The organism is Streptomyces sp. NPDC086787 (assembly GCF_044745865.1).
Lineage (GTDB): Bacteria > Actinomycetota > Actinomycetes > Streptomycetales > Streptomycetaceae > Streptomyces.
The window spans coordinates 171,570-229,240 of record NZ_JBIVBC010000010.1 but is presented as its reverse complement, the minus strand read 5'-3'; the positions used below and the strand labels follow the sequence as shown (position 1 = coordinate 229,240).

General features: G+C 71.5%; 48 protein-coding genes (1 of these 48 only partly in view). 32 read left to right on the top strand and 16 right to left on the bottom strand.

Translation table 11 applies throughout. The features are described from left to right. The first annotated feature begins 13 nt into the window (after positions 1-13). Complete coding sequence (locus ACIPK3_RS23765; protein WP_402572624.1) at positions 14-1,522, top strand: APC family permease; 1,509 nt, start codon at positions 14-16, stop codon at positions 1,520-1,522. A gap of 113 nt (positions 1,523-1,635) precedes the next feature. After that, positions 1,636-2,901, top strand: a complete 1,266-nt coding sequence (locus ACIPK3_RS23760) for a hypothetical protein (protein WP_402572623.1) — start codon at positions 1,636-1,638, stop codon at positions 2,899-2,901. 169 nt (positions 2,902-3,070) lie between these two features. Here ACIPK3_RS23760 and ACIPK3_RS23755 read toward each other — a convergent pair whose 3' ends face one another. Together ACIPK3_RS23755 and ACIPK3_RS23750 are read right to left on the bottom strand one after the other, a co-directional pair. Continuing rightward, positions 3,071-3,430, bottom strand: coding sequence for a hypothetical protein (locus tag ACIPK3_RS23755; protein WP_402572621.1), 360 nt, complete (start codon positions 3,428-3,430; stop codon positions 3,071-3,073). Positions 3,431-3,776: 346 nt separating this feature from the next. After that, positions 3,777-5,417, bottom strand: a complete 1,641-nt coding sequence (locus ACIPK3_RS23750) for a M4 family metallopeptidase (protein ID WP_402572619.1) — start codon at positions 5,415-5,417, stop codon at positions 3,777-3,779. Positions 5,418-6,616: 1,199 nt separating this feature from the next. On the opposite strand from ACIPK3_RS23750, the gene ACIPK3_RS23745 reads away from it, so the two are divergent. The 3 genes from ACIPK3_RS23745 to ACIPK3_RS23735 all read left to right on the top strand — a co-directional run bounded on the left by ACIPK3_RS23745 (position 6,617) and on the right by ACIPK3_RS23735 (position 14,631). Next, the gene (locus tag ACIPK3_RS23745) at positions 6,617-6,832 is read left to right on the top strand and encodes a DUF5988 family protein (RefSeq protein ID WP_402572617.1); all 216 of its coding nucleotides are present in this window, start codon (positions 6,617-6,619) and stop codon (positions 6,830-6,832) included. A gap of 68 nt (positions 6,833-6,900) precedes the next feature. Further along, a complete protein-coding gene (locus ACIPK3_RS23740) occupies positions 6,901-8,217 on the top strand; it encodes a beta-ketoacyl synthase N-terminal-like domain-containing protein (protein ID WP_402572615.1) in 1,317 nt (438 codons plus the stop codon). Positions 8,218-8,313: 96 nt separating this feature from the next. After that, a complete protein-coding gene (locus tag ACIPK3_RS23735; protein WP_402572613.1) occupies positions 8,314-14,631 on the top strand; it encodes an SDR family NAD(P)-dependent oxidoreductase in 6,318 nt (2,105 codons plus the stop codon). 54 nt (positions 14,632-14,685) lie between these two features. On the opposite strand, the gene ACIPK3_RS23730 is transcribed toward ACIPK3_RS23735, so the two are convergent. Both ACIPK3_RS23730 and ACIPK3_RS23725 read right to left on the bottom strand, forming a co-directional pair. Beyond that, positions 14,686-15,684, bottom strand: coding sequence for an SDR family NAD(P)-dependent oxidoreductase (locus tag ACIPK3_RS23730; protein WP_402572612.1), 999 nt, complete (start codon positions 15,682-15,684; stop codon positions 14,686-14,688). Between the two features lie 11 nt (positions 15,685-15,695). Continuing rightward, complete coding sequence (locus tag ACIPK3_RS23725) at positions 15,696-16,871, bottom strand: UDP-N-acetylglucosamine--N-acetylmuramyl-(pentapeptide) pyrophosphoryl-undecaprenol N-acetylglucosamine transferase (protein WP_402572610.1); 1,176 nt, start codon at positions 16,869-16,871, stop codon at positions 15,696-15,698. 64 nt (positions 16,872-16,935) lie between these two features. Here ACIPK3_RS23725 and ACIPK3_RS23720 point away from each other — a divergent pair, with 64 nt between their 5' ends. The 3 genes from ACIPK3_RS23720 to ACIPK3_RS23710 all read left to right on the top strand — a co-directional run bounded on the left by ACIPK3_RS23720 (position 16,936) and on the right by ACIPK3_RS23710 (position 19,912). Beyond that, complete coding sequence (locus ACIPK3_RS23720; protein ID WP_402572608.1) at positions 16,936-17,655, top strand: response regulator transcription factor; 720 nt, start codon at positions 16,936-16,938, stop codon at positions 17,653-17,655. Continuing rightward, positions 17,652-19,070, top strand: a complete 1,419-nt coding sequence (locus tag ACIPK3_RS23715; protein WP_402572606.1) for an ATP-binding protein — start codon at positions 17,652-17,654, stop codon at positions 19,068-19,070. Before ACIPK3_RS23720 ends, ACIPK3_RS23715 begins: the two co-directional genes overlap by 4 nt. A 305-nt stretch (positions 19,071-19,375) precedes the next feature. Continuing rightward, positions 19,376-19,912, top strand: a complete 537-nt coding sequence (locus tag ACIPK3_RS23710) for a transglycosylase SLT domain-containing protein (RefSeq protein WP_402572605.1) — start codon at positions 19,376-19,378, stop codon at positions 19,910-19,912. On the opposite strand, the gene ACIPK3_RS23705 is transcribed toward ACIPK3_RS23710, so the two are convergent. The 3 genes from ACIPK3_RS23705 to ACIPK3_RS23695 form a co-directional block, all read right to left on the bottom strand. Continuing rightward, entirely contained in the window at positions 19,906-20,277 is a 372-nt protein-coding gene (locus ACIPK3_RS23705; protein WP_402572604.1) for a hypothetical protein, read from the bottom strand. The genes ACIPK3_RS23710 and ACIPK3_RS23705 overlap by 7 nt on opposite strands. Positions 20,278-20,356: 79 nt before the next feature. Then, a complete protein-coding gene (locus ACIPK3_RS23700) occupies positions 20,357-20,860 on the bottom strand; it encodes a hypothetical protein (protein WP_402572602.1) in 504 nt (167 codons plus the stop codon). Between the two features lie 74 nt (positions 20,861-20,934). After that, complete coding sequence (locus ACIPK3_RS23695; protein WP_402572600.1) at positions 20,935-21,606, bottom strand: hypothetical protein; 672 nt, start codon at positions 21,604-21,606, stop codon at positions 20,935-20,937. Positions 21,607-21,881: 275 nt separating this feature from the next. Between ACIPK3_RS23695 and ACIPK3_RS23690 the strand changes: the two genes are divergently transcribed. The 10 genes from ACIPK3_RS23690 to ACIPK3_RS23645 all read left to right on the top strand — a co-directional run bounded on the left by ACIPK3_RS23690 (position 21,882) and on the right by ACIPK3_RS23645 (position 29,358). Continuing rightward, on the top strand, positions 21,882-23,384 hold the full coding sequence (locus ACIPK3_RS23690; RefSeq protein ID WP_402572598.1) for a class II fumarate hydratase: 1,503 nt from the start codon (positions 21,882-21,884) through the stop codon (positions 23,382-23,384). Position 23,385: 1 nt separating this feature from the next. Then, on the top strand, positions 23,386-24,201 hold the full coding sequence (locus ACIPK3_RS23685) for an MIP/aquaporin family protein (RefSeq protein WP_402572596.1): 816 nt from the start codon (positions 23,386-23,388) through the stop codon (positions 24,199-24,201). Between the two features lie 100 nt (positions 24,202-24,301). Beyond that, positions 24,302-24,763 carry a hypothetical protein gene (locus ACIPK3_RS23680; protein WP_402572594.1) on the top strand — a complete coding sequence of 154 codons (462 nt, stop codon included), beginning with the start codon at positions 24,302-24,304 and terminating at the stop codon, positions 24,761-24,763. Further along, positions 24,760-25,047 carry a monovalent cation/H+ antiporter complex subunit F gene (locus tag ACIPK3_RS23675; protein WP_402572593.1) on the top strand — a complete coding sequence of 96 codons (288 nt, stop codon included), beginning with the start codon at positions 24,760-24,762 and terminating at the stop codon, positions 25,045-25,047. Before ACIPK3_RS23680 ends, ACIPK3_RS23675 begins: the two co-directional genes overlap by 4 nt. 22 nt (positions 25,048-25,069) lie before the next feature. Continuing rightward, entirely contained in the window at positions 25,070-25,408 is a 339-nt protein-coding gene (locus ACIPK3_RS23670; RefSeq protein WP_402572591.1) for a monovalent cation/H(+) antiporter subunit G, read from the top strand. Next, positions 25,405-25,671, top strand: a complete 267-nt coding sequence (locus tag ACIPK3_RS23665; RefSeq protein WP_402572590.1) for a Na(+)/H(+) antiporter subunit B — start codon at positions 25,405-25,407, stop codon at positions 25,669-25,671. Before ACIPK3_RS23670 ends, ACIPK3_RS23665 begins: the two co-directional genes overlap by 4 nt. Further along, positions 25,668-26,414, top strand: a complete 747-nt coding sequence (locus ACIPK3_RS23660) for an MnhB domain-containing protein (RefSeq protein ID WP_402572589.1) — start codon at positions 25,668-25,670, stop codon at positions 26,412-26,414. Before ACIPK3_RS23665 ends, ACIPK3_RS23660 begins: the two co-directional genes overlap by 4 nt. Then, positions 26,414-26,761 (top strand): sodium:proton antiporter, encoded by a 348-nt coding sequence (locus tag ACIPK3_RS23655; RefSeq protein WP_402572588.1) that lies wholly within the window; start codon positions 26,414-26,416, stop codon positions 26,759-26,761. The genes ACIPK3_RS23660 and ACIPK3_RS23655 overlap by 1 nt, the downstream gene beginning before the upstream one ends. 2 nt (positions 26,762-26,763) lie before the next feature. After that, positions 26,764-28,581, top strand: a complete 1,818-nt coding sequence (locus ACIPK3_RS23650; RefSeq protein WP_402572587.1) for a complex I subunit 5 family protein — start codon at positions 26,764-26,766, stop codon at positions 28,579-28,581. Between the two features lie 213 nt (positions 28,582-28,794). Beyond that, positions 28,795-29,358, top strand: coding sequence for a hemerythrin domain-containing protein (locus ACIPK3_RS23645; RefSeq protein ID WP_402572585.1), 564 nt, complete (start codon positions 28,795-28,797; stop codon positions 29,356-29,358). 21 nt (positions 29,359-29,379) lie between these two features. Here the strand turns inward: ACIPK3_RS23645 and ACIPK3_RS23640 are convergent, their stop codons facing one another. From ACIPK3_RS23640 to ACIPK3_RS23630, 3 genes are all read right to left on the bottom strand, one after another. Continuing rightward, on the bottom strand, positions 29,380-29,907 hold the full coding sequence (locus ACIPK3_RS23640) for a hypothetical protein (RefSeq protein ID WP_402572707.1): 528 nt from the start codon (positions 29,905-29,907) through the stop codon (positions 29,380-29,382). Between the two features lie 115 nt (positions 29,908-30,022). Beyond that, a complete protein-coding gene (locus ACIPK3_RS23635) occupies positions 30,023-30,277 on the bottom strand; it encodes a DUF6480 family protein (RefSeq protein WP_402572583.1) in 255 nt (84 codons plus the stop codon). 96 nt (positions 30,278-30,373) lie between these two features. After that, positions 30,374-31,843, bottom strand: a complete 1,470-nt coding sequence (locus tag ACIPK3_RS23630) for an MFS transporter (RefSeq protein ID WP_402572705.1) — start codon at positions 31,841-31,843, stop codon at positions 30,374-30,376. A gap of 240 nt (positions 31,844-32,083) precedes the next feature. Here ACIPK3_RS23630 and ACIPK3_RS23625 point away from each other — a divergent pair, with 240 nt between their 5' ends. The 5 genes from ACIPK3_RS23625 (at position 32,084) to ACIPK3_RS23605 (ending at position 40,278) form a co-directional block, all read left to right on the top strand. Continuing rightward, positions 32,084-33,103: an N-acetylglucosamine kinase gene (locus ACIPK3_RS23625; RefSeq protein ID WP_402572581.1), complete on the top strand. Its 1,020-nt coding sequence runs from the start codon at positions 32,084-32,086 to the stop codon at positions 33,101-33,103. Between the two features lie 2 nt (positions 33,104-33,105). Next, entirely contained in the window at positions 33,106-34,665 is a 1,560-nt protein-coding gene (locus ACIPK3_RS23620; RefSeq protein ID WP_402572580.1) for a sodium:solute symporter, read from the top strand. 4 nt (positions 34,666-34,669) lie between these two features. Then, the gene (locus ACIPK3_RS23615; protein ID WP_402572579.1) at positions 34,670-35,857 is read left to right on the top strand and encodes an anhydro-N-acetylmuramic acid kinase; all 1,188 of its coding nucleotides are present in this window, start codon (positions 34,670-34,672) and stop codon (positions 35,855-35,857) included. 23 nt (positions 35,858-35,880) lie between these two features. Next, the gene (locus ACIPK3_RS23610; RefSeq protein ID WP_402572577.1) at positions 35,881-38,736 is read left to right on the top strand and encodes an FAD-binding and (Fe-S)-binding domain-containing protein; all 2,856 of its coding nucleotides are present in this window, start codon (positions 35,881-35,883) and stop codon (positions 38,734-38,736) included. 144 nt (positions 38,737-38,880) lie between these two features. Further along, complete coding sequence (locus tag ACIPK3_RS23605) at positions 38,881-40,278, top strand: glutamate decarboxylase (RefSeq protein WP_402572575.1); 1,398 nt, start codon at positions 38,881-38,883, stop codon at positions 40,276-40,278. 19 nt (positions 40,279-40,297) lie between these two features. Here the strand turns inward: ACIPK3_RS23605 and ACIPK3_RS23600 are convergent, their stop codons facing one another. The 4 genes from ACIPK3_RS23600 to ACIPK3_RS23585 all read right to left on the bottom strand — a co-directional run bounded on the left by ACIPK3_RS23600 (position 40,298) and on the right by ACIPK3_RS23585 (position 43,587). Next, positions 40,298-41,398 carry a PP2C family protein-serine/threonine phosphatase gene (locus ACIPK3_RS23600; RefSeq protein ID WP_402572573.1) on the bottom strand — a complete coding sequence of 367 codons (1,101 nt, stop codon included), beginning with the start codon at positions 41,396-41,398 and terminating at the stop codon, positions 40,298-40,300. 128 nt (positions 41,399-41,526) lie between these two features. Continuing rightward, positions 41,527-41,769, bottom strand: a complete 243-nt coding sequence (locus ACIPK3_RS23595) for a hypothetical protein (protein ID WP_402572571.1) — start codon at positions 41,767-41,769, stop codon at positions 41,527-41,529. A gap of 56 nt (positions 41,770-41,825) precedes the next feature. Continuing rightward, a complete protein-coding gene (locus tag ACIPK3_RS23590) occupies positions 41,826-42,554 on the bottom strand; it encodes an N-acetyltransferase (protein ID WP_402572569.1) in 729 nt (242 codons plus the stop codon). A 487-nt stretch (positions 42,555-43,041) separates the two neighbouring features. Further along, positions 43,042-43,587 (bottom strand): hypothetical protein, encoded by a 546-nt coding sequence (locus tag ACIPK3_RS23585; protein ID WP_402572567.1) that lies wholly within the window; start codon positions 43,585-43,587, stop codon positions 43,042-43,044. A 230-nt stretch (positions 43,588-43,817) separates the two neighbouring features. Here ACIPK3_RS23585 and ACIPK3_RS23580 point away from each other — a divergent pair, with 230 nt between their 5' ends. The 3 genes from ACIPK3_RS23580 (at position 43,818) to ACIPK3_RS23570 (ending at position 46,958) form a co-directional block, all read left to right on the top strand. After that, positions 43,818-44,957, top strand: coding sequence for an anion permease (locus ACIPK3_RS23580; protein WP_402572566.1), 1,140 nt, complete (start codon positions 43,818-43,820; stop codon positions 44,955-44,957). Between the two features lie 28 nt (positions 44,958-44,985). Then, positions 44,986-45,219, top strand: a complete 234-nt coding sequence (locus ACIPK3_RS23575; protein ID WP_402572564.1) for a hypothetical protein — start codon at positions 44,986-44,988, stop codon at positions 45,217-45,219. Positions 45,220-45,404: 185 nt separating this feature from the next. Beyond that, positions 45,405-46,958, top strand: coding sequence for a phospholipase (locus ACIPK3_RS23570; RefSeq protein ID WP_402572562.1), 1,554 nt, complete (start codon positions 45,405-45,407; stop codon positions 46,956-46,958). 91 nt (positions 46,959-47,049) lie between these two features. Here ACIPK3_RS23570 and ACIPK3_RS23565 read toward each other — a convergent pair whose 3' ends face one another. Then, complete coding sequence (locus ACIPK3_RS23565) at positions 47,050-48,594, bottom strand: amino acid permease (RefSeq protein WP_402572560.1); 1,545 nt, start codon at positions 48,592-48,594, stop codon at positions 47,050-47,052. Positions 48,595-48,967: 373 nt separating this feature from the next. Here ACIPK3_RS23565 and ACIPK3_RS23560 point away from each other — a divergent pair, with 373 nt between their 5' ends. The 6 genes from ACIPK3_RS23560 (at position 48,968) to ACIPK3_RS23535 (ending at position 56,824) form a co-directional block, all read left to right on the top strand. Continuing rightward, complete coding sequence (locus ACIPK3_RS23560) at positions 48,968-49,540, top strand: hypothetical protein (RefSeq protein ID WP_402572558.1); 573 nt, start codon at positions 48,968-48,970, stop codon at positions 49,538-49,540. A 212-nt stretch (positions 49,541-49,752) separates the two neighbouring features. Next, complete coding sequence (locus ACIPK3_RS23555; protein WP_402572556.1) at positions 49,753-51,117, top strand: alkaline phosphatase; 1,365 nt, start codon at positions 49,753-49,755, stop codon at positions 51,115-51,117. A 112-nt stretch (positions 51,118-51,229) separates the two neighbouring features. Further along, a complete protein-coding gene (locus ACIPK3_RS23550) occupies positions 51,230-51,472 on the top strand; it encodes a hypothetical protein (protein WP_402572555.1) in 243 nt (80 codons plus the stop codon). A 76-nt stretch (positions 51,473-51,548) separates the two neighbouring features. After that, positions 51,549-53,501: an FUSC family protein gene (locus ACIPK3_RS23545; RefSeq protein ID WP_402572553.1), complete on the top strand. Its 1,953-nt coding sequence runs from the start codon at positions 51,549-51,551 to the stop codon at positions 53,499-53,501. Between the two features lie 96 nt (positions 53,502-53,597). Next, positions 53,598-56,036, top strand: coding sequence for a SpoIIE family protein phosphatase (locus tag ACIPK3_RS23540; protein WP_402572551.1), 2,439 nt, complete (start codon positions 53,598-53,600; stop codon positions 56,034-56,036). A gap of 146 nt (positions 56,037-56,182) precedes the next feature. Beyond that, complete coding sequence (locus tag ACIPK3_RS23535) at positions 56,183-56,824, top strand: cyclase (RefSeq protein ID WP_402572549.1); 642 nt, start codon at positions 56,183-56,185, stop codon at positions 56,822-56,824. Between the two features lie 36 nt (positions 56,825-56,860). Here ACIPK3_RS23535 and ACIPK3_RS23530 read toward each other — a convergent pair whose 3' ends face one another. After that, on the bottom strand, positions 56,861-57,671 hold the 3' portion of the coding sequence (locus ACIPK3_RS23530; RefSeq protein WP_402572547.1) for a glycoside hydrolase family 65 protein. The gene runs 1,586 nt beyond the window's last position; the window shows 811 of its 2,397 coding nt (coding positions 1,587-2,397); its start codon lies off the right edge, out of view; the stop codon is at positions 56,861-56,863.

The window sequence follows — 57,671 nt, the reverse complement described above, 5'->3', positions numbered from 1 at the left end:
GGAGAGCGCGCACATGACCGCATCACCGGCCTCCACTCCTCCTCCGCCCCGGCGGCGGCTGCCCAGGACCCTGAACATGTGGCAGGCGGTGGGCCTGTCGGTGGCGCTGATGGCGCCGAGCATGGCCGCCAACATCAACCCGCAGGGCACCGAGCCCTCGGTCGGCCGTGCCGTGCCGCTGGCGTTCCTGCTGGCGGGCGTGGCGGTGCTGCTCGTGGCGTACGTGTTCGTTCGGCTCTGCCAGCACTTCCACAGCTCCGGTTCGGTGTACGCCCTGGTGGGTGCGGCTCTCGGGCCGCGGGCGGGACTGGTCGCCGGGTGGTGCCTGCTGGGGGCGTACGTCTTCTTCGGGGTGGTGACGTCCTCGGCCGCGGGTATCTTCGGCACCGCCTTTCTCCAGGACATCGATGTCTGGCCGCACCCCGCCTGGTGGTGCCCGTTCGTCCTGGTCGCCGTCGCGCTGTCGGCCGCACTGGCGCTCAGTGTCACCCCGGCGAGACGTGCCACCCGCGTGCTGCTCACCCTGGAGGGCGCGACCGTGGCCCTCATCCTGCTGGTCACCGTGATCGTGCTGGTCCGCCTGGTCGCGGGCAGCGCGCCGGGCGGTCACCGCTTCACGCTCAGCGTGTTCCAGATTCAGCACGGCACGAGTTGGTCGGCGTTGTTCCTCGGTGTGGTGTTCGGTTTTCTGTCCTTCGCCGGCTTCGAGGCCGCCGCCGCTCTCGGTGAGGAGGCCACGGAACCACGGCGTGACATTCCGCGCGCCATCCTGTTCACCGCGGTGTTCGGCGGGCTGTACTTCACGGTCGTGACGGCCGTGGAGGTGATGGGTTTCGGCGCCGACGAGGCCGGCCTCAGGGCCTTCTCCGCCTCCTCCTCGCTGCTGGGTGACCTCGGTTCGTCTTACGTGGCCTCCTGGGTCGGCGACGCCATCACGTTCGGCACCGCCGCGAGTGCTTTCGGATGTTGCCTGGCCTCGGTGGTGGGCGCTTCGCGGGTGGCGTACGCGCTGTTCCGCGACAGTGTCGGTGACCGTGGGCCGGGGCGGGTTTCGGCCTCCGGCACTCCCGGTGCCTCGGCCGTCCTCGTCACGGGTGCCATGGGGCTGATCATCGTGATCTCCGTCGCCGTGTTCTCCGCTCGGCCGATGGACACCTTCCTGTGGAGCGGGACGATGGGCACCTTGATCCTTCTGGTGGCGTACGCGCTGACGACGGTCGGGGGGATCTGGCTGATCTTCTTCCGGCGGGTGATGCCGGTGGCGATGTGGCAGATCGTCATTCCGCTGGGTGCGCTCGCCCTCCTGGGTTACACCCTCTACCGCAGCGTCATCCCCTATCCCGCCTCGGGTGCGGCGCGCTGGTTCCCGGTGGTGTCGGGCGGGTGGGTGCTGCTCGCGGTCGTCGCCGTCGTCGCTGCGCCCGCCCTGACGCGTCGTCTGGGTACCGCGCTCGCCGGGCACGAGGGCCTCGCGTCCCCCGTCCAGGCTGTGCCGGATACGAAGGGTCCCGAGGAGACGTAGCGGGACAGCGGAACGCGTGCCGGGAATTACCGGTGCGGCTCTGGGCATCGCGTGTGCCGCCCTCTACTCTCGGTGCCGGTTTCGGCCTCTTCCCCCCAGGAGGGCGTACGGACATGAGACGACCTGGAACGGACCGCACGGACCGCACGGACCGCACGGACCGCACTCGCACTCGCACCCGCACCCGCACCCGCACCCGCACCCGCACCCACCGCTTACGGCGTTCGGCTGCCTGGCTGATCACCCTGATGCTCGCCCTCGCCGCGACGATGACCGCCGGCGGACCGGTGCAGGCGGCGGCCGGGGCGGGACCGCACGCGCGAACCGGCCGGGCTTCCGCCGCGACGGTGGACCTGTCCCGGTGGATGGGCGACATGCGCGGCTATCTCGACGACCAGCCGCTGAACCGGATCGCGATGCCCGGCAGTCACGACTCCGGCAGCTGGAGCATCCCGGCCGACCCGGGGCTGTGCACCAGCGGCTGGTCCTACAACGTGGCCAAGCTCGACCCGAAGCTGGCCGCCAGCATCTCGCGGACGCAGAGCGGAAGCCTCACCGACCAGCTCGACCAGGGCGCCCGCTACCTCGATCTGCGACTGTGCTTCGAGGGCGGACAGTGGCGGACCTTCCACGGTGCCCCGATGGGCGGGCTGTTCTTCGACGCCACCACGGGTGAGGCAGCTTCGGTCAAGCGCTGGATCGACGCGCACCCCTCGGAAGTCGTCGTCATCAACGTGTCGGCGGCCGTTCCGGCCGGCGCCGACGCCAGTGAGCCGCTGACCAGGCTGCACGACCTCCTCGGCTCCCGCGTCGCCGAACGCACCGAGCTGTCCCCGACCTCCCCCTACGGCGACTTCGTGAAGGCGGGCAAGAACGTCGTGCTCGTCGACTCCTCGGCGGGCCTCGACCAGCCCTGGGCCTGGCACTCGGACAGCGTCTCCGACCGGGGCAGCTACCCGGCGGGCGACCCGTCCTGGTGGGAGATCCTCAAGGCCTTCCTGAGCGGGAGCCCGCCGCAGCGGATCTACGACCAGACGCTGACGCTCAACCAGGCCGCTCTCGCCCGCGACCCAGGGGCGGACGGCGACCGGTTCTTCGTGCTGTCGAGCATCGTCCAGCCGGATCTGCAGATTCCCCAGTTGTTCCTGATCCGGCTGCTCTCGCCGTTCTTCCCGGCCTCGGTCCGGGACAACTACCTCATGCACCTCGCGAACGGGCTGAACCCGCAGCTGGTCGGCAAGCTGACGACGGACTGGCGGGCACCCGGACTGGCTCGCAACATGAACGTCGTGGCGATCGACGACCTCGGCCACCGACCGCAGGGCGATCTCCAGCGCGCCGTCATCGACATCAACACCCTGCCGGGGCGGACTCCCTGACGGGACCGCGGCCGACGGCGGCGCGGCAGGGGTGACGGGCGCGCTCGCGCCATCATTCTGGCCCGCCGCTACGGGGGAGAGCGGCGGGCCAGATATATCTACGGTGCCACAAGGTCGCCGTGTTCGCACCAGGTTCCCGAAGAATCGGTGCGAGGGGACCCGGTTACTGTCAGGGCGGGCAGCCGAACCAGCGCACCGCACTGTTCCTCTGGATGTACCCCAGGCACCTGACGGTCTCGTCGTGCACGGTCTCCTTGCGGGCGACCCCGTCCTCCAGGTGACTCGTCCTGTAGTGGGTCTGTACGAGGCTGTCGATCTCGATGGTGTACCAGCGCCGCCTGTTGTCCGGCATCGTGCAGCTGTGGCCGATCACGTCGGTGCCGGCCCTGCTCCACATGTCGCGTTCGCCGCGGTCGCAGTGCGCGCGCCCCCCTGCGACGGCGGTTCCGGCGCCGGTTCCGAGCAGGGCCGTCGCGCCTATGGCCACCGCCGCCCCGGCGCCGAGCAGGCGTGTGAGACTGAGGTTCATCAATTGGTCCTCCTGCCAGCCGAGGTGACGGCCGAGCGCCGCCACATCACCTCGATGCGATAGTCACACTCATCCGGGGAATCCGGCTCGGCGGGTGAGGGCCCAGTCCCCCTAGCCGGTGACGTGAGTGATGCCAATGCAGCAGGCGGCGTTCAACGGGCCGTCACGACGGCCCGGGGAATTGTGGCTTCCGCCGTCGGCCCGCGCCGTGAGTGGGTGATCCCGGCCGAGAGCGGGCGAGGCCGCCCGAACCGGGCCGGACCGCCATGCGGGTCGGCCCAGGCGGTACACGCCAGGGCGGCACCCCGGGAGGAGTCCCGGGGTGCCGCCCTTCGTCGATGTGTGGTCAGCTGACGCTGACCGCGGTCCAGGCCGCCGCGACCGCCTTGGACTCGGCGCTGTCGGCGCCGTAGAGGTCGGTCGCCGCCGAGAGAGTGCCCTTGCGGGCGGCGGCGTAGTCGGTGGTCGACGTGAAGTACGTCGTCAGCGCCTTGTACCAGATCTGCAGCGCCTTGTCCCGGCCGATGCCCTTGACGGTCGAGCCGTCGGCGGTCGGCGAGTCGTAGTCCACGCCGTTGATCGTCTTCTTTCCGCTGCCCTCGGACAGCAGGTAGAAGAAGTGGTTGGCGACGCCGGACGAGTTGTGCACGTCCTTGTCGCCGACGCCCGAGGACCAGTTGTCGGCGGAGCCGCCGTCCTTGCTCGGCTTGTCCATGTAGCGCAGCGGGGTGCCGTCGCCGTTGATGTCGATCTTCTCGCCGATGAGGTAGTCACCGACGTCGGAGGTGTTGTTGGCCGCGAACTCCACGCCGGTGCCGAAGATGTCGCTGGTCGCCTCGTTGAGGCCGCCCGACTCGCCCGAGTACTCCAGACCCGCGGTGTTGGCGGTGACGCCGTGGCTCATCTCGTGACCCGCCACGTCCAGCGCGGTCAGCGGGGCCTTGTCGCCGGTGCCGTCGCCGTACGTCATGCAGAAGCAGCTGTCGTCCCAGAACGCGTTCACGTACGCCTTGCCGTAGTGGACGCGCGAGTAGGCGCCGACACCGTCGTTCTTGATGCCGTTGCGGTTGAAGGTCTTCTTGTAGAAGTCCCACGTCTCCTGCGCACCGTAGGCGGCGTCCGCGGCGGCGGTGCCCGCGGTCCCGGCCTTGCCGTCGCCCCACGTGTCCTCGGACTGCGAGAACAGGGTTCCGGTGCCCGACTCGCCGTGGTCCAGGTTGTAGGTCTTGTGGCCGCCGCGCGAACCGTCGGTGAGGGTGTACGAGGACCCGGACTTGGTGGTCGTCAGGTCCACCTTGCCGCTGTACTGGGTGTTTCCGACGCCGGTCTCGATGCCCTGGTACTCGTAGAGCTTCTTGCCGGTGGCCGCGTCGGTGATGACGTGCAGCTGGTTGGGCGTGCCGTCGTCCTGGAGGCCGCCGACGACCGTCTCGTAGGCCAGGACCGGCTTGCCGGTGGCCGCCCAGATGATCTTCCGCGGGCTCCGGTCCGCGCCGGTCTTCGCCGAACCGGCCGCCTTCGCCAGGCCCACTGCCTGCTTCTCGGCCTTGTCCGCGGAGATCCGCGGCGTGAGGGAGGCGAACTTCAGGGTCGCCTTCGCTCCTCTGGTCACGCCCTCGGTCCTGCCGGACTTGGCCGTGTGGACGATCAGGTCGCCGCCGAGGACCGGGAGGCCCGCGTAGGTGCGCTCGTAGCGGGTGTGCACGGTGCCGTCGACGTCCTTGACGACGTCCTTGACGACCAGCTTCTCCTTGGCGCCGAGGCCGATGTGCTGCGCGGTGTCGGCAGCGCCGGCCTGCGCCTTCTGTATCAGCGTGGTCCGGGCCGCGGCGGACAGGACCGTCGGCGCGGCGGCGAGGTGGTTCTGGCCGGTGGTGGGCTGTGCCGTGGCAGCGCTGGTCAGCCCCGTGCTCATGAGGGCGCCGGCAACGACAGCGGTGGCGATGGCCAGAGTTGTGCGCGGGTGACGCACATGACGGAGAGTCACGCAAACTCCTTCTTGTGGGGGGAAGGTCCGGTCGGTGTGGGGCCGGCCGGAAGTTTGTGGAGGTTGTCGTGTTCGTACGGCGGACGGACAGGAGCTGTCCGACTGTCACGTACATGACACTACGAGCACCGTGAATGACTTTTGGTGCACGCAGGCGAAGGACTATCCACACAACGAGCCGTGAGCGACATCGACGCCTGTCGGCGGACGGTCGGACGCAGGCAGGCCGAAGTCGGCGCGACGCATGAAGTCTCCATGTTGTGTGGGGGGTTGGAGATGTGTCCATGAGAAAACCGCAGCCGCGGCCCATCCGCTATGCACATCGGCGAGAAATGACAACTCCCCCACGCCACCTTCACCCCACGTACACCTGTGCGACCTGTGGCCGCTGAAAACACGTCAGCCGACGCCGGCGCCGGCGTCGGCTGACGGATCCAACCCCTCTCGCGGGGTGCCCATCGTGACAGCCCGCCCTTCGACGGCCGGCACGAAGCCGACACGCGCGACGGATTGGGCTGCCACCCCCCGGAGAGGATGGGCGGCCCATCGTTGGACATGACAGTTATCCGCCCAGTTGGCATATGGCAGCAACAGGTGACAGGGCTCAAGCACCCGAATGGCCTCTTCATATGACGGGCGAGTCGTTCACGCGTACGCCGATTCAGTCATTCTCTTCACACCAGGCAAGAGCGCACCACCGGGCCCAGCGCACACCCTCGTTGTGCCGTACTCCGATCGGGTGATGCAAGGGGCACTGCCCTTGCTGTATCCATCGCCCTTGCGGCATTACTGGAATACGAACCGGCGGGTTGCCCATCCCCTTTCCGGGGACGTGACTGCCACCCGTTCCGGCCGTCTCCAGCACGCGACGTGCGCGGCGAAATGACCGGGGTCCCCGTCCCGCCGGCGCATCCACGAGCTGACATCCATGAAAGGGCCCTGCGCCGCACCCCGGCGCACGCCCAGCTCGGCTCCCCCCGGACCGACGCGCCCCCGGTCCGGGGGGTCTGAAGGCCGAGCACTCGTCGTCAGCCGGGTCAATCACGGTGAGTGCTCGGCCCATCCGCGAGGTCATCATGCTCCTTTCTGCCTTTCTCAAATCCCTGAGTCGAACTTGCTTGCTGACAGCCCGGCTCCTGATTCCCGCTCCCGCCTGTTTCACCGCCGCACCCAAGAACACACCCGCACCGGAGTCGGAAATGCCGAACGTCATCCAGATCAAGCTTTCCGGAGGACCGGACTGGATTCCCGTTCCCGTCATGTGGGAAGTCGAGTCCATCGAATCCGAACCCAAAGTGAAAATCCTGTGCGGGAACGCCTACGAACACTTCGAGTTCTCGGGCGCCTATTCCGCGCACAACGGCCGGGAAATTCCCGTCTACCGCTGGTCCCGCCGCACCTACGTGGCCGAATAACCGGTCCCGTTCCCACGTTTCCGAAAAGGAAGACCAATGATCGATCGACTGTCATCTGCGAGCATCTCGTGAACCGGCGTGCCGGGTCGCGCGCCCGGGACGCCGTGGTCACCGGAATCGGGCTGTGCCTCCCGGGACAGGACTCCCCGGTGTTCACCGCGGACGACCTCTGGAGCGTCGCCTCCACCGGAACGTCCTGCCTCGTGAAGAACGGCGTCTACTACGGCAGCGTGAACCTGCCCAAGGAGATGTTCGCGGAACGTGTCCCTGGAATCCCCGAATTCTTCTCACGCCACTACACGGACGCCCACCGCTTCGGACTGGTGTCACTGACACAGGCATGTGCCGACGCCGGCCTCGACGTCCAGCGCGACTTCGAAGACGCCGCCATCCTGGTCGGCCGCGGCGGTGTGGACGCCAACATCGACAGCTATCTCGCCGTTCTCCGGGCCGATCCGGCGACCTATCCCATCGCGCAGGCGCTGGAGATGTTCGTCGCCGCGGAGCAGGCCGTCACCCCCTCGGACGTGGCTCTGGTCCAGGGCGCGCTCACCCGGTCGAGAGGCGCCAACTTCACCGTGTCGTGCGGCTGCGCGTCCTCGGCTCTGCAGATCGGCAACGCCCAGCGCATGATCGCCGCCGGTGAGGCCGACATCGTCGTGGTGACCGGGGTCGACGTCTTCAGCGTCACCCTGATCCGTAACATCCAGCGTCTGCTGAGCGGGGCCCAGCACGCCTACGACGCCATGCGCTCCCCGGACATGCCGAGCCTGCTGCCGTCGTTCGACGCGCTGATGCGCCCGTACGACAGGCGTGCGGACTGCATCAACCACGGAGAGGGCTCCGCGACCGTCGTCCTCGAGAGCCGGGAACACGCCTTCGCGCGGGACGCCCGTCTGTACGGTCAGGTCCTGTCGCAGGCCACCACCCGCGACGGGCTCGCCAATCCGCTGGCCTCCGAGGAGACCGGGAAGGCACTGGTGTCCGCGGTGCGTCGGTGCCTCGGTGACACCTGGGACATCGCCCAAGTGCCCTACCTGCACGGCGGCAGCGACGGCAACGTGGTGGTCACGGCGTTCGAGGCGAACGCGGTCAGGGAGCTGTACGGTCCGGCGTCCCGCGAGCTGCTCATGACCTCGCAGGAGGGCTGCTTCGGGCACAACGGCGCCCCGGCGGGCTGCCTCGGAGTGGCGCTGACCCTGCTGATGATGAACCGCGGCCAGGTGTGTCCGACCGCCAACTGTGAAGAGCCGGCGGACTGCCTGACCTTCGACCCGGTTCCGGGGACCGAGCCCCGCCCGCTCGACTTCGACTACGCCTTCACCTTCAACTACCAGGTCGGAGGCGTGAAGAGCGCGATTCTGCTGGGCAGCGCCGACGTCTGAGGCAGCCCGTCCGCACACATGGCTCACACATCGGTCACATCGACGAACGGCACATCGACGACCCACAGACGACACCTGGACGACAAGGAGACTCCCGTGGCGAACGACAAGCGCGGCCCTCGCCTCGCGTACCCACCCATCGCCGTCATCGGCATGGGCTGCCGGCTTCCCGGAGGGGCCGACTCCCCGGCCGCCTTATGGCAACTGCTGATGAAGGGCCGTGACGCGGTGGGCGCTCCGCCGCCCGGCCGGGAGGCGGGCCGCCCCGGCGAAGGGGCACCCGCCGAGCTCCGAAGAGGCGGCTACCTGGAGGACGTCTCGAGATTCGACGCGGACTTCTTCGGAGTCGCCGGCCGCGAGGCCGATGTGCTCGACCCCCAGCACCGGCTGCTGCTGGAGGTCGTCTGGGAAGCCCTGGAACACGCCGGGCTGCCTCCCGACCGGCTCGCCGGCTCCCCGACGGGCATCTTCACCGGCCTGAGCTACAACGACTACATGGACCAGCTGGCCGGCCGGCCCCAGGAACTCGAAGGCTCCATACTGACGAACGGTCACTGTGTGGCGCCCGGCCGTGTCTCCTATCTCCTCGGCTTGCACGGCCCCAGCATCGCCCTGGACACCGCCTGCTCGTCGTCGCTGGTCGCCTTCCACCTGGCCTGCTCCGCACTGCACCGTGGGGAGTGCGATCTCGCGCTGGCCGCCGGCGTCACGCTCATGCTCGCCCCGCGCATCAGCCGGTCCTTCGCCAGGATGGGCATGCTGTCCCCGACCGGGCACTGCCACACCTTCGACGCCGCCGCGGACGGGTTCGTGCGCGGTGAGGGGTGCGGTGTCGTCGTACTCAAGCGCCTGGCCGAGGCCCGCAGGGACGGTGACCGTGTCCTCGCCGTGGTCCGCGGGTCGGCCGTGAACCAGGACGGCCGCTCCGACGGACTCGCCGCCCCCTCCCCCGCCGCCCAGCAGGCTCTCTACCGCACGGCACTCGCGCGGGCCGGTGTCGACCCGGCCCACCTCTCTCTGATCGAGGCCCACGGCACCGGCACGCCCGTGGGCGACCCGGTCGAGTTCTCCAGCCTGGCCGCGGTGTACGGCAACGGCCTGTCGCCCTGCGCTCTGGGCTCGGTGAAGACGAACCTCGGCCATCTGGAGCCCGCCGCCGGTATCACCGGGCTGATCAAGACGGTTCTGTGCCTTCAGCGCGGGATCATCCCGCCCAACCTCCACTTCACCCGGTGGAGCCCGGCCATCGACGCGGACACGACCCGCTTCTTCGTACCCCGTGCCGCCACGCCGTGGCCGGACAAGCAGCCGGTCAGGCTGGCCGCCGTCTCCTCGTTCGGATTCTCCGGCACCAACGCCCACGTCATCCTCCAGGAGCCGTCGCGGGCGCCCCGGGGCGTCCGGGTGCCGGCTCCCCGCCGGCCGGGTTCGGCCCCGCCCGAGGTGCTGCTGGTGGCGGCCGGATCCCAGCGGGCCCTGCCGGACGCCGCCGGCCGGTTGGCCGACTGGCTGGCCGCGGGCGGCGCCAAGGTCCCGTTGCGGGACGTCGCCCACACCCTGGCCCTGCGCCGCAGCCCCGGCCGAGGGCGGCTCGCGGTCATCGCCCGGTCCCACGGTGAGACCGTCGATGCGCTACGGCTGTTCGCCGCCGGAGCGCCCAGTCCGGCCCTCATCGCCGGCACCGCCGATGTCACCGCCCCCCGCCGGCCGGTCTGGGTGTTCTCCGGCCAGGGCTCCCAGTGGCCCGGCATGGGGCGCGAACTCCTCACCCGTGACCCGGCGTTCACCAAGACCCTGACCGAGGTCGACGGTCTCATCCGCGCCGAGGCGGGTTTCTCCGTCCTGGACCTGATTCGAGCGGGTGATCCCGTCACCGGCTGCCCGCGCGTCCAACCGGCCATCTTCGCCGTCCAGTTGGCCCTGGCCGCGGCCTGGCAGGCCCACGGTGTGCAACCCGCCGCCGTCATCGGCCACTCCATGGGAGAAGTCGCGGCCGCGGTCGTGGCCGGAGCCCTCACTCCCGCCGACGGTGTCCGTGTCATCTGCCGTCGCTCTGCCCTGCTCAACCGGATCGCCGGGACGGGAGCGATGGCGGGCGTCGGCCTCGACCGGGCCACGGTGGAGGCCGCGCTCGCCGATGCCGGAACCGACGCCGTCTCCGTCGCCGTCCTCGCCTCTCCCGACACCACCGTCGTCTCCGGCGACTCGGACCAGATCACCCAGCTCATCAACCGTTGGAGCAAGCGCGGAGTCCACGCCGTCGCCATCGCGGTCGACGTCGCCTCGCACAGCCCGCACGTCGACCCGCTCCTGGCCGAGCTGCGCGAGGCCCTGGCCGACCTGGCGCCCAGGCCGCCGCGCATCCCCTTCTACTCCACCGTGACCGAGGATCCGCGCCACAGCCCGCCGCTCGACGCCGCCTACTGGTGCGACAACCTCCGCCGGCCCGTCCGCTTCCACCCCGCCGTGACCGCCGCCGCCCTGGACCGGCACCAGGTCTACACCGAGATCTCGCCCCACCCCGTGATCACCCAGTCGCTCACCGAGACCCTGGCCCCCCTGGTCCCCGACGCCGTGGTGCTGCCCACCCTGCGTCGCGGACAGGACGACACCACCACCTTCCGGACCCAGCTCGCCGCCCTCCACTGCAACGGCGGCACCGTCGACTGGACCCCCCTGTACGGCGCCGGGGCCCTGGCCGACGCGCCCACCATCACCTTCGACCGCACCCGTCACTGGGCCGGAGGCCAGACGCCGGCCGCCGACACGGGCGCCCTGCCCGGCCGGCACACCGAAGTCCCCGGTGACCGGATCCGCCACACCTGGAGTGCCGCCGCTCCGGCCCGCCATCTGCCCTGGCTCGAGGACCACCGGGTCCACGGCACCTGCGTGCTGCCCGGCGCCGGTTTCAGCGCGCTGTTGCACACCGCGGCACGTACCGCGCTCGGTGGGGCCGCCGCCACGGAGATCGAGCTGACCGACATCACCTTCCATGACCTGCTGCCCCTGAGCGACGACACCGAACTCAACACCACAGTCACCCTCACCAACGCCGAGCAGGCCGCCTGCGAGATCCACTCCCGCAACCCGGACGGCAACTGGCAGCTGCACGCCTCGGCCGTCGCCCGCCGCGTTCCCCCGCCGCACGACACCCGCGCCGCCTCCGTCCCCGGCCTGGACGAAAGACATCCGGTCCCCCTCGCCCCCGAAGAGCTCTACGCCCGGCTGCGCGCCCGCGGACTCGAACACGGCCCCGCCTTCACCGGGATCACCACGCTGCGAACCACCAAACGGAGGGACGGCTTCTGGGCCCGCGTCGAACTGCCGCAGGTCGCCCGCAGCCCCGAACCCGGCCTCGGCGTCCATCCCGTCCTCCTCGACCTGTGTCTGCAACTGCTGGTCGCGGGGGCCGACGACGAAACCCCGCCGGCCCCGATCCTGCCGGTCGAGGTGCGCGGTCTCAGGATGCTCGGCGACCCCGCGCTGGCCGTGCACGCCCACGCGCGGATCACCGAGAGCGGCGACACGACGCTCGCCGGAGACGTCCGTGTCCTGGATGCCGAAGGACGGCTGGTGATCACCCTCGACGGGGTGCGCTTCCTCCGTCGTGCCCCCGCCGAGGGTTCCTCCGTCGACCAGTGGTTCATGGAACTGGGCTGGCACCGCGCCCCCCGTGCCCGTACCGGCGCGCCCGCCGCGCCCGGCAACTGGCTCGTCGTCGGCGAGGGCGACGGCGAGGCCGAACGGCTGGCCGCGCTCCTGCGCGCCTCCGGCGCCCTGGCCGAGGTGCGCGAACTCCCCCTGAACACGGACGGACTCGCCTCACTTGCCGACACCTACGGCCGGTACCTCGCCACCCGGGGCGGCACATGGCGCGGTGTCGTCCTGCTGTGCGGCACCCCGTCCGCACTCCACACCGAGCCCACCCAAGGCGCGCAGGAACGGGCACGTCGGCTGCTCGCCTTCGCCCAAGCCGCCGACAGGCACGGCGGAACCTGCCGCCTCTACGCCGCCACCCGGCGCGCGTTCGCCGTCACCACCGGCGAGCCCGGGCACCCCGCCCACGGCACCGTGCGCGGCGTGCTGCGGGTCATGGCCGTCGAACAGCCGCACCTGCGCCCCACTCTCGTCGACACCGAACCCGGCGACGCGGGGCTTCGGGCGCTGGCCGGTGAACTCCTCGCCGACGCGCCCGAGGACGAGGTCGCCATGCGGGGCGGCGGCCGCTACATCGCCCGGATCGACCGCGCTCCCGTCACGGCCGCCGAACGCACGGCCCGCAGCACCCGGACGGTCCGGTTCGGGCAGGACGGATTCCGGCTGCGCGCCGGACAGCTCGGTGATCTCGACAGTCTCGAACTGGCCGTGAGCGCACGTCGCCGACCGGGCAAGGACGAGGTCGAAGTCCGGGTGCGGGCAGCCGGTCTGAACTTCCGTGACGTCCTGACCGCGCTCGGCCTGCTCGGCGCGGAGCCGGCCACCCCCTACCGCATCGGCTTCGAGTGCGCGGGCGTGGTGAGTGCCGTAGGACCTGGCGTGGACCATGTGCGTCCCGGTGACAGCGTGCTCGCCGTCCAGCTGGAAGGCGGCGCCTTCGGCTCCTTCATCACCGTCCCCGCCACCGCCGTCGCCGCGGTGCCGCGCGAGCTGCCGCCGGTCACGGCGGCAGGGCTGCCCACGGCATACCTCACCGCGTGGTACGCCCTGCGGCACGTCGCACGGCTCGCTCCCGGTGAGCGGGTGCTCATCCACTCCGCCACCGGGGGTACCGGTCGCGCCGCGACAGCGGTCGCCCGACTGCTGGGCGCGGACGTCCTCGCGACCGCCGGCACGGAGGACAAGCGGAACCATCTGCGGGGGATGGGCATCCGCTGTGTCATGGACTCGCGCACACCGGACTTCGCCGAACAGGCGCGGCGGGCCACCGACGGCGAGGGAGTCGACGTCGTCCTCAACTCCCTGTCCGGTGAGGCCGTCCGGGCAGGGCTGGAAAGCCTGCGCCCGTTCGGCCGCTTCGTCGAACTCGGCGTACGCGACATCATGGCCGACGCCGCACTCGGGCTCGCCCCGCTGCGCCACAACATCAGTTTCAGCACCGTCGATCTCATCGAACTCCAGCAGCGGCGACCGGAGTTGTTCGCCACCGTGCTGCGGGAGGTCATGGAACACCTTGCCGCCGGGCGGCTCGAACCGCTTCGGTGCACCGAGTATCCGCTCGCGCGCGCGGCCGACGCCTTCCGTCTGATGGCCCGCGCGGGTCACAACGGCAAGGTCGTGCTGACCGTCCCGGACGGCGGCGAGACCACGGCGGTGCTGCCCGACGGGCCGCCCGTCGTACACGGCGACGGGGCCTACATCGTCACGGGAGGCCTGGGAGGTCTGGGCCTGGCCACCGCGCGCTGGCTGGCCGAACGGGGAGCCGGGCGCGTCGTGCTCAACGGCCGCAGGCCTCCGTCGCCCGACGCCGCGCGCGTGGTCGACGGCCTGGCCGCCGAGACCACGGTCGTGCTGGGCGACATCGCCCAGCACGGTACCGCCGAGCGGCTGGTCGAGGCCGCCACCGCGGACGGTGTGCCGTTGCGCGGGGTCGTGCACTGCGCCATGGTCCTCGACGACGCCGCCTTGACCACCACCCGGGACAGTCAGCTGAAGCGGGTGTGGGCCCCGAAGGTCACCGGCGCCTGGAACCTGCACCGGGCCACGGAGCATCAGCCGCTGGACTGGTTCGTGCTGTACTCCTCCATGAGTTCGCTCCTCGGCAACGCGGGGCAGGGAACGTACGCCGCGGCCAACGCCTGGCTCGACGCCTTCGCCGACTGGCGCACCCGGGGCGGCCTGCCGACACTGGCCGTCGACTGGGGGCCCTGGGGTGAGACGGGACAGGCCGTCGACTTCGCCGAGCGCGGCTACGAGACGATCCCGACGGACAAGGGCCTGGAGGCTCTTGGCTCCCTGCTCACCCACCGGCGGGTGCGGACCGCGGTCATTCCGGGTCCGCCCCCGACCTGGATCCCGCGCGCGGCCGCGGCTTCCAGCCTCTTCGGTCTCCTCGCCCCCGACGCGGCCCAGGCCGAGGAGGAGGCCGTGACCGACGGCTCGGACATCCACACCCGTCTCAAGGCGCTGCCGGTCGGCATCGCGCGGCAGACCGCTCTGGAGAACTATCTCGCGGACCACATCCGGGCGATCCTGCGCACCGGAGGCAGCACGCTGGACCCGCACACCCCGCTCAAGTCCCTGGGCTTCGACTCCCTGTTGGCCACCGAGCTGCGGATCCGTCTCGACACCGATCTCGCCGTCCGGCTCGCGAGCAACTTCATCTGGCAGCACCCCACCGTGGCGACCCTCGCCACGGCCCTGATGGTCCTCATGGGCCTGGCGCCCCAGGAGGACTCGTCCCCTTCCGGCGCCTGAAGCGACACGGCCGGTGCCCGGTGTATGCCGGGGCCGGCCGGCTTTCGCTGCCCGTCAGACCGCGTAGCGGCCCGGGGCGAACAGGTGGAGGTGGGACGCGATCCAGTCGGAGGTGTGGCGCAGGCCCTCGTCGAGGCCGACCTCGGGCTTCCACGAAGCCCAGGTACGGGCACGGGAGTTGTCCGACAGCAGCCGGTGGACCTCGCTGCCGGTGGGGCGCAGACGGGACGGGTCGACGACGATCTCGGCGTCCTTTCCGGTGACGGCGATGAGCTTGCGCGCCAGGTCCCCCACGGCGATCTCCTCGCCGGTGCCGAGGTTGACGACCTCGCCGAGCGCACGGTCGCACTGTGCCATGGCGAGGAAGCCCCGGGCGGTGTCGGTGACGTAGGTGAAGTCGCGGGTCGGGGTGAGCGAGCCCAGGTGTATCTCGCGGGCGCCGGAGTGCAGTTGGGCGAGGATGGTGGGGATCACGGCGCGGGCCGACTGGCGGGGGCCGTAGGTGTTGAAGGGGCGTACGACGGTCGCGGGCAGCTCGAAGGCGTGGTGGTGGGAGAGGACCATCATGTCGGCGCCGATCTTCGAGGCCGAATAGGGGGACTGCGGCTGGAGCGGATGGTCCTCGCCGATCGGGGCGGTCAGGGCGGTGCCGTAGACCTCGCTGGTGGAGGTGTGCACGAGGCGGCGGACCTGGTGGCGGCGACAGGCCTCGGCGATGTTCTCGGTGCCTGTGACGTTGACGGCGACGTAGGCGCCCGGGGAGTCGTAGCTGTAGGGGATGCCGATGAGCGCGGCGAGGTGGAAGACCGTGTCGCAGCCCTCGACCGCGTCCATCACGCGTCCCGGGTCGCGGACGTCACCCTGGATCAGCTCGACCCGCGGATCGTCCATGAGGTGGGCGAGGTTGCCCTTTTCGCCGTACGGCTTGTAGTGGACGAGCGCGCGGACGGTGGCGCCCTGCTGGACGAGGAGGTCGACGAGCGTGGAGCCGATGAATCCCTCGGCGCCGGTGACGAGGACGGTGCGGCCGCGGAAGAAGTCGGTTGCGTGCATGGGGTGGTTCCTCACTGTGCGCTGGTCAGGGATGTGGTGTGGGCGGCGTGGGGATGGCCGGCGAGCCGGAGGACCCGCAGTGCGAGCCGGTCGGCGGCGTCACGGTGGTGCGCTCCGTCTCCGGCCGCGGCGGCGGCCTGGGCCATGGCGCAGAGGCGGCCGGGATCGTCGAGCAGCGGGCCGACGTGGGCTTCCAGGGAGACGGCGGTGGTGTCCTCGTCGCGCAGCAGGACGCCGGCTCCGATGTCGGTGAGGGTGCGGGCGTTGTGGGTCTGGTGGTCCCCCGGAGCGTGCGGGTAGGGGACGAGCACGGCGGGCAGACCGACGGTGGCCAGTTCGGCGACGGTCGCCGAGCCCGCGCGGCACACCACCAGGTCGGCGGCGGCGTAGGTCTGGTCGATGCGGTCCAGGTAGGGCACCGCCGCGGCGATCCGGTCCGCGCCGGTGGCGCGCAGCCGGGCGCTCGCCTCGTCCACGGCGGCGGGCCCGGTCTTGATCAGCAGGCGTACGTCATCGCGCCACCGCCAGCGTTCCGCCAGGCCGAGTGCCGCCTCGGTGAGCCGGGCGGCGCCCAGGCTGCCGCCGTTGACGAGGAGCAGTCGGGTGCCGTCCGGGATGCCCAGGGCCCGGCGGGCGTCGGCACGCTGGGCGTCCCGGTCGAGTGCGGCCAGTGGGCCGGAGAGCGGCATGCCGACCACTTCCGGTCGGCTGGCGGCGGGCAGACCGGCGCCACTCGCCTCGAAGGCGAGCGCGACATGCGGGGTCAGCCGGGCGGCGAAGGCGTTGGCCCGGCCGGGCACCGCGTTCGACTCGTGGATGAGGCTGGGCAGACCGGCGAGACGCGCGCCGAGGATGACGGGGGCGCTCGGATAGCCGCCCATGCCGACGGCGACGTGTGCCCGCTGCTCGCGCAGGATCGCGCGGCACTGTCCGGCGGATTTCAGCAGTGCGACGGGCAGGGTGAAGCGCTTGGCGCCGAGCGACCGGTCGAAGGGGATCATGTCGACCGTGTGCAGGCGGTATCCGGCACCGGGTATCAGCCGGGTTTCCAGGCCTCGCTCGGTGCCGACGAACGAGATCACCGCGTCGGGCACCCGATGGCGCAGCGCGTCGGCGAGTGCCAGCCCCGGGTAGATGTGGCCGCCGGTGCCCCCGGCACCGATCACGACGGAGAGTGGATTGTTCATGCCCGGCACGCTCCCGAGCTGGTCTAAGAGGCTTCTAAGAACCGTTTTTGGCAGGCTGGACGCCATGAACGAGGCAGCTCAGGACGATTCCCGTGGCACTCCCCCGCGCGTGCTCGTGGTGGACGACGACCCCGAGGTGAGAGCCGCCCTGGAGGACGGGCTGGATCTTGAGGGTTTCACGGTCCGGGGTGTCGCCGACGGACTCGCGGCGCTGACGGCCGTGGCGGAGTGGGAGCCGGACGCCATGGTGCTGGATGTGATGATGCCGGTGGTGGACGGCCTCGCCGTGTGCCGGCGGCTGCGGGACCTGGGCGACCGTACCCCGATCCTGGTGCTGACGGCGCTCGACGCCGTCAGCGACCGGGTGGACGGGCTGGACGCGGGGGCGGACGACTATCTGGTCAAGCCGTTCTCGCTGGACGAGCTGGCGGCCCGGCTCCGTGCGCTGCTACGGCGTACCGGTCCCGGAGAGACGCCGTCCGCGGCCCGGCTGGGCTTCGCCGACCTGGTCGCCGATCCGGAGACACGTACGGCGACTCGGGCCGGACGGCGGCTGGAGTTGACCCGGACCGAGTGGACGCTGCTGGACCTGCTGCTGCGCCACCCCGGTCAGGTTCTGGAGCGTGAGACGATCATGCGCTGGGTGTGGGGCCGGGATCTCGGTCCGGATTCCAACTCGCTGGCTGTCTACGTCGGATACCTGCGCCGCAAGCTGGAGGCCGACGGGGCCTCGCGGCTCGTCCACACCGTGCACGGCGTCGGCTACCGGCTGGACGAGCGGTGACCCGGCCGCGTCGGCATCGCCGCCCTCCGCTGCGCCGCCGGCTGGCGCTGACCGCCTCGGCGGCGGTGGCGGGCGTGGCGCTCGCCGTGTGCGCGGGCGCGTACGCGGTCACCGTGTACACCCTCCAGCGGCAGTTCGATCTCCAGCTCACGCAGTCGGCCACGCTGGCGATCCAGCAGCACTCCGCGGAGGGGCCCGGTGTCCAGGCCGGGCAGTGCCAGTTCCTGGCCTCGCCGGCCTGTGCCCAGCTGGTGCCCGAGGCGCCGTCGGACGATCCGCGTGACGGGTATCTGCTGCCGGTCACGAGGGCGGTACGTGAGGTCGCCGGCCGTGATCGGGCGCCTTACTTCAGCAAGGCTTCGGTGGCCGGGCATCCGGTGCGGGTGCTCACGACGCCGGCCCGGAAGGGCCTGGCAATGCAGGTGGCGCTCCGTTCCGACGGGGTGAGCCGGGCCGAGCGCCAGGCCGCCGGGCTGCTGGCCGCGATCGGCGGGGCGGGTGTGCCCGTCGCCGCCCTGCTGGGTTACTGGGTGTCACGGTCCGGTCTGGCTCCGGTGACCCGGCTGACGTCGACCGCGGAGCGGATCACCGCCACCCGGGACGCCGGGCTGCGCATCGAGCTGCCGGCGGGGGCCCGGGGCCGTGAGGACGAGATCACCCGGCTCGCGGTCACCTTCAACAGCATGCTGGACGCGTTGGAGGAGTCCCTCGCCGCGCAGCGGCGACTGGTCGCCGACGCCTCGCACGAGCTGCGCACTCCACTTACGGCGCTGCGTTCCAACGCCGAGATCCTGTTGCGCGCGGACCGGCTGACCCCGCGGCAGCGGGAGCGTGCCACGGGCGCCCTCACCCGCCAGCTGCGGGAGGTCACCACACTCGTGAACGACCTGATCGACCTGGCCAGGGACGAGGAGCCGCCGCAGGCCCTGGAGCTGGTGCGGCCGGCGGCCCTGCTGGAGCACTCCGTGGCCGCGGCCCATGACCACTGGCCGCACATCGGCTTCGTTCTCGACAGTGATTCGGCGGCCGCGGCGGCCCTGACCGCCGCCGTGCCGAGCCGGCTGACGCGGCTGTTCTCCAATCTCCTGGACAACGCCGCGAAGTTCTCCCCGCCCGGCGGCCGGGTGGAGGTGGCCGCGCACCGGTCCTCCCGGGACGGAGGGCTGGAGATCACCGTTCGTGACCACGGTCCGGGGATCGACTCCGCCGACCTGCCGCACGTGTTCGACCGCTTCTACCGGGCCCGGACCGCGCGCGCCCTGCCCGGTTCGGGCCTGGGGCTGGCCATGGCGCGCCAGATCGCCCACACCCACGACGGGGAGCTCACGGCTCACCGGGCGCCCGGGGGCGGGGCGCTGTTCCGGCTGACGCTTCCGGTCAGTGAAATCGCCTCCGAAAAGGGCCTCCAGATGTGACGCCACCCATGAGAGCCAGCTCACGTCCTACCCCGCATCGTAGCCGGGAGGCGCTCCCACCAGCATAGAAATGCCGCAGACGCGAACATATCGGTCATTCCTCCGAAGAGGGGTAGTACGTCACAACCTTGCGCCCCACCCCACCGGCCGCTAACCATGGCTGTCGTTGCTGGGAGCCACGAGACGGACCGGGCGGAAAACGCCAGACCCGCCCGCTCCGGTTCACAGCGCGGGGCCCCGCCCCCATGTCACCGCTTCCGAAGCGGTGACACCGACGACGACCCCCACTGGAGAGTTCCTTCCGCATGACCACGAACACTCGCACCCACCGCATCGCCCGCCTGCGCAAGCTCGCCCTCACCGGCCTCGCCACCACCGGCGCCGCGGCCGCCGCGCTCACGCTGGTGCCCGCGAACGCCCACGCCGCCGAGATGAAGCAGGCAACCACCCACACCGTGGTCAGCGCCTCCGGCACCGGCAGCGACACCACCGACAGCGGCAAGGCCGGGACCACCGGCGCCAAGGGCAACCTGGACAGCTGGATCAACCAGGCTCTGAGCATCATGAAGGCCAAGGGCATCCCCGGCAGCTACGAGGGCCTGCACCGCAACATCATGCGCGAGTCCGGCGGCAACCCGAACGCACAGAACAACTGGGACGTGAACGCCCAGAACGGCACGCCGTCCAAGGGGCTGCTCCAGGTCATCGCCCCCACCTTCAACGCGTACCACGTGAACGGTACGGCCAACAGCCTGACGGACCCGGTTGCCAACATCACCGCGGCCGCCAACTACGCCGCCAACCGGTACGGCTCCATCGACAACGTGAACTCCGCCTACTGACAGGGCGAAAGCGCACGCACCGAGGCCGGTGCCGGCAGCAACACGCTGCCGGCACCGGCCTCGCCGCTCCCGAACGTGAGGAGCTCCGGCTCCGTGGTCGCCCTCGCGCCGGGCGCTGCGACCGCGTTCGCCGGGACCTCACCGCGAGGGGGGAACGAGGGCGCCGGGGCGGCCGTCGTCAGCCGTACCCGCCGGGCTGAACGCCGCTCCGTCACGGCGCAGATGGCGGCCCACACGCACGCGGCCCAGAGGGCGGTCATCGCCGCCTCGCTCCACGGCGCGTGACCGACGAGCAGCAGAATCGCCGTACCCGACAGGGACAGCAGCAGGCCGGCGACGGCGAGCCCACGCCATGTCCCTCTCATTCCCGGCCCCCGGGAACACAGGTGACACCGCCGGCGCCCTCAGGGGGAAACCGGCGGCGCCACTGTACGCGTCAGACGGTCACAGACAGATGTTGAGGTAGTAGTCCCCGCCGGATTCCTCGGTCCGGTCGATACGTACGAACCCGCGGGCCTTCTTGTACTCGCCGGTGCCGCCGGTGATGGCCACGTCGTACGGGAACACCTCCTGACCCCGCTGCGCGTGCTCCCAGGTGATCTCACCGTCGGGGAGGAGGTAGCTGCCCCGGCAGAGGGTGGTGTGCGTGGTCGGCGCCACGCTGGAGGTGACGCACGTCGTCACCTCGTGGCCGTAGGGCTGTCCGTCGCGGAAGAGATCGGCGGTGCTGAAGAGCTGACCACCGACCGTGCCGGACCATTCCCCCTCGCTGGGGAGAAACGTCTGGCTGCCGGTGTTCTCGGTCCGCAGGTGAAGGACGACGGTGTGGTCGCTTCCGCCACCCCCGGCCAGGGGAACGGGGTCGCCGACCGCGGAGGCGGTGCCCGCGAAGCCCGACAGCGTGATTGCGGCTGCCGCCGCGGCGGCCCATCTCGAACGGGGAATCATGTTTTCCTCACCTGGTTTCTCTCGCTCATTCGTGGACGTGACGGGTTGCTCGACTTGCGGCACCGGGTACGGCCTCAGGTGGCGCAGCCGGTGACTGCGGCGGGGCTCCCGGCGCAGTTGGTGGGGGTGTTGCCGGTGATGGTGGTCGTCGTCGGAGCGAGGGGGACGCTGGTCCAGACGCCTCCGGGTGCGGTCTGGGCGCGGTTGGCGGTGATACTGGTACCGGTGATGGTCACGGCGACGCCGATGTTGTACAGGCCGCCGCCCTGGGAGCCGGTGCCGGTGGCCTTGTTGCGGGTGATGGTCGCGCCGGTGACGGAGGCCGTGGCACCGGTCTGGGTGAAGATGCCGCCGCCTTTCGAGTACCGGCCGGAGGCGAGGTTGTCGCTGACCGTGTCGGCGGCGGTGGTGTTCTGGAGTTGCAGGGAGCCGCCGAGTGCGGCGATACCGGCTCCCTGCCCCTGGGCGCCGATGATCCGGTTGCTGCTGACCCGTGTGTCGTCCAGGGCGGCCAGCGGGAGTCCGTCGACACCGCCGCCGACCGTCGGGGCCGTCAGGACGTACACGCAGTAGGGCACGAGGTCGACGGTGCCCCCGGCACTGACGGCCGCCTTGAGGGCCACGATGTCATTGCAGGTGACAGCGGCGTGGGCGGGAACCGCGGCGAGGAAGGTCACCGCCGCGGCGGCCAGCGCGGCGGAAGCCAGCGAGCGGACCAGGTTTCGGACCGCGGGACGCTGCGGCATGTGTGCTCCTCCGGGAGGGGAATCCGGACCGGGTGCCACCTACGACTCGGCGTGGGAAAGCGGGCATGGAAGCCATAACCGCACCGTGCGCCCGACACGCCGGATCCGGGGGGTTGCCGCCGACAAACACCCGTAGAGAGCAGTGCTCCGACCCCGCCCGGACCAGGACCGGCCGGAGCCCGACCACCCCATTGGCCGGACCTCGGTCATTCGTTCGGCCGACAATGGATGTCGGGCGTCATGGACGGCCGGGCCGCCGGGGAAGGCATTGCGCCATGACTCACGCGACTCGCACGGACAATGCCGCGGCGCCGAAGATCCTCGACGTGTCCATCGGGCTGGACGCCACCGGGGAACGGCGGGAATTCGACAGCCTGGGCACGGTGATGGTGCCGGCCGACCGGTACTGGGGTGCGCAGACCCAGCGCAGCCTCAAGCACTTCAACATCGGCCGGGACCGCATGCCGAAGGAGGTGTATCACGCCTACGGGTATGTGAAGAAGGCGGCGGCCGCCGTGAACACCGAGGCCGGTCGGCTGCCCGACTGGAAGGGCCGGCTGATCCAGCGGGTGTGCGACGAGGTGATCGGCGGGGCGCTGGACGAGGACTTCCCGCTGTATGTGTTCCAGACCGGGTCCGGCACCCAGTCGAACATGAACGTGAACGAGGTCGTCTCGAACCGCTGCATCCAGCTGGTCGGCGGCAAGCTCGGCTCGCAGGACCCGGTACATCCCAACGATCACGTGAACATGGGCCAGTCGAGCAACGACACGTTCCCGACGGCGATGCACATCGCGGCGTACAGGATGGCCACCGAGAAGACCATCCCCGCGCTGAAGCGGCTCCGGGACGCGATCGAGGCGAAGTCCAGGCAGTGGAACGACGTGGTCAAGATCGGCCGGACCCATCTGGAGGACGCCTGTCCGCTGACCGTGGGTCAGGAGTGGTCCGGCTACGCGGGGGCGCTGGACGACGCGATCGCCGAGGCCGAGCACGCCACCCACGGGCTGCTGACGCTGGCCATGGGAGGGACCGCCGTCGGCACCGGGCTCAACGCGCCGGCCGGTTTCGGCGATCAGGTGGCCGCGCGGATCGCCGCGATGACGGGCGCCCCGTTCAGGACGGCACCGAACAAGTTCACGGCGCAGGGCACGCTGGACCGCATGGTCCGCGCGCATGCCGGGCTCAAGACGGTGGCCGTCACCCTGTTCAAGATCGCCAACGACATGCGCTGGCTGGGTTCGGGGCCGCGTACGGGCATCCAGGAACTGATCCTGCCGGCCAACGAACCCGGTTCCTCGATCATGCCCGGGAAGGTGAACCCGACCCAGGCCGAGGCCATGCTGATGGTGTCCATCCAGGTCATCGCCTCCGACGTGGCCGTGGGCATGGGCGGCGCGGAGGGGAACTTCGAGCTGAACGCCTTCCGCCCCATCCTGATCGCCAACTACCTCCACTCCGCGCTGATCCTGGCGGACATGTGCGACCACTTCCGGGAGTTCATGATCGAGGGCGCCAGGCTCAACCAGGCCAAACTCAAGGAGAACATCGACCGGTCGGTCATGATGGTCACCGCGCTGTCGCCGGTCATCGGCTACGACCAGGCCTCCGTCATCTCCCACTACGCCATCGACCACGACACCACCCTCAAACAGGCCGCCCTCGCCAACGGGGTGTCCGAGGAACTCTTCGAACGGGTGGTCAACCCGCTCGCCATGACCCGGGGAGGCAGCGCCGACCTGCCGAACGGAGCGTCCGGACCAACCGGAAAGTCCTGACATGGACTCCATGCGGCCCAGCGCCGCGGCACCGGTCGGCAAGGCCGCCCTGATCGCGTCGGTGGGTCCACGCGGCTACGCGGACTGGGCCAACCCCGATCACCGGCTGCGGCGGCTGCTCGCCGAGTTCATCGGGATGGCCGGGCTGACCTTCGTCCTGTCCGGAGGTGCGGCGGTCCTCGCCCGCTACGGCGGCGAGGGCCAGCAGCCCTGGCAGGTGGCCCTGGTCCTGTCGTTGGTCTCCGCCCTGTGGCTGCTCGTGGCCGTGTACTTCCTGGGCGACATCTCCGCCCACTTCAACCCGGCCATGACGCTGGCGTTCGTACTGCGGCGCGACATGGGCCTCCCCATGGCCGGCGCCTACTGGGCCGCCCAGTTCGCCGCCGGGATCTGCGGTTCCCTGCTGGCCCGCGGGTTCTTCGGTCCGGCCGGCAACCTCGCGGCCACCATGCCCCAGCCCGGGCTGTCCTGGCAGGCCGCGGGCTTCGAGGCGGTCATCAGCTTCGGCCTGGTGCTGATGGTCCTGTGTCTGGCCGACGGGCCCAAGCTCAACGGGCCGTTCGTCCCCCTGGCGGTGGGGGGCTACATCCTGGCCTGGGGCACCATGGGCGGCCCGTTCGACGGGGCCTCCATGAATCCGGCCCGCAGCCTGGGTCCCGATGTCGCCCTGGGCGATCTGTCGACCTGGTGGGTCTATCTGACCGGCCCCGTGGCAGGCGCCGTGCTCGCGGTCGCCGTGACCCTCTTTCTTCGCGGCTCGGCCACCGTCGCGGAGGCCACGGCCGCCGAGGGCACACCGCTCGGCCAGACGAAGTGACCGGGGCGGTGGCGGGTTCGCCGGTGACCGCGTCCCGGTTGGCATCAACGATGCGGGGTACTCGCGCACCCGACATCCGGATCACGCACGGAGGACGCCGATGCCCGCAGCCGCGGTCGAGGTCATGGCGTGGTTCGCCGTACTGAGCGCGATGGCCGTGGTGTGCGTCGGCCCGCTCTCCCCCGTCGAGCTGACGGTGGGTGCGCTCGCCGCCCTGGGCGGGGCGTTCGCCGCACGACGCGTCCGGCTGGCCGCCGGGGTGGGCTGGGGCGGCGGCCGGGGTGCCCCGCGTGCCGTGCTCATGCTGCCCGCGGCGGTCGTGGGCGGCATCGCCGCGCTGCTGACGACTCTGGCTCACCGACGGGGCAGTGGCAGCCGAAGGCTTCGCCGGGTCCGGCTGCGTGACGGGTGCGACGCGGGGTGGTCGGCGGCCGCCATGGCGTTCTCGCCGGACACCTGTGTACTCGGCATCCCGCGCGACGACGAGGTTCTGCTGCACAGCCTGCGAGCCCGTCCGGGGCCCGTGGAGCGGGCTGTGTCACGGGCCGAGGATTCCTCGTGAACGCGTGGGCGGCGGCCGCTCTGACGCTGCTGGTCCTGGTGGTGCCGGCCTGCGTCTGGCTGGCGGCGCACGGCAGCACGGTGCGCCGGCTCGCAGGGGTCTTCCTGCTGTCGACCGTGACCGGTGCGCTCTTCCTCGTGCTTCCCGAGGCCTATGGCCGGCCCGCGTACCAGGACCTCGCGTTGATGCTGGCCGTGATGGCACCCACCGGGACGCTCGTCTTCACCCGCTTCGTCGCCGGCCGGAGCCATGACGCCGGGACGACGGACCACGGCAGCGGCTGACCGGGAGAAGGTGGGGTTGACGGTGCGTCACATCGTGGTTCTGGTCCTGCTGTGGGCGGGCGTGGCATGCATGGTGCTGTCCGCCGTGGCCGTGGTTCGCCTGCGCGACACGGTCCTTCGCCTGCACGGACTGGCTCCCGCGTCCTGCGCAGGGGTGCCGCTCGTCGCCGCGGCCGTCGCCGTCGAGCAGGGGGTGAGCCGGGCCGCGGTCAAGACGCTGTTGATCGGTCTGCTCTTCGCCGCGGGCGGGACCGTCACCACGATCGCCGTCGCCCGGGCCTCGGCCCAGGCCGAGGAAGACATCGGGGAAAGTACCGGAGAAGGCGCCGGAGGAAGCGCCGGGAAAGGTGTGGAGTGGTGAACGACTGGCTGATCGGTGTCTGTCTGGTGTTCGTCGTGGTCGACGCCACGCTGGCGGTGTTCACCCGTGATCCGGCCCGCCAGGCAGTCGTCCTGTCGGCGCTGGGACTTGGTCTGGCCGCCCTGTTCGCCGTGCTCCAGGCTCCCGACGTCGCCCTGTCGCAACTCGCCGTCGGCACCGCGCTGACACCCCTTCTCATCCTCCTCACGGTCCGCAGGATCAGCCGCAGCGCGGCGGCCGAGGACGACGAGGAGCGCCGGTGACGGCCCGCGCCCGGCTGATCGTCCTCCTCGCCGCCGCCGTCGTCATCGCCGTGTACTACACCGTCGCGTGCGGGGCCCTGCCGGACTTCGGCTCGGCCGACCACCCCTACGGCGACCGGGCCGTGCGGGCCGCCCTCGCCCACCGCACGGCGAACGTGGTCTCCTCCGTCAACTTCGACCTCCGCGCCTTCGACACCCTCGGCGAGGAGTCCATCCTCTTCTGCACCGTGCTCGGCTCGACCCTGCTGCTGCGCCGGGCCCGCGACGAGGGCCGCCGGACCGCCAAGGCGGAGCGGGTGCTGCCCACCACTCGGCTCTACGGCGCGCTGCTGCTGCCGGTCACCCTGCTCGTCGGCGTCTACATCGTCGCCCACGGCCAGCTCAGCCCCGGAGGCGGCTTCCAGGGCGGCGTGATGCTGGCAACCGCCCTGCACCTCGGATACCTCGCGGCCGACTACCGGGTGCTCCAGCGGATCCGGCCGCTGACCGTGCTGGACGTGACGGACTCGATGGCCGCCGCCTCCTACGCCCTGGTCGGGCTGGGGGCTCTGCTCGCGAGCGGGGCGTTCCTGAGGAACGTCCTGCCCCTGGGCACCTTCAACCAGATCACGTCCGGCGGCACCGTGCCGGTGCTCAACGCCGTCGTGGGCATCGAGGTCGCGAGCGGCGTCATCGTTCTGCTCGCCCACTTCCTCGACCAGGCCGTAGTAGTCACCGATCCCGACGAGCAGGAGACACACTGATGGGCATCTGGCCCTACCTCGCCGCCGGCTGGGTCCTTCTCGTCGCTCTCTACGGGCTCGTCACCAGCCGCAATCTCGTGCACTCCATCGGTTGTCTGGCGGTCGCCCAGTCCTCGACCTATCTGCTGCTCCTGGCCGTCGGGTACCGCCGGGGCGGTACCGCCCCCGTCTACTCCGACATCCCACCGGGGCGGCGGCCGGTGGTCGACCCGGTCGTCCAGGCCCTGGCGCTGACCGACGTCGTGGTCGGCGCGACAGTGACCGCCCTGCTGCTCGCGCTGACCATCCAGTTGCGCAAGCGCCACCGGACCGTCGATCCGCAGGCCCTGACCGGTCTGCAGGGGTGAGCGTGACCGGTCAGTACCTGCTGCCCTTGGCCGTGGTCACGCCCCTGCTCGCCTCCGCGCTGCTCGCCGTCGCGGGGCGACGGCTCCCCCGTACGGGCTGCGACGTGATCGCGACGGGGGCGGCCGTGGCCGAGGTCGTCTGCCTCTCGCTGCTGTGGACGCGCGGCGGGGAACTCGCCACCGCGTACCTGGGCGGCTGGCCCGCCCGGCTGGGTGTGGTGCTCGCCGCCGACCGGCTCGGCGTGGGCCTGGCGCTGCTGGCGGCCGTACTGGTGCTCGCGGTCGTCGTCTACTCCTGGCGGTACTTCGACGAGCCCGAGCAGGAACGGGCCGGTGTCTTCCCCGCCCTGCTGTTCCTCTTCGAGGCGGGGATGGTGGGCTTCGCGCTCACCGGCGACCTGTTCAACGCCTTCGTGTTCTTCGAACTCATGGGGGCCGCCGCCTACGCGCTGACCGGCTACCGCATCGAGGATCCACGGCCCCTGCAGGGCGCGCTCACCTTCGGCATCGTCAATTCCTTCGCCGCGTACTGCTCCCTGCTGGGCATCGGCCTCGTCTACGCCCGCACCGGTGAGCTGAACCTCGCCGGCATCGGCCGGCAGATGGCGGAGCATCACACCGACATGCTGACCGTCGTCGCGTTCGTCCTTGTGTCGACCGCGCTGCTGGTGAAGGCCGCCGCCGTGCCGTTCCACTTCTGGCTCCCCGACGCGCACGCCGTGGCCCCCACCCCCGTGTCCATGCTCATGTCCGGTGTCATGGTCGAACTCGGTGTGTACGGCATCGCCCGTGTGTACTGGACCGTCTTCGCCGGCCCCGGAGGCATCCCGCACCAGGCGTTCCGCACCACCCTCATCGTCCTCGGAGTGGTCACCGCGCTGCTCGGCGCCGCCATGTGCTGGCAGCAGCGGCATCTCAAACGCCTGCTGGCCTTCTCGACCGTCAGTCACGTCGGCCTGTTCCTGATCGGCGTGGCCCTGCTCAGCGCCGACGGCGTCGTCGGATCCGCGGTGTACATCGCCGCTCACGGCTGTGTGAAGGCAGCCCTTTTCGCCCTCACGGGGGTGCTGCTCGACCGGTACGGCTCCGTCGACGAGCACGGGCTGCACGGCAGGGGGCGCCCGCTCACCCTGGTGGGGGTGCTGTTCGTGGTGGGCGGGCTGGCGCTCGCGGGGATGCCGCCGTTCGGTACGGGTCTGGGCAAGGCGCTGACCGAGCACGCGGCCACTCACACCCAGCCCTGGCTGCCGGTCGTGTTCGTCGCCGCCTCCTCGCTCACCGCGGGAGCCGTGCTGCGTTGCGCGCTCGGCATCTTCTGGGGAGTCGGGCCAGTCCCCCGCACCCCGCCGGGCGAGCGGGAGACCACCGGCGAGGGCGAGGAACCCGAGGTCCGGTCACCGGGGCGGCCCCTGCCCCCCGCGATGATCATCGTCCCGGCCGTGCTCCTGGCCCTCGCCGCACTGGCGGGTGCGGTGCCCGCCTTCACCGCCGCCCTGGGCGGCGGTTCCGCCGCGTTCACCGACCCCGCGCAGTACGCCGCCGCGGTTCTCACCGGCGGACGTCATCGGCCCGTCGGGCCACTGCCGGACACGGCGTGGAGTGCCTCCGGCGTGCTGCTCGGGCTGTTGTCGGCGGCCCTCGCCTGTGCCGTCGCCGTCGTGGCTGTCCATCGCCGCACATCCCGGGTCCGTGACGACGGGCCGACGGCCCGCGCCGTCCGCACCCTGCGCCGCCTCCACTCCGGTCATGTCGGCGACTACCTGGCCTGGCTGGCGGTCGGCGTGGCCGTCCTGTGCGTGGCGATCGGCTCCCAGAGCTGACCCGAACACCGGCCGGCCGGGCCCCGCGCACCGGTTCGGGCGGCGGCCGGCGTCGGTTCGTCACCATCTCGCGGACCCCGTCCCGAAGATGACGCGGCGCAACGTCGCGGCACGCGTGGTCACATCGGAGGAGCTGGAGTTCGTGTGAGGCCGCCGAGTACGGGCACTCGGCTCGGCGGTGGGGCCGTTCGGGCCCGCCGCGGAGGTGAGGACATGGGACACGGTGGAAACGTGATCGACGAGCTCGTCACCGATCACCGGGAGGTCGAGGAGATCTTCGGCAGGATCGAAGCGTTGCCGCCCGGCGACAAGGACCGCAAGGTCTATGCCGACCAGGCCACTATGGAGCTGGTCCGGCACTCGGTGGCAGAGGAGGCATACCTCTACCCGGCGGTGCGCGAGCACGTGGCGGGCGGGGACGCGCTTGCCGACAAGGAGATCGAGGATCACTCCACGGCGGAGCGCCTCATGAAGGACCTGGAGGCCTGCGAGGCCGACGAGCCGCAGTTCAACCGGCTGGTGGGCAGGCTGATGAGCGAGGTCCGCGCGCACATCGCGGACGAGGAGGAGAACCTCTTCCCGCGGCTGCGCGCCTCCTGCCCGCCCGAGGCTCTCGACGACCTCGGTGACAAGGTTCGTACGGCGAAGAAGGTGGCGCCCACCCGGCCGCACCCTTCCGCTCCGGACACGCCGCCGGCCAACAAGCTGCTGGCGCCGGGCGTCGGGCTGGTCGACCGGCTGCGGGACAGGCTGAGCGGACGGGGCAAGCTCGACTGACGCGACGCGGCCGGCAGAGCCTCAGATGGTGACCGTGCGGCCCGGGCCGAGGAGGTCCAGGAGGCGCAGGAGCCCGGCCTGGTGCAGCTCGGCGACGGGGGCCAGCAGATCGGGGTGCCGCAGCAGCGCCGCCGCGCGGCTGTCCGTCTCGCCGGGGGTGAGCAGGCGGCGGAAGTCCACCGGCGCCGCCTCCGTGTGCTGCCCCTCGGCGAGTGCGGCCACCGCGCGCCTCGCCAGCGCCGGGTCGGCGAGGAGCGCGGCGGCCCAGCTCGCCACGGTCTCGTCCACCCAGGTCCGCCAGGCCTCCTCCGTTTCCGGATCGGACTCCGCGCCGGTGAGCCAGTCGAGCCCGGCGGCACCGCCCGGGCCGGTCACGCCGACCAGTCCGGCGTCCAGGGCGGTGGGGTATCGCAGCCAGGCCGCGACGGTCACGGCCTGCCGCGCCTGCACCTCGCACAGGGCCTCGGCGAGCGCGCTTCCGCCGGACGGAAACGCGCTGGTCAGCCAGCGGGCCGTGGCCGCGATGAGGGGCGAGAGATCCGTGAGCACCGGGTACCGTCCGAGCGGGTCGCACATGAGCGGGAACGGACAAAACGGTAGCGCGAGCGGTGGTCGTGCCGATATGCCCGACGCCACTCCGGGCGGCGGGCACGCGAAGGTCCCGTCAGGTGTTCACCAAGACGATCGCCATCGCCAACAGGCCGACGGCGATGAGCACGACGACGGCCCAGATGAGGGCGAGCGGCATGACCGTCCACCCTCTGCTCAGCGCTTCGCGCTCCGGCGCGCCGAGCGCGGAGAGCCCCGACTCGGCGGGAGGCGCCGCTCCCGCGGCCATGGCCCGGTCCTCCGGGACCGACAGGCCCTCCACCGGGCGGGCCTCGTGCGGGGCGACCGTGTGTGCGTGTCTGACGTTCATGGTCTCAGCCCTTCGCATGTCATGGCCCTACGCATGTCACGCAGACGGGTTTCACGGCTTGCGCGCCCGGAAACACGGCTGGGGCCGGCGTCTCGGTCAGTCTTTGGCCGAGGGGCCGGTCCGTGCGAGTGCGTACAGCTCGTCCGACAGCCTGACCAGCTCTCGCTGTTCCTCCTTGGATCCGACCATCGGCCGGGAACCGCTGAGTGGGGACTGGGCGCTCTCCGGGAGGAACTTCACCGTGAGCAGGCCGATGGCACCGGCCACCATCAGGTAGTAGGCGGGCATGAGGTCGTCGCCGGTGATGTTCACGAGCGCCTCGGTGAACAGCGGTGTGGTGCCGCCGAACGCGGACACGGCCACGTTGAAGCCGATGCCCATCGCCGCGTAGCGCACCGCAGTGGGGAAGAGAGCGGGCAGGGTGGCCGCGCTCGGGGCCGCGAAGCAGGCCAGCAGGGTGGCGAGGACCAGGACGCCGAGGACCGGCGGCCACCATCCGTCCGCCTTGATCAGCAGGAAGGACGGCACGGCCAGGGCGATCATCGCGGCCGCCGCGACAGCGTAGACGGGGCGGCGGCCCACCCGGTCGCTCAGCCGGCCGAGGAAGGTGATCAGCAGCACGATCCACAGCATGCCGAGGAGTACCAGGGCGTCGGCCGAGCTGCTCGACCGGTGCAGGGTCTCGGTCAGATAGGTGGGCAGGTATCCGGTCACCATGTAGTTGGTTACGTTGTAGAGCAGGACCAGACCCATGCAGATGAGCAGCGGCCGCCACTGGTTCCGGACGATCGACTTGATCTCGCGGCCCGCCGACTTCTGGGCGAGTTCCCTTTCGTGCTCGTCGAGTTGCTGCTGGAAGGCGGGCGACTCCTCCAGTCTGAGCCGGATGTAGAGCCCGATCACACCGAGCGGTCCGGCCACCAGGAAGGGGATCCGCCAGCCCCAGGACAGCATCTCGGCGTCGCTCAGCGCCAGGTTCAGGACGGTGACGAGGGCGGAACCGAGTGCGTAGCCCACGAAGGTGCCGAAGTCGAGCCAGCTGGAGAGGAACCCCCGTCGGCGGTCCGGCGCGTACTCGGCGACGAAGGTGGTGGCGCCGCCGTACTCGCCGCCGGTGGAGAAGCCCTGGACCATGCGGGCGAGCAGCAGCAGGACGGGGGCGGCGATCCCGATCGTGGCATAGCCCGGGATCAGCCCGATGGCGAACGTGCCCGCCGACATCATGATCATGGTGGTGGCCAGTACCTTCTGTCTGCCGATCCGGTCGCCGAGGGGACCGAACACCAGGCCGCCGAGCGGGCGCACGACGAAGGCCGCGGCGAAGGTGGCGAAGGACGAGACGAGCTGAGCGGCGGGCGAGGCGCCGGGAAAGAAGACCTTCCCGATCGTGGCGGCGAGGTAGCTGTAGACGCCGAAGTCGAACCATTCCATGCAGTTGCCGAGGGCGGAGGCGCCGACGGCGCGTCTGAGCATCGGCCGCTCGACCACCTGGACGTCCTCCGCGCGGAAGGCCCGTTCGTTGCGGCGCAGCCTGCGGATCAGTTCCTCCCGGGCATGACGCGGCATCCGCACGACGTCTTGCCGGGGCCGCACCCCGCCCGGGTCCAGCTCGTCCACGCCGCCTCCCTCGGGTTGATAGCGGTGGATACCCGGCTGGGTGAATGTCAGTGCATACCAGGCATACCAGGACGTCGGGTCCCGGGCCCATTCCTCCCATGTGGATGGTTAAGTTACTCATTGACTTACGAAGAACTGCCTTCCGATACGCGCTGGACCGCGATCCCCGACGACACGAAGGCGTGCCGTATGACAGCAGCAGTGGCGGTGGACCTCGGCAAGACCGGCTGCCGTGCCGTGCTGTGGCGGACCGGTTCCGGCGACGGCGACGGCCACGACGGCGTGTACGAGGTGCCGGGAGCCCCCGGACTCGGTGACCGCGACGGGGTGGCCGCGGCCCGCGCCGCCGTGTGCGCCGCCGTACTGCCGCTGCTGGCCGGGCGCCCGGAGCTCCGGCCGACGACGGTCTGTGTCGGAGCCGCGGGCGCCTCCTCCGCCCCCGAGGCGGCCCGGGAGCTCGCCGTGCTCCTGCTGGAGGATCTGCCCACGGACGAGGTGGCCGTCACTAGTGACGCCGTCACCGCCCACGCGGGTGCCCTTGGGGGCGGCAGCGGCGTGGTGCTCGCGATCGGCACCGGGTCCGTCGCCGTCGGCATCGGGGACGACGGGTCGTATGCCCGTGTCGGCGGCTGGGGCCCCTGGCTCGGCGACGAGGGCGGCGGTGCCTGGATCGGCGCCGCCGGTCTGCGGGCCGCCCTGCGCGCCCACGACGGGCGCGGACCCGCCACCGCGCTGCTGGCCGCGGTGATCGCGCGCTTCGGCGACCCCGACCGGCTGCCCGCGGCCCTCGGCGGGGACGGCAATCCCGCCCGCACCGCCGCGTCCTTCGCCCCTGACGTGGCCCGCGCCGCGGCCGCGGGCGACCCGGCGGCCCGCGGGATCGTCGACGAAGCCGCCGCAATGCTCGCCGAGGCGGTGCTCGCCGCCGCCCGCCGGCTGGGCGGCGACGCCCCGCTCCCCGTCGCGGTCACCGGCGGGCTCACCGGCCTCGGCGAACCGCTCCTCGGTCCGCTCGGGTCGGCGCTCACCGACTCACCGCGCCTCCAGCCGCCCCGGCCGCCGCTCGGTGACCCGCTGGACGGCGCGCGTCTGCTGGCCCTGAACACGTCGGCGCCGCACGAGCCCCACGTCACCCGCGTGCGCCGGACGGCCTGCCGACCCGCTGTGCCCACCCCGCCGGTGGCCCCGCCGGCCCTGGCCCAGGAGTGAGCGTGCGTCAACTCGACCTCGTGGTGGTCGTCGTCTACCTGGTGGCGATCGCCGTGATCGGACTGCGCCTGGCCGGCCGTCAGAAGACTGCGAGGGACTACTTCGTCGGCGAGAGCCACATGCCGTGGTGGACCGTCTCGTTCTCCGTGGTGGCCACCGAGACCAGCGTGCTCACCGTCATCAGCGTGCCCGGCGGCGCCTACAGCGGGCAGGGGTTCGGCAACGTGGAGCTGGCCCTCGGCTATGTGATCGGCCGGGTCGTCGTGGCCACCGTGCTGATCCCGCTGTACAAGCGGGGTGGCTTCGTCAGCGCCTACCAGTACCTGGGCGGCCGGTTCGGGCCGCGGCTCCAGGGACTCGCCTCCGTGACGTTCGTGTTCACCCGACTGCTGGCCGAGGGCGTACGGCTGTTCGCCTCGGCGATCCCGATCAAGTTGCTGCTGGACGAGTTCGGGGTCCAGACCGGCTACCGCGCCATCATCGTCGTGCTCACAGTGATCACCGTCGTCTACACCTACCTGGGCGGCATCAGGGCGGTCATCTGGACGGACGCCATCCAGATGGGCCTCTATCTGGGCGGCGCGCTGCTCGCCATCGGCGTGCTCTGGGGTCACGTCGGCGGCGACGGCTTCACGAAGGCGCTGCACTCCGGCCACTTCAGGCTCTTCGACACCGACTTCGGCCTGGCGCACATCCTCACCAGCCCGTTCGCCCTGCCGACCGCGATCATCGGCGGTGCCATCTTCGCCATGGCCAGCCACGGCTCCGACCAGCTGATCGTGCAGCGCGTCCTCGCCACCCGTTCACTGCGCGACGGCCAGAAGGCGATGATCGCCTCCGGTGTCTTCGTCACTGTCCAGTTCGCGGCCTTCTCCCTGGTCGGCGCGCTCCTGTGGTCGTACAACGAGGGCCGTAGCTTCACCGACCTGGATCTGGCCAGCTCCGACAACCTCTATCCGGACTTCATCCTGCACGGCCTGCCGGTGGTGATCTCCGGTCTGCTCGTGGCAGGCATCCTCGGCGCCGCGATGGGCTCGCTGTCCTCGGCGCTGAACTCCATGTCGAACTCGACCGTCGCCGACATCATCCACAGCTTCTTCCGCACCGCGCCCTCGGAGGAGTCGTTGCTGCGGCTCGCCCGGGTGATGACGCTGGTGTGGGCAGTGCTGATGGCGGTCTTCGCCTGCGCCTTCAGCGCGAGCACCGGCAACGTGTACCTCACCGGGCTGACCATCGCGGGTTACACCTACGGCGCGTTGCTCGGCGCGTTCTTGCTGGGCCGTGTCCTGCGGCGCGCGGGCGAGACCGACGCCGTCTTGGCCTTCCTGGTGACGGTCGCGGTGATGACGTACCTGGTGCGCGGCGTGCGGATCGACGTGACCGTGGCCGGGGCGACCGTGCCGACCGCGATCGCCGCGCAGTGGCTGGTGCCGATCGGTGTCGTGGTCACGCTCGTGGTCGGCGGTCTGCTCAGCCTGTTGCGCCGGGCCCCCGGGGGAGCCGCCGGGAATGCCGCGGGCGCGGGCCCCGGCCGTGTCACGGCCACCGCGGGCCGGGAGTGACGCCATGCGCGTGATCGGCCTGATGTCGGGCACCTCGTACGACGCCATCGAGGCCGCCGCGGCGGACCTCGCCCTGGACGGCGACACACTGCTGCTGCGCCCCCTCGGACACCTCAGCGTCGCCTACCCGGACGAGCTGCGGGACATGATCGCCGCCGCACTGCCGCCGGCCGCCACGACCACCCGGGACGTCTGCGCCCTGGACACCGGCATCGGCCAGGCCTTCGCCGACGCCGCCGTACGTGTCCTGCGCGGACTGTGCGACGGCGGCGCCGACCTCGTCGTGTCGCACGGTCAGACCCTGTACCACTGGGTGGAGAACGGCACGGTCCGCGGCACCCTCCAGCTCGGGCAGCCCGCCTGGATCGCCGAGGCCACCGGGCTGCCGGTCGTCTCCGACCTGCGGGGCAGGGACGTCACCGCGGGTGGTCAGGGGGCACCGCTGGTCGGCATGACCGACGCGCTGCTGCTGCGCGGCCTCGACGGCACACCCGCCGCGCTGAATCTCGGCGGCATCGCCAACGTCACCGTCCTGGCGCCCGGTGCCGAGCCGCTGGCCTTCGACACCGGGCCCGCGGGCGCCCTGATCGACGCGGCCGTACGGCACTACACCGCGGGTGCCGCCGCCTACGACGAGGACGGCCGCCGGGCCGCCGCCGGACGCACCAGCCCCGAGCTGCTCCGCGTCCTGCTGGACGACCCCTACTACCGCAGGGCCGCCCCGAAGACCACCGGCAAGGAGCATTTCCATCTTCCCTACCTGCAGCGCGCGTTGGCGCGGGTGCCGACGCCCGCCGCCGACGACGTGCTGGCCACGCTGACCCGGCTCACCGCCGTCACCGTGGCCGACGCCTGCCGGGCCCACGGGGTCACCGAGCTGGTCGTCTCCGGCGGCGGCACCCGCAACCCGGTGCTGATGCGCCTGCTCGCCGGGGAACTGCCGGGCGTGCCCCTGCGGCCCAGCGACGAGCTGGGTCTGCCCTCGGGCGCCAAGGAGGCGCTGGCCTTCGCCGTGCTGGGCTTCCTCACGGTGCACGGTCTGCCCGGCACCGTGCCCTCGGGAACCGGGGCGCGGCGGGCCACGCTGCTCGGCAGCATCACCCCGGGTCGTGCCCCGCTGCGCCTGCCCGAGCCGGTGGCACGGCCGCCGCGCCGACTGCGCGTCACCGGCACCGCCGCCCGCGCCCACTGACACCCGTCCAGCAGCGAGGACCCATGAGACCCACACCCGCCCCGGACCCGTCGGCACGGCTGGCGCAGCTGCTGGCCTCCTGCGTCGACGACCCGGCCCGGGTCGGCACCGACGTGCCCCGCCGGGTGGCCGCCGCCCACGACGCGTCGCCGTATCTGTTCACCCCACGGGCCGTGGTGCGCGCCGCGTCCATGGCCGAAGTGGGCGCCCTGATGGCCGGGGCCCGCGCGGCCGGGCTGCCGCTGACCCTGCGCTCGGGCGGTACGAGCCTCGCCGGGCAGGCGGGCGGCGAGGGCATCCTGGTGGACGTGCGCAGCCACTGGCGCGCCGCCGAGGTCCTCGACGACGGACAGCGCATCCGGCTGCAACCCGGACTGACGGTTCGCCAGGCCAACGCACGGCTGGCCCGGTTCGGCCGCAGGCTCGGACCGGACCCGGCGAGCGAGTCGGCCTGCACGATCGGCGGTGTGGTCGCCAACAACTCCAGCGGGATGAACTGCGGCACCCGGGAGAACGCCTACCGCACCATGGAGTCGCTCCGGTTCGTGCTGCCGTCCGGGACCGTCGTGGACACCGGGGCTCCCGACGCGGACGACGCGCTGCGCGCCCGCGAGCCGGAACTGCACTCGGGACTCTCCCGGTTGCGCGACCGCGTCCGCGGCTCGGCCGCCTGCCGCGCCACCGTCGAGCGGCTGTTCGCGATGAAGAACACCCTGGGGTACGGGCTCAACTCGTTCCTGGACCACACCCGTCCGGCGGAAGTCCTCGCCCATCTGATGATCGGCAGCGAGGGCACCCTCGGTTTCGTCGGCGAGGCCGTCTTCCGCACCGTACCCCTGCTGCCGCACGCCGCCACCGGCCTGCTGGTGCTGCCGGGCCTGGCCGAGGCCACCGAGGCGCTCCCTGCGCTGCTGTCGGCCGGTGCCCGCACCGCCGAACTCCTCGACGCGGCGTCGCTGCGCGTGGCGCGGCAGTCCCCCGACGTGGACGAGTTGCGCGGACTGCGGGTGGAGGGGCACGCGGCGCTGCTGGTGGAGTTCGCCGAGGACAGCGCCGAGGGACTGGAGGAGCGGGTGGCCGCGGCAGGGCCGGTCCTGCACCGGCTGCCCGCCGTCACCGGGACCGCGCTCACCCGGGACCCCCGGGCCGGAGCCAGGCTGTGGCAGCTGCGCAAGGGTCTGTACACGGCGGTCGCGGGGGCGCGCCGGGCGGGCACCACCGCGCTCCTGGAGGACATCGCGGTGCCCCTGGACCGGCTGACCGGTACCTGTGAGGGCCTTGTCCAGCTGTTCGAGCGGCACGGCTACCAGGACGCGGTCGTCTTCGGCCACGCCCGCGACGGCAACCTGCACTTCATGCTGACCCAGGACTTCCGCTCCGCCCGGGAGACCGAGCGCTACGCCCGGTTCACCGACGCCATGGTGGACCTGGTCCTGGACGCGGGCGGCACGCTGAAGGCCGAGCACGGCACGGGTCGCGCCATGGCGCCGTTCGTGCGCCGCCAGTACGGCGACGAGCTGTACGAGGTCATGCGCGAGGTGAAGCGGCTGTGCGACCCGCACGGCGTGCTCAACCCGGGTGTGCTTCTGGCGGACGACCCGGTCACGCATCTGCGCGGTCTGAAGAGCGTCCCCGAGGTCGATCCCGCCGTCGACGCGTGTGTGGAGTGCGGCTACTGCGAGCCCGTCTGCCCCACCTCCGACGTCACCACGACGCCCCGTCAGCGCATCGCCCTCCGGCGCGAGATCGCCCTCGCGACCGCGGCGGGAGACGAAGAGCTCCGGCGCACCCTGGAGGCGGACTACGCCTACGCCGCCGTCGACAGCTGCGCGGCCGACAGCCTCTGCGTCACCGCCTGCCCGGTCGCCATCGACACCGGAGCGGTGATGAAACGGCTGCGCGCCGTGCGGCACGGTGCCGGCGCCGAGCGGACCGGCGACCTGCTGGCCCGGCGGTGGGGGCTCGCGGTGAAGGGCGTGCGTACGGCGCTGAACGCGGCGCGGGTGGTGCCGGACCCCCTGCTCCGGGCCGCTACCGGCACCTTGCGCCGTCTGGGCGCTGAGGATGTCGTACCGGCCTGGGGCGCCGGCGTTCCGCGCGGCGGCCCGGCACGGCCCGCGCCCCGGCGGCCCGAAGGGGCGCGGGCGGTGTTCTTCGCCGCCTGCGTCGGCAGCGTCTTCGCCCCCGAGGGCGCCGCGCGGGGCGAGTCCGGTTCGGCGGCCGCGTTTCTGCGGCTGTGCGCGCGGGCGGGCGTGCCGGTGGCCGTTCCCGAAGGGCTCGCGGGTCTGTGCTGCGGCACGCCCTGGCAGTCGAAGGGATTCACGTCCGGGCATCGCACCATGGCCGCCCGCACGCTGGACGCGCTCTGGGCGGCGAGCGGGCGGGGCAGGCTCCCGGTGGTCTGCGACGCCTCGTCCTGTACGTACGGACTCGCCCAACTGGCCGACGCCATGCCGGAGTCGGAGCGCGCACGGTTCGCGTCGCTGCGCTTCACCGACAGCGTCGTGTTCACCGCCGAGCAGTTGCTGCCCGCCCTCCCCGAGCCCCGCCGGCTGGGCAGGCTCGCCCTCCATCCCACCTGCTCGACCGTGCATCTGGGGAGCGGCGCCGCCCTGCGCGCGGTGGCCGCGGCGGTGAGCGACGAGGTCGACGTGCCCGACGCGTGGGGCTGTTGCGCGTTCGCCGGTGACCGCGGGCTGCTGCACCCGGAGCTCACGGCGAGCGCGACCGCGGCCCAGGCGGCCGAGATCGGGGCGGGCTCATACGACGCGTACGCCTCCTGCAACCGCACCTGCGAGATGGGCATGACCCGCGCCACCGGCCGCCCGTACCGGCATGTGCTGGAACTCCTCGACGAGGCGACCGCGATCCGGGGCTGACCGTATGCGCAAGGGAATATCCAGTTCATCAGTTCGCAAATCAGTCGCTGGATCGGTGTAATCGGCACATATGTCGGCGCGCGGAGCGATCTAGCGTCGGAGGTGTACGGGGGACACACGGATCAGAAAGGCATCGAGGCAGTCATGCCCATCCCGAAGACCGACGCCATGCCCGAGGCGGAGTTCGCCGCCCTCGCCACTGCCCCCGTCCCGGGTCTGCCGCCCGCCGACGACCTCCTGCTGCCGGTGGAGGAGCTTCCCGAGTCCGAGTCGTCGCCGGACCTGATCTGCCGCCGGGTGCGGGACGAGCTGATGCTCGACGGCAACGCGCGCCTCAACCTCGCCACCTTCGTGACGACCTGGATGGAGCCGCAGGCACGGCAGCTGATGGCGGAGACCGCGGAGAAGAACCTCGCTGACCGCGCCGAGTATCCGCAGATCACCGCCATGGAGGCGCGCTGTGTGGGGATGCTCGCCCGGCTGTGGCACGCGCCGCGCCCGGAGCAGGTGCGCGGCTGCTCCACCACCGGTTCGAGCGAGGCCGCCATGCTCGGCGGTCTCGCGCTCAAGCGCCGCTGGCAGGACCGCAGGCGTGCCCAGGGCAAGGACGTCTCGCGCCCGAACCTGGTCATGGGCGCGAACGTCCAGGTGTGCTGGAAGAAGTTCGCCAACTACTTCGAGGTGGAGCCGCGCTACGTCCCGATGGAGTCGGGCCGCTACCACCTCACGGCCGACACGCTCACCGCCCACTGCGACGACAACACCATCGGTGTGGTCACCGTCCTCGGGTCCACCTTCGACGGCTCGTACGAACCCGTCGCGGACATCTGCATGGCCCTGGACGGATACCAGGCCGCCACCGGGACCGACATCCCGGTGCACGTGGACGGCGCGTCCGGCGCCCTGGTCGCCCCGTTCCTCGACCCGGGGCTGATGTGGGACTTCCAGCTCGAACGCGTCGCCTCCATCAACACCTCGGGGCACAAGTACGGGCACGTCTTCCCCGGACTCGGCTGGGCGCTGTGGCGCGACGACGCCGCCCTCCCCGAGGACCTGGTGTTCGAGGTGGACTACCTCGGCGGGCGCTCCCCCAGCTTCACCCTCAACTTCTCCCGTCCGGGGGCGCATGTCGTCGCGCAGTACTACAGCTTCCTCCGGTACGGCTTCGAGGGGCTGCGCAGGCTGGCGGACCAGAGCCGTACGACGGCACGGGCGCTCGCCGCCCGGATCCGGGGCATCGCGCCCTACGAACTGGTCACGGACGGCTCGGAGCTGCCCGCCTTCGCCTTCCGGCTGGCGCCCGGTACGCAGGGGCTGACGGTCTTCGACGTCTCCCAGGCCATGCGTGCCCGGGGCTGGCATCTGCCCGCCTACACCTTTCCCGCGCCCTGCAATGACGTCTCCGTGCTGCGGCTCGTGGTGCGCACCGGGTTCACGGCCCAGCTCGCCGGCATGTTCATCAACGACCTGGCCGAGGTGACCCGGCAACTGCGTACCAGTCGGCTGGTGCCGTCGCCGCCCGAACCGCCGGCCGCGACCTGACGCCGGCCGGGTCCGCGGCTCACCGCAGGCGTGCAGTGAGCGCGGCGATGTCGTCCTGCGGGCGATTGCGGCTGTAGGCGAGCAGGTCGTCGTGGAGGTGATCCAGCAGTGTCTGCGGGGGAACGGCCCGCCAGGAGCGCAGGCGTTCGGCGAGCGGGTAGAAGCGCCCGGCGCCGTCGCGCGTCTCGGTGATGCCGTCCGTGTAGAACAGGAGCAGGTCGCCGGCTTCGAAGGGGTGTTCGGCGACCTGACACGGCCGCTCGGCGAACATCCCGAGGTTCAACGGCAAGGACGGCTCACCCTGGTCGAGTTCGCGTACCTCTCCGGGCCGGATCTGGAAGGGGGGCGGGTGGCCGCAGTTGACGATGCGGACGAACCCGCCCTCGGCGGGGATCTCGGCGAAGACGGCCGTCACGAATCCCTCACCGTTCTCGATTCCGCCGAGTTGTGCGCCCCTGCGGTTGACGCTCTTCTCCAGCCGGTCCGCGAGGGTGGGCAGGTCGGGCTCGTCCAGGGCCGCCTCCCGGAACGCCTCGAGGAACCCTGCGGCGCTCTCGACCGCGACCAGGCCCTTGCCCCGGACGTCTCCGACGACCAGCCGGACGCCGTACGGGGTGGGGACGGCCTCGTACAGGTCGCCCCCGATCCGGGCCTCGGCGGCGGCGGAGAGGTAGAGGCTGTCGAGGAGCAGGTTGCCGATGCGGTGCGGAACCTGCCTGAGCAGGACGCGCTGGGCGATCTCGGCGACGTAGCGCACGTCGGCGAGCGCGCGGTCACGGCGGATGCGATGGGCGGCCAGGATGGCGCCGAGGGTGCCCACCAGCGCGGTGCAGATGTACGCGGCCACATAGTGGCGCACCCAGAGGAATTCGACGGTGCGGTTCGCGCAGCACCGGGTGCCGGCCAGCGACATCTCCAGCAGGATCGCGGCCACCGTCGCGACCGCTACGCCGACGGGCCCGTAGGCGAAGGCAGTGACCAGAGGCAGTGCCATCAGCACGAAACTCAGCGGCCACTCCACCGGAGTGACGGGTTCCAACAGCAGCACCGCCGTGACGTACAGGTACGGCAGCCAGTACATCCACACCGCGGCACGCGCCGGGTGGGCATGGCCTGCCACGACCCTGCCCCGCGCCCTGTCCGTACGCCTCACCCGTCGTTCGCTCCCACGCACGCATCCGACCCAACCAGACAGCGCGCACCGGGCCCGGCGACACGCCCGACACCCCGGTCGCCGCGGTCGGCGGGTTACTCCACGGCCGGATCCTCCTGCGCGTGGCGTGCGGCCCGCTGCACCGCCTGCTCCAGTTCGGGCAGCTGCTCGCCGGTCTCCCGCGCGCGCTCGGTGATCGCGGCCCGGAGCGCCTCGGACGCGGCCCGCCAGGCGTGCCACTGCGCCTCGTACTTCTCGCCGGTGAGACCGGCGAGGTGGGCGCGTGCCTCTTCGGCGCATCGCTCCAGCATGATCAGATCGTCGGGAATGTCCGTCACGAGCGGATCATAGGACGGGGGTGCGACGGTTCCCGTCCGACCCGCGCGAACCCCGCCTACAGGGCGTGCCGGACCCACACGTTGGGCTCGACGTAGACGGCGTGGTCGTGCTCGGTGTCGCACCGCACGGGCACCAGGGCACCCGGCACCTCCACGTCGCCGGTCCGGTCGAAGGGCAGCCCGGTCCAGGACCGCCACTGCTCGAGCGAGCCACTGAAGGTCATCGAGGCCGGGGCGACCTTCTCGATCGTGCCACCCGCCTTGACGTGCACCCGCAGCCAGGGGTCGGCGGGCAGGCCGTCCTCCCGGGTCCGGCGGACGTACTCGGTCATGGGCACGCGCGGGTGCCGGTGCTTGGCATTGGGGCGGACGGGGGCGAGCAGCGAACGATGGCCATGGGCGGCGACCGTGCGGCGCATGGCGTCCAGCATGCGGTAGGACAGGCCCCGGCCCAGGTAGTCCTGGTCGATGGTGATTTCCAGCGCGCTCGCGACCGTGGTGGGGCGGTCGGCGGCCCGGTCCCGGAACGCCCAGCCGAGCACGCGGTCCCAGCCCTGGTCGGGAGTCTCCTCGCGGCCGTCCAGTTCCGCGTCGTAGGGCACGCTCAGTCCCCGGGCGACGACCCGGTCCCCGTCGGTCGCCACGACGCAGTACTCGGGGAACTCGTGCACCACACGGCCCAGGAGCGCGCTGCCCACCAGGTCGTGCTCCGTGAAGGGCGGCCAGGTGTCGGCTATCTCGTACGCCCTGGCGGCGAGGGCGGGCCGTGCCGCGAGCGGGCCCACGCCACGTTGTCGATCATGTCCACGTCGGGTACGGTCCCACACCCTCCCGGGCGGGCCAAGCGGTTTCCGGCGGTCACGGCGGGTCGACCGGACCACAGCGCTCCGCAGCCGGTTCGGCTCACCGCTTGAGGCCGTCAACGATCAGATACACAGTGAGAACCATGAACCAGCACCGACGCCCACACCGGCGGGCCCCGTGGATAGCGGGCGGCGCGGCCGTGCTCGTCGCGGGTGGCATCGGCGTCTGGGCGCTGGTGGAGCAGGACGGCGGCACGCACCACCCGAATCCGTCCAGCTCGGGATATGTGTCGCTCCCTACGGGTCAGCCGCTGCCGACCGGCACCCCCGAACCGACGAAGTCGAGCCCGGCGGCGCCGACCCCGCCGTCGGCCTCCGCCGCGCCTTCGTCCCCGCCCGGCACCCTGATACCCGGCACTCTGGTGCCCAGGCCGCAGGGGACGGCCCGGCCCCAGGTGCCGCCAGGCCTTCAGCCGGAGTCGAACCGGACGGCCGGTGTACCGCCGGGTGCCGTCACGCCGGGAGTCGTGCCGCCCGGTGTGGTCAACCCGCCGGGCGTGGCCTCCGGACGGCCCCAGACCGTGCTGCCCGAACCACCGGCATCGACCTCACGGACCCCGGCGTCGTCGACCGGGCCGACGACGCCCGAACAGCCCACCCGGCCGACCGCGCCCGCACAGCCGACTCCGCCGGCCACCCCTGCACATCCAGCCACGCCCACCCGCCCGGCGCCGGCGAAACCTCCGCCCCCGGTTCCTCCGTCCTCCACCGCTCCGGCCACCCCGGCGCCGGTGGCCCCGCCGGCCGTGACGGCCAGGCCGAAGCCCACCCCCACGCCCGCGCCGACATCGGGGACCGGGGGCAACCCTCCGCCGACGACGTACTGGGTGACGTCCCAGGCGGCGGTGGCCGCCGCGCAGCGCATGGCCGCGGCCGGGGTGGTGGGTGACCCCGCCTGCTCGATGGCGTCCGTGGGCCAGCCGGACCCGAGTCTGGTTCCGCGGGGCGGCAGCATCGGGATCGGCCACTCCGGCAGCTACTGGTGCCTGATCTGGTAGCGGACGCCCGCGCCGCGACGTGCCACAACGCCGCTGCGCACCGCGGTCTGTTCGGCCTACGCCCACGGTTCTCACTCGTACGAGCAACGGTCGCGGCGCCGGGAGGCCGCGCATAGCGTGGGTGCCAAGACGCGTCCGGGCCGGTCCCACGCCGGGCGTGTTCCGGCCTGCCCCGAAAGGCGTCCCCGTGGGTACCGTCTCGTTCCTGCTCGTCGTCGTGGTACTGACAGCACTCGCCTTCGACTTCACCAACGGGTTTCACGACACGGCCAACTCGATGGCCACGTCGATCGCCACCGGGGCCCTGAGACCGCGCGTCGCCGTCGCCGTCGCGGGGGCCCTGAACCTGGCGGGCGCCTTTCTGTCTACAGAGGTGGCCAAGACCATCTCCGGCGGCATCGTGAACGACGCCAAGGTGTCCCTGGTGATGATCTTCGCGGGACTCGTGGGCGCGCTGCTGTGGAACCTGCTGACCTGGCTGGCCGGGCTCCCGTCGAGTTCGTCGCACGCGCTGTTCGGGGGGCTGATCGGGGCGGTCTGGGTCGGTGCAGGTGCCTCGGCGGTGCAGTTCGCGGCGATCGTCGAGAAGATCGTGATCCCCGCCGTGCTCTCCCCGGTCGTCGCGGGCGTCGTGTCCGTGCTGGCCACCTACTTCGCGTATGTCATCACCCGGCGCGCCGACCCCGACCAGGCGCGGCGCGGGTTCCGCGGCGGGCAGATCGGTTCGGCGTCGCTGGTCGCGCTGGCCCACGGCACCAACGACGCGCAGAAGACCATGGGCGTCATCACCCTGGCCCTCATCTCCGCCGGAGCCCTCCCCCACGACGCCGGTCCCCCCTGGTGGGTGGTGCTCTCCGCCGGTCTGGCGATCGCGCTCGGCACCTACACCGGCGGCTGGCGGATCATCCGCACGATGGGCAAAGGGCTCACCGACATCGAGGCACCCCAGGGGTTCGCGGCCGAGAGCAGCGCGACGGCCGTGATCCTCGCCTCGTCCCACATGGGCTTCCCCCTGTCGACCACTCAGGTGTGCACCGGCAGCATCCTGGGCGCGGGCCTGGGCCGCAGACTGGCCGAGGTCCGCTGGGGTGTGGCCGGACGCATCGCACTGTCCTGGCTGCTCACGTTGCCCGCGGCGGCAGCGGTCGGCGGCGCGGCGGCCTGGATCGCCGGTCACGGCGACCTGGGTGTGGTTCTGGTGGCCGTCGCCGCGGTGGCCGCCGCGTTCGGCTTCTGGGCCCTGTCACGCCGTCAGCCGGTGAACCCGGACAACGTCAACGAACTGCCCGCCGAACTGCCCGAGCACGCGCGGCAGACCGCGGTCTGAGGCCCGAGAGCCGGAAGGGGCGAGGCCGATGCAGATCCACTGGGGCGACTTGGGCGCCGTGTTCGGTGTGAGCCTCGGCATCACGCTGGCCACAGTGGTGCTGTTCTCGTTGGGTATCGCCGCCTGGCCCGGCAACGAGGGCGGTGGCGGGGTACGGGCCCGCCCGGCCGACCGGCCGGCGGCCACCGTGACGGCGGTGCTGTGCTTCGGCGTGTGCCTCGCCATCGCCGCGTTCGGCATCGCCCTGATCATCGCGGGTTGACGGGGTGCCATCCGCGCGCGGGACGCGACGGACCGGTTGATACATTTTTCTTGATCATCTGTGCGGCGCCTGTGCGCCCCGCGGTTCATTGGCGTCTCGATTTTGACATCTCGATAAGGAAGCGAACATTGGCCCGTACCCGGACCCGCCGTTTACACCGTCTCGCGGGAACCGCGGCACTCACCGTGCTCATAGGTTCCGCGCTGCCCGCCGTACCCGCCGCGGCCGAGTCGCCGACGCCGCACCTCGACAACGTCGAACGGACCCTGCGGGAGGTCTCTCCGGGCCTGGAGGGACAGGCCTGGGAGCGGACCGGGCAGAACTCGCTCGACACGGGTGGCGGTGACGCGTCCGACTGGCTGCTGCCCACCCCGGCCTGCTGGGGGGATCCCGCCTGCGCGAACCGCCCCGGCACCCAGAAACTGCTCGCCAGGATGCGGAACAACATCGCCTCGGCCACCGGCACCGTCGACATCTCGACGCTCGCGCCGTTCCCCGACGGTGCGTTCCAGGACGCGATCGTCGCGGGCCTCAAGGAGTCGGTCGCCCGGGGCCACAGGCTCAAGGTGCGCGTCCTGGTGGGCGCCGCGCCGATCTACCACCTGAACGTGGTGCCGTCGAAGTACCGCGACGCACTGCGCGGCGCGCTCGGTGACGCGGCCGACGACGTGACGCTGAACGTCGCGTCGATGACGACGTCGAAGACCGGGTTCTCCTGGAACCACTCCAAGCTGCTCGTGGTGGACGGCCGGTCGGTGATCACCGGTGGCATCAACAACTGGAAGAACGACTACCTCGACACCAGCCACCCCGTCTCGGACGTCGACCTGGCCCTCACCGGGCCCGCGGCACGCTCCGCGACCCGGTACCTGGACCAGTTGTGGTCCTGGACGTGCCAGAACCGGAGCAACGCGCTCAAGGTCTGGTTCGCCTCGTCGCAGGGCGCCGGCTGCATGTCCTCGCTGGAGGGCGACGCGGCGCCCGCGGTCGCGAGCGGGGACGTTCCGGTGATCGCCGTGGGCGGGCTGGGGGTAGGTATCAAGGACGTCGACCCGACGTCGCCGTACCGGCCAGTACTGCCGACCGCGTCCGACACCAAGTGCGTGGTCGGCGTCCACGACTACACCAACTCGGACCGTGACTACGACACGGTGAACCCCGAGGAGAGCGCCCTGCGGGCGCTCGTAGGCTCCGCGAAGGACCACGTGGAGATCTCGCAGCAGGACATGAACGCCACGTGTCCGCCGCTGCCGCGCTACGACATCCGTCTCTACGACACGCTCGCGGCGCGGATGGCCGACGGCGTCAAGGTGCGCATCGTGGTCAGCGACCCCGCCAACCGCGGTGCCGTGGGATCCGGCGGCTACTCGCAGATCAAGTCGCTGGACGAGATCAGTGAGGTGCTCGGCAAGCGGCTCGAACTCGTCACCGGCGACCGGACCAAGGCCCGGGCGGCGATGTGCGCCAACCTGCAGCTGGCCGCCGGCCGTTACTCGGACAGTGCCACCTGGTCCGACGGCAAGCCGTACGCCCAGCACCACAAGCTGGTCTCGGTGGACGGATCGGCCTTCTATCTCGGCTCGAAGAACCTGTACCCGTCCTGGCTCCAGGACTTCGGCTACATCGTGGAGAGCCCCGCGGCGGCCGGTCAGCTCAAGTCGGAACTGCTCGACCCGCAGTGGAACTACTCCAAGGCGACGGCCACCTACGATTACGCGCGCGGCGTCTGCCCGAAGTGAAGTAGACACGAAGAGTGACGTAGGCGCGAGGAGGGGCGGTCCGGGTGTGCGGACCGCCCCTCCTCGCGTCAGGTCTCGCGTCGGGCGTGGGTCAGAACTCCAGCTCGTGCTCGATCGCGGCCAGTTCCTCCGCGGTGCCCTGCACCTTCGGGCCGGTGAACCAGTTGCGTGCCGACACCAGCCACCACACTCCGGCGAAGCCGAGGACGACGAGGACGGCGAGCGGGGTGTAGTTGAAGTTCTTGCTGGTGACCGGGCTCGTCGTGGGCAGCATGAACAGGACGGTGATGATCAGCGTCCAGGCGACGGCGATGATGCCGACGGGCCGGCTCCAGCGGCCGAGGTGCCAGGGGCCGCGTTCGAAGCGGTCGCCCTGGAGCAGCCGCAGGAAGACGGGCATGACGTAGGCGATGTACAGGCCGATCACGGCGATCGAGGTGACGGCCGCGTACGCGGTGGCGTTCCACAGGTAGGGCAGGCCGAGGACGAAGGCGCCGCCGGCCGCGAGCCAGACCGCGTTGGTGGGGGTCTTGGTCCGCTTGTTGATGCGGTGCCAGTACTTCGAGCCGGGCAGCGCGCCGTCCCGGGAGAAGGCGTAGATCATGCGGGAGTTGGCGGTGACCGAGGACATGCCGCAGAAGAACTGGGCGCCGATGGCTATGAGCAGCAGGAGCTTGCCGCCGGTCTCGCCGAGGGCGTCGATGAAGATCTGCGCCGGGGGAACGCCGGTCGAGCTGGACAGGGCGCCGTCGTAGCTCTGGATGGCGAAGGTGATGCCGAGCAGCAGGATCCAGCCGGCGACGAGGGAGACCACGATCGACATCACGATGCCGCGCGGTCCGGCCTTGGCCGCGTCGTGGGTCTCCTCGGTCATGTGGGCCGAGGCGTCGTAACCGGTGAAGGTGTACTGGGCGAGCAGCAGGCCGAGGAGGCCGACGTAGAGACCGGAGTGCCAGCCGGTGCCGTTGACGAAGTGGGTGAAGACGAAGTCCGCGGACTGGTGCTTGGCCGGGAAGATCACCAGGGCGCCGACGATGACCAGGACGCCGAGGATGTGCCACCAGACGCTGACGTTGCCGAGGATGGAGACGAGTCGGACGCCGAAGGTGTTGAGCGCGCCGTGCACGGCCAGCACTATGCCGAAGAGCAGGATGGTGTGTCCGGGCGTGGCGGAGAAGCCGAACTGGAGGTCGAGCAGGGCGTTGAGGAAGGAGGCCGCGCCGAAGTCGATGCCGGCGGTGACCGCCACCTGGCCGAGGAAGTTGAACCAGCCGGTGAACCAGGCCCAGGCCGCGCCGTGGGAAGGCGCCAGTTTGGCCGCCCAGTAGTAAAGGCCGCCGGCCGTGGGGTAACTGGAACAGACCTCGGCCATGGCCAGGCCCACGAACAGGGTCATGACGCCGACCAGCGGCCAGCCCCAGGTGATCATCGCAGGGCCGCCGGTGACCATGCCGAAGCCGTAGAGCGTCAGGCAGCCGGAGAGGACGGAGATGATGGTGAACGAGATGGCGAAGTTCGAGAACGCCGACATCGAGCGGGCCAGTTCCTGGGCATAGCCAAGTTCGTGGAGGCGTTGCGCGTCTGCGGACAGCGCTCCCTCGCGCTGCGGTTCCGTCACTGAGTTGTCTGTGGACATGCCGGGCCTCCTCGGGCTCGGGGGCACAGCCGGCGTATCCGACGCACCGCTCCCCCACCTGAATCAAAGGTTTGGTGCGATACCTTTACAACCGGCGCCACAGAGCGCAAGGGTCTTACGTTAAACAGCGGTTACGAAACGGATTCGGCGTGGCCGAGGTGAGGCGGCCTTCCGCCGCTACCGGTGCCCGGACGGCACGATGCACACCACGAGCCGTTCACGGGCGGGCAGCGCTGATCATGGACACACCGCGCATGGGCGTTCTCCTTCGCAACGCGGCGAGCTCGGCACGTTCGTCGGTAGTCAGCCGGATCTTGGAACGCGAACGCACACGACGGCGTAGAGCCCCACGCGGTCAAACGGATGATCCTACTTGCTCGGCCTGCAGGACACTCCGGTCACCTTCACCGGTGGTCGTGTCTCCGGGAACACCGCCGCCGGGACCGCGCCGAAGGGCGGTGGCATCTACCTGGGGTCGAGCGTCGGGGGGACTCCCGCGCTGAACCTCAACGGCACCACCCTCTCCGGCAACCAGACCGTCGGGGAACAGGGGCAGGGCGCCGGCATCTTCGACAACAGCAGCTCCCACAGCCTGAACATCAGCAACGCGACGATCGCCCAGAACCTCACATCCGGCGACTTCTCGACGGGCACCGCGATCTACCGCACCGGAAGCGCCACGTCACCCCTGAACATCAGCGCGACCACCATCGACGGCAACAGGGCCACCGGCGCCGCCTCGCAAGTGGCCGGCGTCTACAACCTCGGCGCCGGTGCCACGTTCACGAACACCGCCATCACCAACAACAGGGCACCCGACTTCCCGGCTCCGGGCGGGCTGTACACCGACAGCCCGATCGCCGACGGCGGCGGTAACTCCGTCACCGGCAACGCACCCACCAACTGCACCTTCAGCCCGGTCGTCCCCGGTTTCTGCTCCCCGTGAGCGAGTGCGGGCAGAACGCCCCATGACCTTCCGGCTCACCGGCGAACACCCGGACGGGCACACTGCCTTCGACGGATTTCAGACGCTCCCCCGTGTCATGTTCCGGCTACGCCAAGTGGACCAGTCGTTTACTCGCCCTTTACCGGGACCTGGTGATCTGGTGCGCGTTGAACACAGTTCGCGCACACCGTGCGTCAGGAGGAGTCATATCCATGCCCAACCTCACCCGCCGTCACCTCATCGCGGCCACCGCCCTGGTGGCCGCGACCACGGCCACCGTGGCCGTCACGACCGCCGCCGGTGCCTTCGACACCACGTGGGAGGCGAAGGACGCGATCAAGGGCGGGAAGGCGAAGAACGTCATCCTCCTCATCGGTGACGGCATGGGTGACTCGGAGATCACCCTCGCCCGGGACTACACCGTCGGTGCGAACGGCCGCCTGGACATGGACCGGCTCCCGCTGACCGGCGCCTACACCACGTACGCGGTGCACGCCGACGGCACCCCGGACTACGTCACCGACTCCGCCGCCAGCGGCACCGGCTGGGCGACCGGTGTGAAGACGGTCAACGGCCGAATCTCCAAGACGCCCGGCAGCGACAAGGCCGTTCGCACCCTGCTGGAGCTGGCCCAGAAGAACGGCTACGCCACCGGCAGCGTCACCACCGCCGAACTCACCGACGCCACGCCCGCCGTGCTCGCCTCCCACGTCACCGACCGCTCCTGCCAGGGCCCGGCCGACATGGCCAAGTGCCCGGCCGACACCGTCGCCAAGGGCGGTCCCGGCTCGATCGCCGAGCAGTCCGTCAACCACAAGGTCGACGTCCTCATGGGCGGCGGCAAGCAACGCTTCGACCAGCAGGTCACCGCCGGCCGGTTCAAGGGCCTCAGCGTCACTCAGCAGGCGCAGACGATGGGCTACCAGATCGTCACGGACAGCGCGGGCCTGGGTCGGGTCAAGGCGGGCAAGCCGGTGCTCGGCCTGTTCGCCTCCGGCAACGTGCCGGTGGAGTGGACCGGCAAGCCGGCCGCGGTCGGCGGCACGGACCCGCAGCGGTGCGTCACCTCCAACCCGAGCCGTCCCGCCACCACGCCGAGCCTCGCCGACTCCGCCACCAAGGCGATCCAGCTGCTGGAGGCCAAGCAGAAGCAGAAGCACTCCAAGCAGGGCTTCTTCCTCCAGATCGAGGGCGCCTCGATCGACAAGCAGGACCACGCCGCCGACCCCTGCGGCCAGATCGGCGAGACCGCCGCCTTCGACCGTGCGGTCAAGGTCGCCCGCGCCTACGCGGCCAAGCACCCCGACACCCTGGTCGTCACCACCGCGGACCACGGCCACACCAGCCAGATCGTCCCGCTGGAGGCCACGCCTCCGGGCCTGTCCTCCACCCTGGTCACCAACGAGGGCCAGCAGCTGAAGGTCAACTACTCCACCAACACGCCCGGCCAGTCCCAGGAGCACACCGGCACCCAGGTCCGGATCGCCGCCCAGGGCCCGCAGGCGTACCGGGTGCTCGGCGTCACCAACCAGACCGACCTGTTCACCACCATCCGGGAAGCGCTGCGCCTGCGCTGAACGGAGGCGCAGCTCACTCCTCAGGGCCGGAATCAGGACACGGGGCACACCGTTGACCCGGACAGTGGCCGGCCGGCGTGACCGCCGGCCGGCCACTGAGGAGGAGCGCGCCATGGGTGCCTCGGACACGAATTCGGACAGGGTCTCGGACACGGCTCCGGTCACGACTCCGGTCACGGCGGACAGCGCCGCCCTGGCGCGCCATGCGCGGTTCGGCGCGCTGCCGGAGCGGATACGTCCCGAGGACATGGTCGCGGACAAGCCCGCGCTGCCGAGGGATCCGACGGGAGACTCCTACGATCCCGCGGGCATGTGGTCCCACTACTCGTGCGTGGCCCTGGACCTCGGCCTTTAACGCCCTCCCGGCGCGTTCGGCACGTTCGGCGGACACGCGCGTGCACATCGTCCGGCACGGCCGGACAATGGCCGAGATGATCAGCGGGCCGGCTCGAAGAAGAGTGCTGTGCCGGGCGGTCCAGACCACGATCGCCGCCAGTGCGGGGTTCTACCTGTGCCTCTACGGCCTGGACGAGCCCGTGGCGGCGCTCTACTCCCTGTTCGCGGCGATCGCCCTGGGGCCGCTGTCACCCATCTCCGGATCCGGCCGGCAGCGGGCGGGCGCGGTGATGCGCGCGCTGCCGGCCGGGCTGCTGCTCGTCGTGCTCGGCACCGTGCTGGCCGTGAGCACCTGGGCCGCCGTGGCCGGCATGCTGGTCGTCGGTTTCGCACTGGGCTTCGCCGCCGTGGGCAGCCCGCGCAGCGCGGCAACCGCGCCGGGCCTCCAGTTGTTCTACATCCTCGCCTGTTTCCCGCCGTACGCCCCGCAGACCCTGTGGGCTCGGCTCGCAGGGGCGGCCCTGGGCGGCCTGTCACTCGCCGCCTGCAACGCGTTCCTCTTCCCCGACCCACCGGACCGCGGTTACCGGGCGCGGCTGGCCGACGCCCTGGAGACCGCCGCCGAGGCCGCGCGAGGCGACGTACCCCTTTCGTGCCTGCGCGACCGGGCCGAGGACCTGCGGCTGTCGCAGGTGCCGCCGGGCGAGCGCCCGACGGGGCCCGGACGCGCCGACCGGGCTCTCTCCCAGGCCGGCTCGGCCGCCCGCCGTCTCCTGGAGACGCTGACCGAGCTGTCGCACGCGCGGGCGCGCGGTGCCGTACCGGACGACGGCGAGCCCTGCGAGGACCTGCTCGCGTGCGTCGCGGACTACGCCGCGGATGCCGCCCGGGCCCTGCGGACCGGTGGCGCTGCCCCCTCGGTCGCGCGGCTGGAGGCGGTGGCGAACCACGTCCAGACGGACCGGATCCGCCGTGCCACACCGCCGCGGCGGCTGGACCTCGCGGTGATGCGGAGGCAGTCGCTGGTCCTGCAACTCGCGGCTGCGATGTGGGTCCTCGTCACCGCCCTGGGCATCGCGGAGCGCCGTGCCACCAGGCGGCCGCCCGAAGGCGACGTGTTCTGGTACGCCGACCTGCCCGCCTACGGGCTGTGGGCGCGCCGCATCGCGGGAAATCTCACCGGGCGGTCCGTGTGGTTCCAGAACGCGGTACGGGTGGCGCTGGGACTCGCCGCGGCCCGTCTCGTCGCGGGCACGCTCGACCTCGCCCATGGCTTCTGGGTACTGCTCGCGGTACTGACCCTGGGACGCACCACGGTGGGCGCGACCTGGGGAGCGGTCCGCCAGGCACTGGCCGGCACCCTGGCGGGGGCCGCCGCGGCCGGGGTCCTCATCCTCACGCTGGGCCAGCACGTGGACATCTACGCGGCACTGCTGGTGCCCGCCATGCTGGTGGCCTTCGTGCTCGGCCCGCTCCTCGGGATCGGCTACGCGCAGGGGCTGTTCACCCTGCTGGTGGCTGTGGTGTTCGCCCAGGTCGCGCCGGTGGACTGGCAGCTGTCCGAGGTACGGCTGTTCGACGTCCTCACCGGCAGCTGCATCGGACTGCTCTGCGGCCTGCTGGCCTGGCCGGCCGGTGGCCGCCGCGAGGTGCGCCGCACGATGGCGGAACTGCTGCGGGCCTGCGGGACACTGCTCCCGACCACCGCGGACCTGGTGACGAACCCGGCACCGGGGCAGCTGTGCACCGTACCCACCCTGCCGGTGGAGCGCCGGCTACGGCTCGCCGAGGCGGCATACGCGCAGTACCGCACGGAACCGACCACGGCCGAGGCCCCACCACACGCCGACTGGCTGACGGTGCTCGTCCTGGCGCACCAGACCCTGCACGGCTCGCATCAACTGCTGCACTTCGACCTGGCGGGGGAAGACCTGTCACGGGAGCACGCTCCCGGAGCGCCCGTGCTCGTCGACCTCGACGTCTGGCTCACCACCGTGGCCCAGCAGCTCGACCGGATCGCCTCGTCGCTGCCGCCGTGCCCCCGATGACACGGCGGCGACCCCGCACACGACCTCACGGACGCGTGCGGTTGTGACCCGTCTTCCGGCACGGGATCCTGAGGGAGCACGAAGGGAAGCGGTGTCATGGATCGTTTTCCGAAGGCCGCCGATGTCGATTTCCACAGTCCCGTGGACCCCTCCAAGGCCGCCATCGCCGTGCTGGACGACGACGGGCGCGTCACCGGGTGGGGGCCCTCGGCCCAGCGTCTGCTCGGACACACCGCCGAGGAGATGCTAGGCCGTCCTGCCGTCCAGCTGCTGGCGACGGTCTCGGGACAGCGGCCGGCCGCCCTCTGCAAGGCGCACCGGACCCGCAGTACCGTCCTCGACCTTCGCCACCGGGACGGCCACACGCTTCGCGCGGCCGTGACGTTCAGCCCGCTGTCGCGGCAGGGCGGCGACGCGGTCGTGGTGGTGGCGGCCGACCTCGGGGCGCTGCGCAGCTGGGAGGCGCAGCTGGCGCTGCTCCAGGAGCTGAACACCGAGTCGCCCATGGGCCTGACGATGTACGACACCGAGATGCGCGTCGTCTGGGGGAACACCTCCACCGAGCTGGAGCTCGGGGGGATCGCGCCGTACATCGGTCAGCCCGCCGCGGCGCTCTTCCCGGAGGGCGAGTTCATCACCCGGCATCACCCGCCGACCGAGGAGGAGGTGATGGAGCAGGTGCTGTCCACGGGGGAACCCATCATCGGCATGCACTACCGGGGGCGGGCTCCCGCCGACCCGGTGCGCGAGCACGTCTGGTCCTGCTCCTACTACCGGATGGTGGACGCCCGTGGCGAGCCGCTGGGGCTGTTCGAGGAGTCGGTGGACATCACCGACCGCTACCGCGCCCAGGAACGGCTGTCGCTGCTGGTGCGGGCGGGCAAGCGCATCGGTGCCTCGCTGGACGTGCGCCGTACGGCGGCGGAGCTGGCGGACGTGGCCGTTCCGCAGCTCGCCGACGAGGTGCTGGTGGACCTGCCGCCCGCGGTCTTCGAGGGACGTCAGCCGCCGACGGGGTCGGCGCCGGGCCACAGTCTGCTGCGGATGCACGGGCGCGGTCCGGAGGAGTTCCGGACCAGCCCCGTCTCCTATCCCCCGTCCTCGCCGCAGGCGATGAGCCTGGCCACCGGCCGCTCCGTCGTCGACACCGCCCCGCGCGAGGGAGTGGGCGACGCGGGGTCCGCCGCGCACTCCAGTCTGTTCGTCCCGCTGCTCGCCCGCGGCGCCGTGCTGGGCCTCGCCACGTTCCGGCGCAGCGTCAACCCCGACCCCTTCGGTTCCGAGGAGCAGACGCTCGCCGTGGAGCTGGCCGAGCGGGCCGCCGTGGGCATCGACAACGCCCGGCGCTACGCCCGCGAGCACGGGGCGGCCCTGGTGCTCCAGCGCAGTCTGCTGCCGCAGCACATGCCGGAGCAGAGCGCGGTCGACGTGGCCTACCGCTATCTGCCCGCGGACAGCCGGGTGGGCGTGGGGGGCGACTGGTTCGACGTGATCCCGCTGTCCGGTGCCCGGGTGGGGCTGACCGTCGGTGACGTGGTGGGGCACGGTGTGCACGCGGCGGCAGCGATGGGCAGGCTGCGGGCCACCGTGCGGACCCTGGCCCAGCTGGACCTCGACCCGGCCGAGCTGCTCACCCGGCTGGACGACCTGGTGGCACAGGGGTCGGAGTCCGCCGCGGACGACGAACTGGACGGCGAGGCGCTCGGGGTGACCTGCCTGTACGCGATCTACGACCCGATCAGCGGCCGGTGCGTCTGGTCCAGCGCGGGCCATCCCCCGCCGATCGTGTCCGACGCGGGCGGTTCGGTGGCCCTGTCGGCGGTGGCGCCGGGTCCACCGCTGGGGCTGGGCGGACTGCCGTACGAGAACGTCGAACTGGAGCTGCCCAGCGGCAGTGTGGTGGCGATCTTCACCGATGGTGTCGTGGAGGGCCGGGGCCAGGACATCGACGCCGGAATCGACCGTCTGACCCAGGTGCTGACCTGGCAGCGCTCCCCGCTGGAGGAGCTGTGCGACCGGGCGCTGTCCGTGCTGCCGCCCGGGCCGCAGGCGGACGACGCCGCGCTGCTGCTCGTGCGCACCCGGCGGCTCGACTCCGACCGGGTGGTGGACCTGGAGCTGCCGCCCGATCCGGCCATGGTGACCCGGGCACGCACGCTCACCGAGCGTCAGCTGGAGACCTGGGGGCTGTGCGAGCTGTCGTTCACGGCCGCTCTCGTGGTGAGCGAGCTGGTCACCAACGCCATCCGGTATGCCGCCGGGCCCGTGGTGCTGAGGCTGATCCGGGACCGTCAGCTGTTGTGCGAGGTCTCCGACGGCGCACACACCGCGCCGCACCTGCGGCGGGCGCGACGGGACGACGAGGGGGGTCGTGGGCTGTTCCTTGTCGCCCAGCTGTCCCAGCGCTGGGGCACTCGGTACACGGCCTCGGGGAAGACGATCTGGGCCGGGCTGGCGCTCCCCGAGGCGCCCGCGGACGCGCGGTCCGGGGCGGTCCGCTCCGACGGCGTGGGTCGCGACGCCGTCGCGGGCTGACGCGCCGGGCCGCACGTCCGGATGCCCGCCGGCGTACTCGAAGGTTCATAGCCCTGTACATCACACACCTGCGGTGCTGTCATGCACGCGACAGACATGTTCTCGTGACGCCCCCCGAACCTCCCCCACTCCCCAGGAGAACGCTCATGAGCCCGAGAACCTCCTTCTTACGCGTCCCGGTCGCACTGGCCGGCGGTCTGGCGCTGGCCGCGCTGTCGATGGGCCCCGCGTCGGCGGCCGACGCCAGCATCAACTTCGCCTGCCAGGCCAAGCCGCCCATCGGCTCGGCGCAGACGTTCACCCTCGCCGCCGGTGTCAACGCCACCGCTCCGGCCACGGTCGCCTCCGGCAGCTCCTTCTCCGTCTCGCTGGCCACCCAGCAGATGACCGTGCCCGGCTCGGTGAGCGGATACACCGTCAAGTCCATCAAGAACATCGTGCTCAAGGCCCCGGTTCCGGCCAACGCGACACTGACCGGTACGACCCTGTCCGGCGGCTCCGGCATCGGTTCCGGGACCCCCACCGTCGCGGTGAGCGGGGGCCAGATCGTCATGACGGTGCCCGGCCCGATCAACGGTGGCGCCAGCTTCACGCTGCCCACGCTGAACCTCGCGCTGACGGCCGGGGCGTCCGGCTCCGTCGTCAGCACCCAGCTCGCGGGCAGCAGCTACAGCAGCCCCGGCCTCACCTTCACCGCGACCGTGCCGATCCTGTTCACCAACATCAGCGTGCCGACCTCCTGCTACCCCTCGCCCAACCCGGTGCTCAGCTCCACGTCCATCATCTGATCACGGCGGTCAGGCGGGAACGCCGGGCGGGGCGCGCTACTCCTGAGGCGCTCCGCCCGGCTCCCCCTCGCCGGGCAGGCCCACCGGGCGGCGGCCCCGGGGCTGCTGCGGCTCGGGGCGGGCGGGCACCGGGGGCACCGGGCGGTCCACCGGAGCCTGCGTCGTCACGGTCAGCGGCTCCCCGTGGTGCATCACCTCCAGCGGCTCGCCCTCCACCAGGGTGTAGCGCGCGCCGGACGGTCCGATGTCCACCTTCAGCCGCCGCCCGCGCACCGTCACCGTGAACGCCACCCTGGACAGCGCTTCCGGCAACCGGGGCGTGAAGGCCAACCGGTCCGGCCTGCCCTCGTCGCCCAGTTGTCGGCGCAGCCCCCCGAAGCCGATGACCAGCGCGATCCAGGTACCGGCGAGCGAGGCGATGTGCAGCCCGTCGCGGGTGTTGTGCTCCAGGTCCTCCAGGTCCATCAGCGCGGCCTCGCTGAGGTACGCGTAGGCCAGCCGCAGATGCCCGGTCTCGGCGGCCAGTACGGCCTGGCAGCACGCCGACAGCGAGGAGTCGCGGACGGTCAGCGCCTCGTAGTAGGCGAAGTTCCGGCTCTTCTGCTCGTCGGTGAACTCGTACGGGCACGCCAGCATCGCGAGCACCACGTCGGCCTGCTTCACGACCTGCTTGCGGTACAGATCGAAGTACGGGTAGTGCAGCAGCAGCGGGTAGTTCTCGGGCGGCGTCGCGTCGAAGTCCCAGTGCTGGAAGCGGGTGAACCCGGCCGACTGCTCATGGACGGCCAGGCTCTCGTTGTACGGCAGCGCCATACGGCTCGCGGCGTCCCGCCAGGCGGCGGCCTCC

Bases quoted from the DNA above. Each gene is read 5' to 3' on its own strand.
- ACIPK3_RS23765 (WP_402572624.1), top strand. From the start codon at position 14: ATGACCGCATCACCGGCCTCCACTCCTCCTCCGCCCCGGCGGCGGCTG.
- ACIPK3_RS23760 (WP_402572623.1), top strand. From the start codon at position 1,636: ATGAGACGACCTGGAACGGACCGCACGGACCGCACGGACCGCACGGAC.
- ACIPK3_RS23755 (WP_402572621.1), bottom strand. From the start codon at position 3,430: ATGAACCTCAGTCTCACACGCCTGCTCGGCGCCGGGGCGGCGGTGGCC.
- ACIPK3_RS23745 (WP_402572617.1), top strand. From the start codon at position 6,617: ATGCCGAACGTCATCCAGATCAAGCTTTCCGGAGGACCGGACTGGATT.
- ACIPK3_RS23730 (WP_402572612.1), bottom strand. From the start codon at position 15,684: ATGCACGCAACCGACTTCTTCCGCGGCCGCACCGTCCTCGTCACCGGC.
- ACIPK3_RS23725 (WP_402572610.1), bottom strand. From the start codon at position 16,871: ATGAACAATCCACTCTCCGTCGTGATCGGTGCCGGGGGCACCGGCGGC.
- ACIPK3_RS23720 (WP_402572608.1), top strand. From the start codon at position 16,936: ATGAACGAGGCAGCTCAGGACGATTCCCGTGGCACTCCCCCGCGCGTG.
- ACIPK3_RS23710 (WP_402572605.1), top strand. From the start codon at position 19,376: ATGACCACGAACACTCGCACCCACCGCATCGCCCGCCTGCGCAAGCTC.
- ACIPK3_RS23705 (WP_402572604.1), bottom strand. From the start codon at position 20,277: ATGAGAGGGACATGGCGTGGGCTCGCCGTCGCCGGCCTGCTGCTGTCC.
- ACIPK3_RS23700 (WP_402572602.1), bottom strand. From the start codon at position 20,860: ATGATTCCCCGTTCGAGATGGGCCGCCGCGGCGGCAGCCGCAATCACG.
- ACIPK3_RS23695 (WP_402572600.1), bottom strand. From the start codon at position 21,606: ATGCCGCAGCGTCCCGCGGTCCGAAACCTGGTCCGCTCGCTGGCTTCC.
- ACIPK3_RS23690 (WP_402572598.1), top strand. From the start codon at position 21,882: ATGACTCACGCGACTCGCACGGACAATGCCGCGGCGCCGAAGATCCTC.
- ACIPK3_RS23685 (WP_402572596.1), top strand. From the start codon at position 23,386: ATGGACTCCATGCGGCCCAGCGCCGCGGCACCGGTCGGCAAGGCCGCC.
- ACIPK3_RS23680 (WP_402572594.1), top strand. From the start codon at position 24,302: ATGCCCGCAGCCGCGGTCGAGGTCATGGCGTGGTTCGCCGTACTGAGC.
- ACIPK3_RS23655 (WP_402572588.1), top strand. From the start codon at position 26,414: ATGGGCATCTGGCCCTACCTCGCCGCCGGCTGGGTCCTTCTCGTCGCT.
- ACIPK3_RS23645 (WP_402572585.1), top strand. From the start codon at position 28,795: ATGGGACACGGTGGAAACGTGATCGACGAGCTCGTCACCGATCACCGG.
- ACIPK3_RS23635 (WP_402572583.1), bottom strand. From the start codon at position 30,277: ATGAACGTCAGACACGCACACACGGTCGCCCCGCACGAGGCCCGCCCG.
- ACIPK3_RS23630 (WP_402572705.1), bottom strand. From the start codon at position 31,843: ATGCCGCGTCATGCCCGGGAGGAACTGATCCGCAGGCTGCGCCGCAAC.
- ACIPK3_RS23625 (WP_402572581.1), top strand. From the start codon at position 32,084: ATGACAGCAGCAGTGGCGGTGGACCTCGGCAAGACCGGCTGCCGTGCC.
- ACIPK3_RS23615 (WP_402572579.1), top strand. From the start codon at position 34,670: ATGCGCGTGATCGGCCTGATGTCGGGCACCTCGTACGACGCCATCGAG.
- ACIPK3_RS23610 (WP_402572577.1), top strand. From the start codon at position 35,881: ATGAGACCCACACCCGCCCCGGACCCGTCGGCACGGCTGGCGCAGCTG.
- ACIPK3_RS23605 (WP_402572575.1), top strand. From the start codon at position 38,881: ATGCCCATCCCGAAGACCGACGCCATGCCCGAGGCGGAGTTCGCCGCC.
- ACIPK3_RS23585 (WP_402572567.1), bottom strand. From the start codon at position 43,587: ATGCTGCCGCCCCGCGGAACCAGACTCGGGTCCGGCTGGCCCACGGAC.
- ACIPK3_RS23575 (WP_402572564.1), top strand. From the start codon at position 44,986: ATGCAGATCCACTGGGGCGACTTGGGCGCCGTGTTCGGTGTGAGCCTC.
- ACIPK3_RS23565 (WP_402572560.1), bottom strand. From the start codon at position 48,594: ATGTCCACAGACAACTCAGTGACGGAACCGCAGCGCGAGGGAGCGCTG.
- ACIPK3_RS23555 (WP_402572556.1), top strand. From the start codon at position 49,753: ATGCCCAACCTCACCCGCCGTCACCTCATCGCGGCCACCGCCCTGGTG.
- ACIPK3_RS23550 (WP_402572555.1), top strand. From the start codon at position 51,230: ATGGGTGCCTCGGACACGAATTCGGACAGGGTCTCGGACACGGCTCCG.
- ACIPK3_RS23545 (WP_402572553.1), top strand. From the start codon at position 51,549: ATGATCAGCGGGCCGGCTCGAAGAAGAGTGCTGTGCCGGGCGGTCCAG.
- ACIPK3_RS23540 (WP_402572551.1), top strand. From the start codon at position 53,598: ATGGATCGTTTTCCGAAGGCCGCCGATGTCGATTTCCACAGTCCCGTG.
- ACIPK3_RS23535 (WP_402572549.1), top strand. From the start codon at position 56,183: ATGAGCCCGAGAACCTCCTTCTTACGCGTCCCGGTCGCACTGGCCGGC.